This window comes from Tabrizicola aquatica, from assembly GCF_002900975.1.
Taxonomy (GTDB): Bacteria; Pseudomonadota; Alphaproteobacteria; order Rhodobacterales; family Rhodobacteraceae; genus Tabrizicola; species Tabrizicola aquatica.
This window is the reverse complement of sequence record NZ_PJON01000002.1, coordinates 1-54875: the sequence shown is the minus strand read 5'-3', so window position 1 is coordinate 54875 and position 54875 is coordinate 1. Positions and strand designations below refer to the sequence as shown.

Below are 54875 nucleotides of genomic sequence, written 5' to 3'. Positions count from 1 at the left end.
ATTTCCGTCTCGGAAAACCGGATCGGCGTCACCACGGACGCCGGTCGCTTCACCTACACCCGCTCAAAGGTCGAGACCTTCAGATACCAACCGGGGTGGGAGCTTTTCTTCTTCACCCTCGACAGCCCGTTCTACGGCAAGTCCTTCGGCGAACTGGCATCCCTGGCCACGGTCGGCGACCGGATCGACCCCGATCGCAGCAACCTTGGCTACATGGCCAGCGAGGTCTGGACCAACAAGATGTGGCGGCACGGCGACGTCGCCTGGGCGATCTTCGAGACGATCCTGATGGCCTTCCTCGGCACCATGGCGGCTGCCATCGTGGCGCTGCCACTGGGCTTCCTCGCCGCCCGCAACTTCATGCCGCTTGGTCCCTTGCGCTTTGCCGCCCGCCGGTTCTTCGACTTCATCCGGGGGGTGGACGGGCTGATCTGGACGATCATCCTTTCCCGCGCCTTCGGGCCCGGACCGATGACCGGCGCCATTGCCATCGCGATCACCGACGCCGGCACCTTCGGCAAGACCTTTTCCGAAGCGTTGGAGAACATCGACGAGCGTCAGGTCGAAGGCATCCAGTCCACCGGCGCGAACAGTCTGCAGCGCGCCCGCTTCGGGGTAATCCCGCAGATCATGCCGGTCCTGTTGTCCCAGGTTCTCTACTATCTGGAATCCAACACCCGCAGCGCGACCGTGATCGGCGCCATTGTCGGCGGCGGGATCGGCCTGCTGCTCACCCAGGCGATCATCACCCAGAAGGACTGGGAGGAAGTCGCCTATTACATGGTCCTCATCATCCTGATGGTGATGCTGATGGACAGCCTCTCCGGCTGGCTGCGCCGCAAGCTGATCAAGGGCAGCCCCTCCTGATGCCCCGTGGTCTCATCTTTGCCCAAATATCCCCGCCCGAGGCTCGCCGTCCCACCCTAAAGCCACGCCTTTCATACTGGTGAAAATATCCTGGGGGTCTGGGGGTGAAACCCCCAGCCTCCGAGGAGGAGGCGAAGCCCGACGACGAGACAAAGGACTTGCGCGGCAGCGCTCCTTGCGAAAACCGCCCCGGCCGGGCGACAGGAAGAAGGTTAAGCGACTGTGAACGTCCACAAGCAAGCCGTTGGAACCATTGACCCCGGGCAGCCCGCCCAACGTGGACCGCGCCTTTCCCCGGATGGGGCGGTGATCCACCCCGGCTGCCAGATCGTGAATTCCACCTTCGCCCCCTGGACCGAGGTCGGCGAAGGCAGCCGCATCCTCAACTCCACCTTCGAAGCCTACGCCTACTGCGACCGCCTGTCCGACATCGCCAACACCACGGTCGGCAAGTTCGCCAACATCGCCGCGCTGACCCGCATCGGCCCGACCGACCACCCGATGGCCAACGCCAGCCTGCACCACTTCCTCTACCGCTCGACCAACTACTGGGACGACATCGCCGACGATGCCGAGTTCCTTGCCCACCGTGCCAGTCGCCGCACCGTTCTGGGCCCGGACTGCTGGCTTGGCCACGGCGTGATCGTGAAGCCCGAGGTCATCATCGGCGCCGGGGCGGTCATCGCCTCGGGCGCGGTGGTGACGAAGGACGTGCCGCCCTACATGATCATGGCCGGCATCCCCGCCCAGCCGATCCGGCCCCGTTTCGCCCCCGGCATCGCCGACCGGCTGATGGCGCTGGCCTGGTGGGACTGGTCGCACGAGCGGCTGCGCGGCGCCCTGCTCGATTTCCGCGCGCTGACGGCCGAGGCTTTCCTGGAGAAATATCAGGGCTGATCCGCCACCGTCAGCGTCACCCGTTCGCCCGCGAACCAGGTCAGGCCATGTTCGATCGGAACGCCTGCCGGATCGACGTTCACCGCCACCGTCCGCAGCACCGGCGCACCCGGCCGGACGGCCAATGCCACGGCCAGCACCGGGTCCGCCAGTTGCGCCGTCAGGCGGGTCTCGGCGCGCGTATAGTCGGTCAGGCCCGAACCGGAGAGGGCGCGGGTGATCGACCCGGTTTCGCGGACCAAGGCCAGCAGATCGGGAAACCGCGCGGCCGGGAACACCGACCGGAACGCGGCAATCGGCTGCTCGTCGGCCAGTGACACCCCTTCCACGACATGCACGGCCTCGCCCGACCGCAGCCGCAAGGCGCGTGCCTCATCGGCATCGCTGGCCCTTGTCTCGGACCGGCTGATCCGGCGCGAGGGGGTCTGCCCCGCTGCCAGCACGTTCTGGTGGAACCGCACCCGCCGGCCCAGCGGATAGTCGGTCGGGCGCTGCGTGACGAACACGCCCGCCCCCCGGCGCGACCGGACATGCCCGCGCTCGGCCAGCGCCGCAAGGGCATGGCGGACCGTATGGCGGTTGACCCCGAAGCGGGCGGCCAGGGCAGCCTCGGTCGGAAGGCGGTCGCCGGGGCGGTAGTGGCCCGAGGCGATCTCGGACGTCAGGGTGGTCGCGATGGCGGACCAGAGGGCATCTTTCAACGTCTTATCCTGTCATGAAAAATTCACAACTCTCCGGTTGGCCGCGGGCCACCTGTCGGCTAGAATTTGTATAGTTGTATAGAACGCTAGACAAGCCCCCCAACCTGTCGAGATGCCTGATGCCTGATGCCTTACTGACCGACCGCCAGACCTGGATGGCGACGCTTGCCAAGGCCCCGCCCGCGCGGCTGGCGGCGCTGTTGCCGGACCCGCCGACCCACATGGTGCTGCGCCAGCCCGAGATCGGGGCGGTCATGGTGCGGGGTCGGGTGGGGGCCACCGGAGCGGCCTTCAACCTGGGCGAGATGACGGTGACGCGCGCCTCGGTCCGGCTGGCGACGGGCGAGGTCGGACACGCCTGGGTGCAGGGGCGCGACAAGGGCCACGCACTGCGGGCGGCGGCGGTGGATGCGCTGATGCAGACCGACCGTGCGGCCGACCTGGCGGCGCAGGTGTTGCAGCCGCTGGCGTCCGCAGCTGCCTCCGCCCGCGCCGGTCGCGCGGCCAAGGCGGCCGGCACCAAGGTCGACTTCTTCACCATGGTCCGGGGAGAGGACAAATGACCCTTGCAACCGACGCGCTGGCTGGCGGTTTTGTCGAGGCCCCGGTGCAATCTGCCCAGGCCTTCCGCGAGATTCTGGAGGTGATGGCGCGGCCCGGCATGATCCGCCGGGTCAGTGGCGCGACACCGCCCGCCCCGCTGTCCGTGGCCGCAGGTACCGCGCTGCTGGTCCTGACCGACCCGACGATGCGCCTGCATCTGGCGGGCGCGGCCAACTGTCCCGCCGTGCGCGACTGGGTCGCCTTCCACATCGGCGCGCCGCTGTCGTCGGCCGAGGAGGCGGATTTTGCGGTCGGCACCTGGGATGCGTTGCAGCCTGTCAGCCGGTTCAGGATCGGCCAGCCGGACTATCCCGACCGCTCGGCCACGCTGATCGTCGAATGCGACCAGTTGGTGAACCACGGTCCGGCGCTGACCGGCCCGGGAATTCAGACGGCAACCTGGTTGAACCTGCCCGAGACGGCGGCCTTTCGGGTGAACCGGGGGCTGTTCCCGCTGGGCTTCGACACGCTGTTCACCGCCGGCGACCAGATTGCCGGCTTGCCAAGGTCCACCCGCGTGGAGGCGATCTAATGTATGTGGCCGTCAAGGGTGGCGAACGCGCCATCGACAATGCGCACCAATGGCTGGCCGAGGAACGCCGGGGCGATCCGGCGGTGCCGGAACTGACCATCCCGCAAATCCGCGAGCAGATGCGGCTGGCGGTGAACCGGGTGATGGCCGAGGGCTCGCTGTACGACCCGGACCTTGCGGCGCTGGCGATCAAGCAGGCGCGGGGCGACCTGATCGAGGCGGTGTTCCTGATCCGCGCCTATCGCACCACATTGCCGCGCCTTGCAGGGTCGCTGCCGGTCGATACCGGGGCCATGGCGGTGGACCGGCGGATTTCGGCGACGTTCAAGGACTTGCCCGGCGGGCAGGTTCTGGGGCCGACCTTCGACTATACCCACCGGCTGCTGGATTTTGCCCTGATGGCCGAGGGTGCGACGCAAGATGCCCCGCCTCGCGTCGGGGAAGCGAACCCGATGGAGGGCGAAACCCGCGTCCCCCACGTCGCCAGCTTTCTGAACCGCGACGGCCTGATCGAGACCGCCGACGCCTCAGACACCCCGCCGCCCGACCTGACCCGCGAACCGATGGAACTGCCCGCTGACCGCGCCCTGCGGTTGCAGGCGCTGACGCGGGGGGATGAGGGGTTTGTGCTGTCGATGGCCTACTCCACCCAGCGTGGTTACGGCCGCACCCACGCCTTCGTCGGCGAGTTGCGGATCGGCACCGTGGCGGTCGAAGTCGACATCCCCGAGTTGGGTTTCGCTGTCGAGATCGGCGAGATCGAGTTGACCGAATGCGAGACGGTCAACCAGTTCAAAGGGTCCAAAACAGAACCCCCGCAGTTCACCCGGGGCTATGGCCTTGTCATGGGCCAGTCCGAACGCAAGGCCATCGCGATGTCCCTCGTCGACCGTGCCTTGCGTTGGCAGGAGTTGGGCGAGGATTTCACCGGCGCCCCCGCGCAGGACGAGGAGTTTGTCCTGATGCACTGCGACAACATCCAGGCGACTGGGTTTCTCGAACACATCAAGCTGCCGCACTACGTCGATTTCCAGGCCGAACTGGAGCTGGTCCGCAAGCTGCGGTCCGAGGCGCAGGCGATGCAGGAGGCTGCAGAATGACCGATCAGGCTTACAACTTCGCCTACCTCGACGAACAGACCAAGCGGATGATCCGCCGGGCGATCCTGAAGGCGATCGCCGTGCCGGGCTATCAGGTGCCCTTCGCCAGCCGCGAGATGCCGATGCCCTACGGCTGGGGCACGGGCGGGGTGCAGGTGACGGCGGCCTGCCTTGTGCCCGAGGACCGGCTGAAGGTCATCGACCAGGGCGCGGACGACACCACGAACGCCGTCAGCATCCGCCGCTTCTTCCAGCGCACGGCCGGTGTCGCGGTGACCGAAGTAACGGCCGAGGCGACCGTCATCCAGACCCGCCACCGCATCCCCGAGACCCCGCTGACCGAGGGCCAGATCCTGGTCTACCAGGTCCCGATCCCCGAACCCCTGCGTTTCCTGGAACCGCGCGAGACCGAGACCCGGAAGATGCATGCGCTGGAGGAATACGGGCTGATGCATGTGAAGCTGTACGAGGATATCGCGCGCCACGGCCAGATCGCGACCAGCTATGCCTATCCGGTGAAGGTCGAGGGGCGCTATGTGATGGACCCCTCGCCCATCCCCAAGTTCGACAATCCGAAACTGTCGGGCAACCCCGCGATCCAGCTTTTCGGCGCGGGGCGTGAGCAGCGGATCCATGCGCTGCCGCCCTGGACCAAGGCGGTCAGCCTGGATTTCGACGACCACCCGTTTCAGACCTCGAAAGCGCCCCACGACTGCGACCTGTGCGGGGCCAGGGACAGCTACCTGGACGAGGTGATCACCGACGATGCGGGGGGGCGGATGTTCGTCTGCTCCGACACCGATTTCTGTGCCGGACGCCGGGCCAAGGGCCATGTCGGTCGGTTGGGAGAAGCCACATGACACTGCACAGCACCGAATTTTCGCAGAAAATTCATGACCCGGACCAGCCGCTGCTGAAGGTTGACGGGCTGACGAAACGCTATGGCCCCCGCATCGGCTGCGCGGATGTCAGTTTCGACCTTTACCCCGGCGAGGTGCTGGGGATCGTCGGGGAAAGCGGCTCGGGCAAGTCGACGCTTCTGTCCTGCCTTGCGGGCCACCAGCGCGCGGACCTGGGCCGGATCAGCTATGACGGGCGCGACGTGCTGGGCATGTCCGAGACCGAGCGGCGGCGTCTGTCGCGCACGGATTGGGCCTATGTCCACCAGAACCCGCGAGACGGGCTGCGCATGGGGGTCAGCGCCGGCGGCAATGTGGGCGAACGCCTGATGGCGGTCGGCGCGCGACATTACGGCGATATCCGCGGCAAGGCGGTGGACTGGTTGGGGCGGGTCGAGATTGCGGCGGACCGGATCGACGACCGGCCGACGGCCTTTTCCGGCGGGATGCAGCAACGCCTGCAGATCGCGCGGAATCTGGTGACCGGGCCGCGGCTGGTGTTCATGGACGAACCCACGGGGGGCCTGGATGTCAGCGTCCAAGCGCGGCTGCTGGACCTTCTGCGCGGGTTGGTGCGGGACCTCGGCCTGTCGGTGATCATCGTGACGCATGACCTGGCCGTGGTTCGGCTTCTGGCGCATCGGCTGATGGTGATGAGATCGGGCCGGGTGGTGGAGCAGGGCTTGACCGACCAGGTGCTGGACGATCCGCAGCACGCCTATACGCAACTTCTCGTCTCGTCCGTCCTGCAGGTGTAGACCATGATCCGTATCGAGAACCTGGCCAAAAGCTTTACCCTGCACAACCAGGGCGGCGCGGTGATCCCGGTGATGGCGGGGGCCGCGCTGGCCGTCGGCCCCGGCGAATGTGTTGGCCTGACCGGCCAGTCGGGCGCGGGCAAATCCACGCTGATGCGGATGGTCTATGGCAATTACCTTGCCGCCGGGGGCCGGCTCATGGTGGGCGCGCTTGACGTCGCCACCGCCGAACCCCGCGATATCATCGCGCTGCGTCGTCGTACGCTGGGCTATGTCAGCCAGTTCCTGCGGGTGGTGCCCCGTGTGCCGACGCTGGATGTGGTGGCCGAGCCGTTGTTGGCGCTGGGCAGTCCGGTGGATGCGGCGCGGGACCGTGCTGCAAGCCTTCTGAAGCGCCTGAACATCCCCGAGCGGCTTTGGTCCCTGTCGCCCACCACCTTTTCGGGCGGCGAGCAACAGCGGGTCAACATCGCGCGCGGGTTTGCCCATGCCTATCCGGCGCTGTTGCTGGACGAACCCACGGCCAGCCTGGATGCCGCCAACCGCGAGGTCGTGCTGACCCTGATCGAAGAGGCCAAGGCCCGTGGCGCGGCGATCCTGGGCATCTTCCATGATGAGGCGGCCCGCGCGCGGGTCTGCGACCGGCTGGTCGATGTGACCGGCTTCACCCCAGGGCTGGCGGCATGATCTTCGCCCCCCGAGTTTTCGCCATCGTTGGCCCGTCGGGTGCGGGCAAGGACACGCTGATCGCCGGCGCGCTGAAGGCCCGTCCCGACCTGCGCCTGGTCCGCCGGGTCATCACCCGCCCGACCGAGGCCGGGGGCGAGGATTTCGACGGGGTGACGCCCGATGCGTTCGACCGCCGCCTGGCGGGTGGAGCGTTCGCGCTGACCTGGCGGGCGCATGGCCTGCGCTATGGCATCCCGAAGGACCAGCTTGAAGGCCCCGGCGACGTGCTGTTCAACGGCAGTCGCGCCGCCCTGCCGGACGCGGTGCGCCAGTTTCCCGGCTTGCGCGTGATCCTGGTGACGGCCCCCGACGCCGTTCTGGCCGCACGGCTGTCGGCCCGGGGGCGCGAAGCACCCGAGGACATCCGCGCCCGCCTGTCCCGCGCGGCGTTCGAGATGCCCCAGGGCATCGCCTTTCGCACCGTGGTCAACGACCAGTCGCCCGAAGCGGGCGTGGCGCAGCTTCTGGCGGCGCTTCAGCCGGAGAGGGTGTAGCGGTGCAGCAGATGGAAGCGGCCCGAGGTATCCTCGCCGAAGAGGCAGAGGTCGGCGATCACGAAGGGGCGGGGCAGGACCGGCGTGAAATGCGCCTCCAGCGCCTGGCGTACCGGCTGGGGATGGTCCAGCCGGTCGGTCAGCGTCAGGTGGAAGCGGAACTCATCCATCACATGCGGATAGCCCCAGCGGTCGAGCAGCTCGCGCTGGCGCGGGGTCAGGCGGTCGGGGCGACGGCGGGCGATCTCGGCCTCGGTCAGCGGCGCGCGCAGGGCGTTCGTCGCCGTGACCACCGCCGCGCCCAGGTCCAGCAGGGCGGCCTCGCAGCCCAGCGGGGTCAGGGCCACGAAGCCGTCCAGCACCTCGACCTGCAACCCGTCGCAGGTGACAGGCGCCAGTTTCGCAGCCAAAGTCGCAAGCGTTGCGTGGACCTGCGCCTGGCCCACCCCGGCGCCCGGGCGGAACGGGGCGCGGATCGTGCCGTGAAAGCCATAGCGCCGCGGCTCGACCGTGATTGCACGGGGATCGCCGGTGCCGGGCAGGACCGGCTGGGGCAGGTCCGTGCCGGTGGCTGGGTCGCGGCCCAGCCATGCGTTGGCCCGGTCGGCAAAGGCCCCCTCGGGCGGCGCGTAATAGACGGCGTAGCGTTTCATCTGGTCCATGCGGCGGGGCCTAGCCGGGATTTGTCACATGCGCGTGACGGGACGGTGTCACCAGAGGCCACCGCGCCGCGGACCGCAAGAACCAAGAGGACGACATGACCACCGAAACCATCCTTGCCAATGCCACGCTTGTTCTGCCGGGCGAGACCCTGCGCGGGCAGGTGCGGATCGTCGATGGCCGGATCGCCGAGATCTCGGAAGGGCGGGCCGTGCCGAAGGGGGCTGAGGATTGCGGCGGTGACCTGGTGATGCCGGGCCTGATCGAGTTGCACACCGACAACCTGGAGCGCCACATCGAGCCGCGTCCCAAGGTCGACTGGCCCCACGCCGCCGCGATCATCGCGCATGACGCAGAGCTGGCCAGTGTCGGCATCACCACGGTCTTTGACGCGCTGCGGGTGGGATCGGTCGTGTCCAACGCCAAGGCGAATTACGGCGAATATGCCCGCACCCTGGCCGATGAAATCCTGGCGCTGCGGGCCGGCGGGGGGCTGAAGATCAGCCATTTCCTGCACCTGCGGGCCGAGGTCTGTTCCGAGACGCTGGTGGAGGAGCTGGACAAGTTCGGACCCGAGGACCGGATCGGCATCGTCAGCCTGATGGACCATACCCCCGGCGAGCGGCAGTTCCGCGACGTGACGCAACTGCGCAAATACGTCATGGGCAAGCATGGCATGAGCGAGGCCGAGTTCGAGGCACATATCGCCACGCAGAAGGACTTGTCGGCGCGCCACGGTGCGGTGCATGAGGCCGCCGCCGTCGCCGCGGCGCGTCGCTATGGCGCGGTGCTGGCCAGTCACGACGACACCGAGGTCGGCCATGTCGCACGGTCGGCCGAAAATGGCGCGCATTTCGCGGAATTTCCGACCACGGTCGCAGCGGCCCAGGCCTGCAATGACCACGGGATCAAGGTGATGATGGGGGCGCCGAACCTGATCCGGGGGGGCAGCCATTCGGGCAACGTTGCCGCCCGAACGCTGGCCGAGGCGGAGTTGCTGGACATCGTCTCGTCCGACTATGTGCCCTCATCGCTGCTGTCGGCGGCGTTGATGCTGGGCGACCTGTGGGGAGATGTGTCGCGCGGGATTGCCACGGTGACCCAGGCCCCGGCCGGGGCGGTCGGCCTTGTGGATCGCGGCCAGCTGGTGCCGGGACACCGGGCCGATGTGGTCCGCGTTGCGCGGCTGGGACAAGCGGGTGCCCTGCGCGGCGTCTGGGTCGAGGGCAAGCGCGTGGGGTGATCGCTGCGGTGTGCAGACGATGGATGGCCTGTCTGTTCAACCGATTCCCGCCGCCATCGCCCCTGAAAGTGCAGGATGGTCCGTCCTTGCCGGGATGAGGCGGCGGGTGGGGTCATGGCGTCATTGTCCACCACCACTTCGGCGCTGGTCTTGCCGGCATCATCCGACACGACCGCGCTTTGCCGAGAGTGGCGCGAGGTGAAGCGGATCTGCCGAGGTGCTTACCCACCAGCAGAAGATGGCCGTCCAGATCTTCCGATACCGGAGTAATCCCTGCACGCGCCTCGCCCAGCCGTCGGGCGTGCCAGGTCCGCCGCCCAAGGGCCGAGGTGGGTGGCTGGTGGCTGTCCCAGCTTTCTGTTCCGGCGCAGGGGCGTGCAGTCCTGCGCGACGGCGGGTGTCGCAAGGAATGCGGTAACGGCCAGGCAAAGCATCCTGCGTTCCCCCTTCATGCCGACACCACGAATTCGGTCATCATCCCGGTGGCCAGATGCGGCATGTGGTGGCAGTGCAGCATCCACCGCGCGGCTTCGCCGGCGTCCAGGGCAACGGTCACCATGCTCATCGGCGGAACGTGAACAGTGTCGCGCAGGGCACCGGACAAGGCGCGGCCGTTCAGGGCGACGACCTGGAAGTGATGGCCGTGCAGGTGCATCGGGTGGGCCATCATCGACATGTTGTGGAAGGTCAGGGCGACCCGTTCCCCGCTGCGCGCCGTGACAGGCCGATGGGAACCCCAGCCTTGCCCGTCGATGGTCCAGAGATAGGGCATCATCGACCCACCCAGCATGAGGCTGTCGCTGCGGTCCACCGGTCGGTCGGCCAGTGGCACCAGCGCGCGGAACTGCGCTTCCTGCGTCAGGTCAACCGAGAAGGCCGGATGTGCCGCGTCCGAGGTAGCCGCAAGCCGCTCTACCGTCGCGCCCTTGCTGGCCAGGATGATGCCGGTCCGCTCCACCGCGCCCTCGCGCTGGGCGAGGATCGGGAAGGCGCCGCCTTCGGGCGGGAGGTCCAGTTCGATGTCCAGCCGCTGGCCCATCGCCAGGCCAAAGCGCATGCCCGCGACGGGTTGGATCGGATTGCCGTCGGTGGCCACCGCCCGGCCCGGCAGCGCCCCGGTGTCGATCCAGAACACCGTCGCGGCCGAGCCGTTGATGATCCGCAACAGCACGCGACCACCCTTGTCGACCGCCACGACCTGGGGGTCGGCAAGCGTCCGGTCATTGGCCAGATAGGCGTCGAAGTTGAAATCGTTGAGGTCCATCGCCCCCATCGACATGCCGTCCGTCGTTCCGCCATGCATCGTGCCGGACATGTCGTGACCCATCCCGACCATGCCGTGCCCCATGCCGCCCGTGCCGCCGGTGATTTCGGCCAGAACCTCCTCGGCGGGGCGGAAGCTGAGGTCGTGGAGCAGGATCACCACTTCCTGCCGGTCGGCGGCAAGGTCCTCGGGGCGGCGCACGATCAGGGGCGCGGCAAGAAGCTCCATCTCCTGCACCGGGATGTGCGAATGCATCCAGTGCGTGCCGGGCGTGGCGGCGAAGTCGAAGGACCGCCGCTCGCCAGATGCCAGAGCGGGCTGCGGCATGTCAGGGACACCGTCCTGGGCATTGGGCGGAATCTGGCCGTGCCAGTGCAGGATGGTCGGGGTGTCCAGTTCGTTCACCAGGTCCAGCCGAAAGGCTTCGCCAGGGTTCAGGATCAGGCCGCTGCGGCCCTGATCTGAAGGGTAAGGGCGGTCAGACCAGATGTTTCGGCGGGCGTTCGGATGGTGCGGGCGGGTGGGAGTCGAGCAGCCGAGAGATTGGACGTGGCGCGGGACGGATGGTGGCGAAGTGCGTCAGGTCCGGGTCCGGTGGAGTGAGAATGCCAACCATTGCACAGACCTGCTTGCAGACCTGGCCAGCGTGGCCGGCGATCGGCAGCTGATGGTCAGACCCCTGTGCGGTGTGGACCGCGTCCTGCGACATCGCCAGCATTGCGCATGCCGGGTTGGCCTGCGCCTGACCCAAGGGGGCCAGCATCAGGGCGAGCGAGCAGAGCAGGGCCAGAAACCGCAGCACCGGTCCGTTTTCCTTTCGTGGTTCAGGATTGCAGTTTCCTGTGGTGGCGGACATGACCAGGATCAAGCCAGTGCGCCCCAAACGCCTTGCGTCACGCCGGGGCGGACCCGGCGTCCATCCCTTAGCGGACGCGATCGAAGGCCCGCGTCTTGCGGCGATCACGGGTCTTGGGCAGTGGGGCCACGGCATCGGCGCTGCCCAATGTCCTTAGGATCGGGCAGTCGGGCCGGTCATCGCCGTGGCAGTTCGAGGCAAGGTGCAGCAGCGTATCGGTCATGTCCTTCAACTCCTGCATCTTCTTTTCCAGGGCCGCGACATGGCCCATCGCGATCTCCTTCACGCTGGCGCTGGCCCGGGTGCGGTCGCGCCAGAGAGTGAGGAGATCGTCGATCTGCTTGACCGTGAAGCCCAGGTCGCGGGCACGACGGACAAAGCGCAGCGTCTGCAGGTCGTTGTCCGAGTAGACCCTGTAACCCGACAACGCCCGGTTGGCGGCGCGGATCAGGCCGGTTTCCTCATAGTAGCGGATCATCTTGGCCGAGATTCCGGTGGCCTTCGCGATATCGCCGATGTTCATGGGTCATCTTCCTTTTGGGTGACTAAGGACAGCCTGCACCTTCCCACCGTTGGAAGGTCAAGCCTGAAATTCAGGCCCTAGAAGGCATGGTCTGCTGCCAGAAGCCGCCGGAGGCGTGGCAACTGCTGGGCGGCCGTGCCCCAGATCGCCTTGCCGTCAACCAGTGTGATCGGCGCGACCCGCAGGCCAGTGCGGCGGCGGGCCTCTTCCGCGATGCGGGGGTTGGTCAGGTCACGCTCGACATAGTGGACGCCCTGAGCCGCCAGCCAACGCTTCAGCGTGGCGCAATCGGGGCAGGTGGGGGTGGTGTAGATCTCGACATTGGAATGGGACATCGGTGCCTCCTTCAGGACAGGGTTTGCGCGGACAGGGCCTTTCCCGGCGCAGGGCGCGCCGGGGTGGCAGGGGCGAAGCGCTTCAGCCGCAGCGCGTTACTCAGGACGAACACCGAGGACAGCGCCATCGCGCCCGCAGCCAGCATCGGCGACAGAAGTGTGCCGTTCAGCGGGTAAAGCACCCCCGCCGCCACGGGGATCAGCGCGGCGTTGTAGGCAAAGGCCCAGAACAGGTTCTGCCGGATGTTGCGCAGCGTGGCCCGCGACAGGCCGATGGCCTTCGGCACGCCCCCGAGGTCACCGCCCATCAGCACCACATCGGCGCTTTCGATGGCGACATCGGTGCCGGTGCCGACGGCCAGACCCACATCCGCCTCGGCCAGCGCCGGGGCGTCGTTGATCCCGTCGCCGACAAAGGCCACCTTTCGGCCGCCGTCACGCAACGCCTTCAGCGCGGCAACCTTGCCTTCGGGCAGGACCTCGGCCACGACTTCGTCGATGCCAAGCTCGGCCGCGATGGCCTCGGCCGTGCGCCGGTTGTCCCCGGTGATCATCGCGACCTTCAGCCCCAGCTTGTGCAGCGCCGCGATGGCCGCAGGGGTCGTCGGCTTGATCGGATCGGCGACCGCCACAAGGCCAGCTACCTTGCCGTCGAGTGCGACGTAAAGCGGTGTCCGGGCGCGGGAGGCAAGTGCCGCCGCCGCCTCGGCAAATGCCGTCACGTCAAGGCCAAGAGAGGTCATGAACCGGTCAGCGCCCACTTCGACCAGGCGGTCGGCGACATTGGCACGGATACCGTAACCCGGGATCGCCTCGAAGCCGTCGGCGTCGGCCAGGATCAGCCCCTCGGCCCGCGCCGCCTCGGTGATGGCCGTGGCGACCGGATGCTCGGACCCGGCCTCGGCCGACGCGACCAGGGCCAGAACGTCCGAGCGGGCGTAGCCCTTGGCGAGTACGAGGTCGGTCAGAACCGGGTGGCCTTCGGTGAGGGTGCCGGTCTTGTCCAGCGCGACCACGTCGACCGAGGTCAGACTTTGCAGCGCCTCGCCGTTGCGGAAGAGGACCCCCAGCTCCGCCGCCCGCCCGGTGCCGACCATGATCGAGGTCGGGGTGGCCAGGCCCATCGCGCAGGGGCAAGCGATGATCAGGACGGCGACCGCGTTGACCAGGGCGAAGGTGATCGCCGGATCGGGACCCCAGACCCACCACAGGCCGAAGGTCAGCGCGGCGGCCAGCATCACGGCGGGGACGAACCAGGCCGTGACCTTGTCGACCAGCGCCTGGATCGGCAGTTTCGCCCCTTGCGCGCTTTCGACCATGCGGATGATCTGCGACAGCATCATGTCCGCCCCGACCTTCTCGGCCCGGTAGGTGAAGCTGCCGGTCTTGTTGATCGTGCCGCCGGTGACCGACGCGCCTTCGGACTTCATGACCGGCACGGGTTCGCCCGAGATCATCGCCTCGTCCACGAAGGATGATCCGGTCAGCACCGTGCCGTCTACCGGGACACGGTCACCTGGACGGACCTGGACCACATCACCCGGCTGCACTTCGTCCAGTGCCACGTCAACGTAATCCCCTCCGCGCTGGACGCGGGCGGTCTTGGCCTGAAGGCCCATCAACCGGCTGATCGCCTCGGACGTGCGACCCTTGGCCTTGGCTTCCAGGAAACGGCCCAACAGGATCAGGGTGACGATGACGGCGGAGGCCTCGAAGTATACGTTCGCCGTGCCCTGCGGCAGAAGGCCGGGGGCAAAGGTCGCCACGACCGAATAGGCCCAGGCGGCGGTGGAGCCGAGGACGACCAGCGAGTTCATGTCGGGCGCAAACCGCAGCAGCGCCGGGACGCCCTTGCGGTAGAAGCGCAGGCCGGGGCCGTACTGCACGATGGTCGCAAGGACGAAATACAGCAGGTAAAGCGGTGTCCGCCCTACGCTCATCGCCAGCCAGTGGTGCAGCGCGGGGACCAGGTGACTGCCCATTTCCAGCAGGAAGATCGGCAGGGTCAGCCCGCCCGCGATCAGAAGGTCGCGCTTCAGGCGGCCCTGCTCTTCCTCGCGCGCGGCGGCCTTGTCGGTGGTATCAATATGCGCCGCCTGCGGCTCATACCCCGCGCCGCGGATCGCGGCCTGGATCGCACGAGTCGTCTCGGGCGAGTTGTCCGCGATTTGGACCGTCGCCCGCTCGGTCGCGAGGTTGACCGAGGCCGTCAGCACGCCCGGCACGGCAGCAATCGCCTTCTCGACCCGCAGCACGCAGGAGGCGCAGGTCATGCCGTCGATCCCGACCTCCAGCGTCGCTGCCTCGACGTCGTAACCAACGCCGCGGATCGCCGCGATGACCGCCTCGCGGACCGGGGCGCCTTCGTAGCGGATGTCGGCGCGCTCGGTCGCCAGGTTGACCGAGGTGGAAGCCACGCCGGGAACCCTGGCGATGGCCTTCTCGACCCGGGAAACGCAAGAGGCGCAGGTCATGCCGGTGATGCCAAGGCTGTCGTGAAGTGTGGGGGACGGGTGGTCGATGACGTCCTTCATGGCGGGAATCCTTTCGATGCGATGTGCGTCGAATCGGGTTCTGGGGCTTCCAACGATGTCAGGGTCAAGCGGCTTATCTTGGGGAAGGGCTGGGGTCCTCCGGCAATGGAAAGGGCCGGGGAAAGTTCCCCCGGCCCCCTCCCATTTTGTCGTCGCACCAGACCGGTCAGGCAGCGGTATATCCCGCCTCCGCCACGGCGGCCTTGATGGCTTCTGCGTTGGCAGAGGTCTCGACCCGCACCGTGCGGGCGGGCACGTCGGTGACGACCTCGGCCGCCGGATCAACGGATTTGATCGCTGCCGTCACGCCGCGCGCGCAGCCGCCGCAGGTCATTCCGGGAAGGGTCAGTTCAAGCATGTTCAGGTCCTTTCATTACAGGCGGCAAAGGGTGCCGTTGGGCCGAGATGGGGTTTTCCAGTGTTGGAAGGTCAACACCCTGGCCAGGAAAAAATCTTCGGACTGACCGCTTGACCCTGCCAGCGTTGGAACCGCGACGACAGAAGGGACCGGGCGATTCGCCCCGGCGAAACCCTGTCGTCAAAGGACTGAACCCATGACACCCTCTCTTGATCCAAAGCGTTGGAAGGCGCTGGCGCTCCTCTGCGCCGCGCAGTTCATTGTGATCCTTGATACCTCGATCATCGGCGTGGCCCTGCCCGCCATTCAGGCTGACCTCGGCTTTACCGACGAAGGTCTGAGCTGGATCTTCAACGCCTATGTCATCGCCTTCGGTGGTCTCCTCCTGCTTGGTGGCAAGCTGGCCGATGTCTTCGGCGCGCGGCGCATCTTCCTTTGGGGCTTTGCCATCCTGACCGGTGCCTCGGCCGTCGCGGGTCTGGCCGGCAGCCAGGAAGTGCTGCTTGCCGGACGCGCCTTGCAAGGCGTCGGCGCGGCGCTGATCGCCCCCGCCGCGCTGACGATCCTGATGCGGCTTTTCGGCGGGCAGCCTGCGGAACTGGGCAAGGCTTTCGGCTTCTGGGGCGCTTCGGCGGCCGCCGGCGGCACGGCGGGGGTCTTTCTTGGGGGCGTCATCACCGAGTGGATGAGCTGGTCCTGGACCTTCCTCATCAACCTGCCCTTGGGCATCGCCGTGCTGGCCGCCGGCCCCTCGGTCCTGCGCGCCATTCCCGGCACAAGCGGCAAGATCGGCCTGACCGACTCCGCCCTCGTGACCGGGGCCATCGTCGCGGCGGTCTATGCCATCGTGACGGGTGAGCATGTTGGCTGGTTCGTCCCGCAGACCCTTGGCCTTCTTGGACTGGCAACGGTGCTTCTGGTGGCTTTCCTCTGGATGCAGGCGGTGTCGAAAAGCCCGCTTCTGCCTTTGCGCATCTTCCGCGCGCCTGGCCTTGCGGCGGGCAATCTGGTGATGGCGCTGCTGGGTGCCGCGTGGATCCCGCTGTGGTTCTTCCTGAACCTTTACCTGCAAACCGTGCTGAACCTTTCGGCCTTCGGCTCGGGTCTCGCTCTTCTGCCGATGACGCTGGTCATCATGGTGATGATGGTCCGCCTGACCGGTCCGCTGATCGGTCGCTTTGGCGTGAAGCCGGTGCTGGTGACGGGCCTTCTGGCCCTGGCGCTGTCGCTGGCTCTCTTCGCCGGACTACCCGCCGACGGCACTTACGTTGCCAATGTCCTGCCGGTGTCGATCCTGGCGGCCATCGGCATGTCGCTGGCCTATATCCCGGTCACCATGACGGGCATGGGCGGCGCGGCCCCGCAGGACACCGGCCTCGCCTCGGGGCTGATCAATACGACGTATCAGGTCGGCTCGGCCCTGGGCCTTGCGGTGATGGTCTCGCTGGCGGCCTCGATGCAGGGGGAACCCAACGCGATGCTTGTGGGCTATCAGACCGCCTTCACGGGCGCCGCGGTTGTCGCAGCACTGGCCGCCATCGCCTCGCTGGTCCTGGTGCGCGGCGGTGCCGCCGCTGCCGACGTGCCGGTCGGCTGACGCAAAACCTCCGCGCCCCGGAAAACGGGGCGCGGAGTCCTGAACGGAAAGGACAACGAAAATCCTAACCCATCTCGCCCGCGCCACGATGGGGATGGAGGCCACAAACTTCCAGCAACCGTCCCCGGCGAAGCGCGTGCAGGATGATCCAACTTGCCCAAGGGGCAGCCACCCCTCATGCTTCATCAAGCAGCGCGAAGGGGATCAGGCGCAAAGATGGACAAGCTGTCGGTCATGCAGGCCTTCTGCCGGATCGTCGATCGCGGCAGCTTTGCACGGGCGGCCGAGGATCTGGGAGTTTCCGCCGCCCTCCTCAGCCGAGAAGTGCGGTTGCTGGAACAAAGCCTTGGCACCACGCTGATCACCCGTACGACCCGGAGCATGTCTTTGACCGAGGCGGGACGGGTATATTTCGACGAGGCGAAGGGAATCCTTGAGGCCGTGCAGCGGGTCGAGGACCATATCCGTGACAGCGCGCGGGCGGTCGTCGGTCACCTGCGGATCAATGCGCCGTCGTCCTTCGGGCAACTTGTCGTGGCACCGATGCTTCCAGCCTTCTTCCGGCGCTACCCCGACCTGCGGGTCAGCCTGACGCTGGACGATCGGGTGGTCGACATGGTCGAGGGTGGCTTCGACCTGACGCTGCGCATCCGGTCAAGCCTGAAGGATTCCTCGCTTCGCGCCCGCAGGATCGGTGGGGTTCAGGTCGGCATCTTCGCGGCCCCCGCCTATCTGGCCGAACGCGGCACTCCGGCCACGCCGAAGGACCTTTCCGGGCATGACGTGGTCGGCTACCTTTTGTCGGAACATCTGACAAGCTGGGATCTGCGCGGGCCGGACGGGGCCTTCAGCGTGGCCGTGGACCCCTGGGCGCGGGTCAGCAGCAGCTTCGTCCTGCGGGACCTGCTGATTGCGGGATGCGGACTTGGCACGCTGCCCGACTTCATCTCACGCGCGCCCGAGATATCCGGAGCGCTGAAGCGCGTCCTGCCCCGGTTCGAACTGCCGCCGCGCGAGATCTGGGCGATCTCGGCGGCAAGCCCTTCGAAAGACGTACGAATTGCAGCGTTCCTTGACCATCTTGAACAGGAGCTGGCCCGGGAAATTCCCCCTTTGGCGTAAAGACTGTCTTGCGTCGCGAGGGATGTTTCCCACGACCCCAAGTAGCGATCTTCCGGCAGAGAAACCCCTGCCAGTGAGGATCAGATGACCCGCATACTTGTGCTTTACTATTCCAGCTACGGCCATGTCCGTACCCTGGCCGATGCCGTGGCCGAAGGCGCGCAGACCGTGCCTGGAACCTCAGTCGACATCCGCCGCATTCCCGAGACGGTGCCCGAGGACATTCGCAAGAGCGCCGGCTTTGTCGAGGATGACACCCCCGTCGCCACCCCCGCCGATCTTGCCGATTACGATGGCATCCTGTTTGGCACACCGACCCGGTTCGGCCTGATGGCCGGGCAGATGAAGCAGTTCATCGACCAGGCGGGCGGCCTGTGGATGCGCAACGCACTGGTTGGCAAGGTCGCTGGAGTGTTTGTGTCTACCGGCTCGCAGCATGGCGGGCACGAGGCGACGATGCTTTCGACCCAGATCGCGCTGCAGCACTTCGGACTGCTGATCGCCGGGTTGCCCTACAGCTTTGCCGGCCAGACCTCGGGCGACGGCATCATCGGCGGAGCGCCCTATGGCGCGGGGACCATCGCGGGGTCGGACGGCGGGTTCACCCCGAACCCAACCGAACTTGCGGGCGCGCGCTTCCTTGGGGCGCATGTCGCCGATATTGCCGCCCGTCTGACCGCCGGCACCGCCGCGCGGCTTGCCGCCTGATCGCAGGAGGGCGCCATGCTGAGATCCCTTGCCCGGGCCTGGCGCCGCCGCGCCGTGCAGGCCGATCTGACCAGGCTGGCCAACCGGCTTGGTCCCCACCTTGCCCGCGACATCGGGATCGAAGGGACATGGCGTCCCTTGCCCTGCCGATCCTGCGCCGCATCTGACGGAGAGGCTTCGGATGCCCCGCGCGCTTGACCTTGCCCTGACCGCCATTGCCCCGATTGTCTGGGGCAGCACCTACATCGTCACAACCGAGGCGCTGCCGCAGGGGTATCCGCTGACGGTCGCGGCCCTGCGCGCGTTGCCGGCGGGGCTTCTTCTGTTGTTGCTCACGCGGGATTTCCCGCCGCGAGAATGGCTGGTCCGGGTTCTTGTCCTGGGGGCACTGAACTTCGCCGTCTTTTGGGCCCTACTGTTCATCGCGGCCTACAGGCTTCCTGGTGGAGCGGCGGCAACGCTGGGGGCGATGCAGGCGTTGATGGTCATCGGATTTTCCCGCTGGTTCCTTGGCACCCCGATCGCCGCTGTTGCCGTCATCGCGGGGGTATTGGGTGTCGCAGGCGTGGCACTCCTCCTGATCGGCCCGGCCTCTGGCTATGATCCCTTGGGTATCCTGGCGGCGCTGGGAGGCACGGTTTCGATGGCGGCGGGAACGGTCCTGAGCCGCAAGTGGCAGCCGCCGGTTCCGATCCTGACCTTCACCGCATGGCAGCTGACGGCAGGCGGCTTTCTGCTGGCGCCGGTCGCCCTGCTGGTCGAACCGCCGCTGCCGCCCCTGACAGCCGTCAATCTTGCGGGTCTGGCCTGGCTTGGCCTTGTAGGGGCGGCGGCGACCTACTGGTTCTGGCTGCGCGGCATCGTGCGGCTTGGGCCCAGCTTGGCGGCGATGCTGGGGATGCTAAGCCCGGTTTCGGCGGTCATGCTCGGATGGGTCTGGCTGGGACAGTCTTTGACAGCGGCCCAGCTTCTGGGTGCGGTGCTGGTGCTTGCTGCTGTCTGGCTGGGGCAGGTCCGCTCGTTGCAGGTGGGCCTGGCCAACCCGGCTACGCAGGATGAGTCTGCGGCACCGAAGTGAAATGGGGATGTCGGCGGCTTCCCCAGGAGAATCAAGCGTGGCGACGTGATGCTTGCGCTTCTTCGATCCAGGGAACCAATTCCGCAAGGCAGCTGACCTACTGGCCGAAAGGCCCGCGCCGTACATCGCGGAGACTGATCCTGGAAACAGACTGACTGGCCGTAAAGACTTGATGTTTCGGGATTTGTTTTTGGTCGGAGCGAGAGGATTCGAACCTCCGACCCCCTGCTCCCGAAGCAGGTGCGCTACCAGACTGCGCTACGCTCCGACCGTGGGCGGGGGTTACCCCGTCCCGGCAGTTTTGGCAAGGGGCGAAACGGCGCTTAGGCCTGATCCCCGCCCCAGCGTTTCAGCCAGCTGGAAATGCGCGGCTGGGTGCCGGTGTCCATCCGCGAGCGGCTTTCCAGAACCGGGCGGTTCTGGCTGACCGAGGGCGTGCCTTCGCGCAGGACGATGTAGATGCCCGAGGCGATGATGACGGACGAGCCGATGGCGGTGTAAAGGTCCACGTTTTCGTCGAAGAACAGCCAGCCGTAAAGCGCGGCCCAGATGATCTGGGAATACTGCATGGGGGCCACGATGATGGCCGGGGCGCTGCGGTAGGCCGCGATGATCCCCAGCGCGCCCAGCATCCCCAGGAAGGCCATCACGGCGGTCAGGCCCATGTCGGTGACGGTCATCGGCACATAGACGAAGGGCATGACCGCGCCCATGGCGAAGAAGGTCAGGACCATGGGATACAGCATCAGGACGACCGACCGTTCCTCGCCACCGATCTTGCGGACGATGACGCTGGTCAGCGCGCCGGTGACGGCGGCCCCGATGGCAGCAAGGTGGCCGATCGAGAACCCCTCACCCCCGCCGGGCCGCAGGACGATCAGCACACCGAACAGGCCCACAATTACGGCGATGCCCCGGCGCATGCCCACACGTTCGCCCAGCAGGGGGATGGCCATGAGGGTGATGAGCAGCGGCATGGCAAAGAAGATCGCGTAGCATTGCGCCAGCGGCAGTTGCGAGAAGGCAAAGAAGCCCATCACCCCCGTCGCCACCGCCGAGACCGAGCGCAGGATCGACCACCAGGGATGCCGAGGAATGAGCGTGCCGTCCTTGCGGTCGCCCATCAGCATCATGGTCACCAGCGGGAACCCCATGAGGCCCGAGAAGAACATGATCTGGAACGAACTGAACGTCTCGCCCAGAAGCTTTACCACGACGTCGTGGGTCGCGTAGGCACCGAAAGCGGCCAGCGACAGAAGCGCCCCGCGAAGGTTGGAATGCATGTCTTCAGGTCCGCGAATGCGGCGGCGAGGGAACCGCGGCCGATAGCGCAATCATCATCACGAAAAACGGCCCCCTCCACAAGGGAGGGGGCCGCCGATTTCACGCAAATTCTGCCGATCAGAGGCTGGCATCCAGTGCCGCCACGACGGCGTCGCCCATCTGGGATGTCGAGACCGGAGTGCCGCCCTCGGGGCCCATCAGGTCGGCGGTGCGGACGCCGTCGGCCAGAACCTTCTCGACCGCCTGTTCAACGCGGGTGGCCTCGTCGCCCATGTCGAAGCTGTAGCGCAGCGCCATGGCGAAGGACAGGATGCAGGCGATCGGGTTGGCCTTGCCCTGGCCCGCGATATCGGGCGCGCTGCCATGGACGGGTTCATACAGCGCCTTCGGACGGCCGTTCGCCATCGGCGCGCCAAGCGAGGCCGAGGGCAGCATCCCAAGGCTGCCGGTCAGCATCGCGGCGGCGTCGGACAAAAGGTCGCCGAACAGGTTGTCGGTGACGATCACGTCGAACTGCTTGGGCCAGCGGCACAGCTGCATCGCGCCGGCGTCGGCGTACATGTGCGACAGTTCGACATCAGGATAGTCGCGGTCATGCACTTCCTGCACGACTTCGCGCCAGAGGATGCCGGATTCCATCACGTTGGCCTTCTCCATCGAGCAGACCTTGTTCGACCGCTTGCGGGCAAGTTCGAAGGCCGATTTCGCCACGCGGGCAATCTCGCTTTCGGTGTAACGCTGGGTGTTGATCCCGACGCGTTCGTTGCCTTCCTTGAAGATGCCGCGCGGCTCGCCGAAATAGACGCCGCTGGTCAACTCGCGCACGATGACGATGTCCAGACCGGCCACGACCTCGCGCTTCAGGCTGGAAAAGTCGGCCAGGGCGTCAAAGCACTGGGCGGGGCGCAGGTTGGAGAAAAGGTCCATCTCCTTGCGCAGGCGCAGAAGCCCACGCTCGGGTTTCACGCTGAAATCCAGCTTGTCGTATTTCGGACCGCCGACAGCGCCCAGCAGGACGGCATCCACTTCCTGCGCCTTGGCCATCGTCGCGTCGGTCAGAGGCGTGCCATGCGCGTCATAGGCGCATCCACCGACCAGGTCTTCGGACACGTCGAAATGGACGCCGCGCTTGGCCCCCATCCAGCCGATGATCTTTTTCACCTCGGCCATGACTTCCGGGCCGATGCCGTCGCCGGCAAGAATGAGGAGGGAGGGATTGGCCATGTCGCAAGCTCCGCGAGGGTTCCGGGGTTGCGGGTGGCCTAGCCAATGGGCAGGGCAGGGTCAAGGTTTCACCGGATATCCGGCGCCGTTGCTGCGGCGCCGGACCGGGGAAACCCGGTGGCTGGACGGCCTAGCGGGCCGAACACTCCGAATAGACCTTCTGGTTCCCGCGCAGGACCGTAAGGCAGATGCCTTTCCACAGCCCGGCATCGGCCAGGGCCAGATCCCCAGGCAGGACATTGGCGGGACCGGCCGAGGGGGAGCCACAGGTCAGGAAGCAGAAATCCAGGTAAAGCTCATCCCCGGAATCATCCACCTCAAGCTGTTGCTCTTCATTGTAGGCAAGCCGCTTGGAGGTGCGGCCTGATTTGGTGCGGTATTGCACGACCTGCATTCCGCCGCCTTGGACAGTGATCGTTCCCATTTCTAAGCCCTCTCTTAATGCACGCGGTTCTACTTGAAATCGATGTCGTGGCCGTCGACGCTGATCCGCAGCCCGCCCTCTGGCGCGGCCGAGACCATGACCGGCAAGGTCAGATTGCCGCCCGAATTGTCGTGCTGCCGTGCCAGATAGGCCACAAGATAAAGGGCGCTTTGCAGATGTTCTTCTGCCGCCAGTGCAAGACTGGTTTGGGTCATTCAATCCTCCTGTTAAAGAAACTACTAGAGGTTGAAATTGGGATGATATTTCGAAATCAGAGTCAATGATTCCATATTCGCGATATTGTTTCGCTTCACGAATTAAAGATCGAGATCGACCCAGACCGGGTAATGCCGCGAGGCGGCGGCAAGATCGGCGGCCAGCGGATCGTCGGGCGCGGGCCAGAAGACCCCGGCCGCCGTAACGGTCAGACTGGCCGAGGGCAGGACATAGTCCAGACGCAGCCCGCCAAGGTTGTCATATAGCACCGTGTCCAGGGCCGGGTCGCCCAGATGGGTGGGCTCGCTCCGGCCGTGGGTGCCGGTGGGCAAAGGGTCCTGCAATGCCGGGTGGGCCAGAAGGGCTGCGATGCCTTCGAGCAGACCGTCGCCATCGGCCGGGTCAAGGTTGCCGTCGCCCAGAAGCACAAAGGGCGCCTCTGGCGGCGGCATGGGCAGCGCGCCGTCGAGGTAGTGCCGCCAGAAGGCGGCCTCATCGTGGTTGCGCTTGCCGTTGCGATCCTCGGGGCCGTCAAAGACCGGCGGGGTGGCGTGCCAGGCGAGAAGGTGCAGGGGGCCGGTCCGGGTAATCACGGGCACGTCCCAGAAACCGGTGGTCGCCAGACGCTGGATGGCTGATAGGCTGGGGCCGTCCGGCGAAAGGGTGTCGGGCAAGTCCCGCCAGAGAAATGCGGAATGGTCGCGGGCGCCGTCCTGATCCAGTGGCAGGCGCGACAGGATCGCCATGCCGCCATGACCGGAGAAAAGCCCATAGCCCTGCGCGTCGCGCGGGTCGCCGATCCGGCCATTGCCATCGACGTCAAAGCCCGTTTGCATCCCGGTATTGGGCCGAAAGGCAAAGCGGTGGGGATAGTCCACCCCCACTGCCGCCAGCCGGTCGGCCAGCAGCTGCAGTGCGACCCCGCCAAGATCATAGTCGATGGCGGTCAACAGCAGCACATCGGCATCAAGCGCCCTGGCCACCCGGGCGATGGCGGCGATCTGCGGATCCTCGCCCCGGGTCAGGTCCTGCACCAGAATGCCCGGGCCCTGCCGGTCAAGGCCGATGTTCCAGGTCGCGATGCGCAGCACCTCGGCCGCCAAGGGGGCGGGCAGGAGGAAAAGGGCAAGGGCCAGACAGCGGATCAGAGGTCGTCGTCCTCATCCTCGTCGGGGCGGGGGGGCGCGAGGGCGGCTTCCTCGGCCAGCTTGCGGTCGCGCTTGGTGCGGATCATGTCGGCGATCCGGGCCATGGCGACACCGCGCATCAAGAGGCTGGCGGGGAGGTAGGCCCAGGCCGCCATGGTCCAGATCAGCGTTTGCGGCGAGGTCAGCGTGCCCGCCGGCAGGCCCGAGGTCAGTCCGACGATCAGGGCTGGGACGACGAAGGGCAAGAGGAACCCCACGGCAAGGTTGACGCGCGAGTCCCGCTCCAGCCGGTCGACGACATCGCCGCCGGCGGTCGGCTCGAACGTGGGCAGGTTGACCCAGACGTTGAAGGCGCTTTTGGTCGAGGGCCAGCCGGCCAGTTTCAGGACGATGACGAAGATCGCCAGCGACAGAAGCGAGACCATGTAGGCCGTCCCTGCAGCGGTGCGGACGTCAAGGACCTGAAGCGCGGTGCTGTCCTCGGCCAGCATGAGGGTGGCAAGGCGGACGGGGGAATAGGGAAAGTCCAGCGCACGGCCCACGACCTCGCCCAGGGCACGGAACAGGCGCGAGACGGTGGTCGCTTCCTCACGGTCGGCGACGATCAGCGACAGGAGGAGGACGATGGCGAACAGCATGAGATAGCGGATGCGATTGTAGGGGGCACCGTCGCGGAACTCGACCAGGCTGGGATAGATCGCATTATACTCAAAAAAGACCAGGGCGCCTGCAAAGACCGCGACAAGGGCCACGATCTGCTTGGTGTCGGTGCCGATGCCCGGCAGGATGACCGAGGGCAGGACCACCAGCGTCATCACCAGGAAGGCGCGGACGGCCGAGGTGAAGGCGCGGTTCAGCCAGGTGCGGCTGGCATGATCCAGTGACGCCAGCAGACGGGCGCGCAGACTGTCGCTTGCAAGCTCTTTCATGCTGGTCCGCAGTGACGCGATCTTGCCCAATTTTGCCCTGCTTCGGTCGAATCAATCAACTGCGGGCAGATAACCCAAGGTTTGTGGCCATTTCACGGTCAATCGACATCGGAGTCAGCTTTCGCGGAAGGCGCGTTGGAAATAGGCCGCAAATGGCGCGGTCAGATAGGCAAGCGGGGTGCGTGTGCCAGTAAGCAGGTACACCTCGACCGGCATGCCGGGCCGAAGGTCGGGGTTCGCGCGGGGGTCGGGCGCGATTTCGGCCAGATAGTAGGCAGCGCCGGTCTGCGGGTCGGCCAGCGCATCGGCCGAAACGCGCACCACCCGCCCGGTCAGCCGGGGCCGATCGCGGCTGGTCAGCGCGGTCAGCACCAGTTCGGCGGACTGACCGGCCCGGACTTCGTCGATGTGGATCGGCGGGATTCGGGCGGCCACGACCAGGGGGCGGTCCTGGGGAACGATGTGCAAGACGGGCTCGGCGGGGCGAAGGACAGCGCCGGGCGTGGTGATCTGCAGGCCCAACACGATGCCAGCCACCGGCGCGCGGAGGTCCAGCCGGTCGATCCGCTGCACCAGGGCGCGGCGGCGCTCGGCAAGTTCCTGGACCTCGGGCCCGATCTGGCGCAATTCGGCGGCGGCATCCTCGCGCCGGAGGGTCTGCAGGGTGGTAATCTGGATCTCGATCTCGGTCGCCTGGCCTTCGGTCCGGGCAAGTGCGGCGTCAAGTTCGCCCAGCTGGCCAGCCAGCCGCGCGGCCTCACGCTTAAGGGCCAGCAGGGTGGCGGAATGCGACAGGCCCTTGGCCTGAAGCTGGCGCTGCGCGGCAAGTTCCTGGTCGATCAGCGCAACCTGGGCGGCGACGGCAGCGCGCTGGGCGACAATGCCGTCGGCCTGGGCACGGGTCTGGTCGATGCGGCGGGCAAGCTGGGCGCGGGCTTCGTCCAGCGAGGCGAGGCGGGCCTGGAACAGGCGCCGCTCAGCCTCGGCCGCGGGGCTGGCGGGAAGGTTGGGCAGTGTCAGGCCGTCCCGCTCCGCCACCAGGCGGGCGGTGCGGGCGGCAAGTTCTTCCAACCGGCCGTCCACGATGGCAAGGTCAGAGCGCAGCGCCGCGCCATCCAGGCGGATCAGGGGCTGGCCAGCCTGAACCTGATCGCCCTCCGCCACGAGCACCGCTGCGACCACCCCGCCATCGGGATGCTGGAGCGCCTGGCGGTTCCGCTCCACCTCGATCCGGCCGGGGGCGATGATGGCACCGGAAAGCGGGGTCACCGCAGCCCATAGCAGGAAACCAAGGACCAGCGCGGCCAGCGTGGCAAGGCCCAGAACGGTCGGGCCGCGAAACGATGCGGGGGTCACGCGGCGGCCCCCGGCTTGGGATGGGCGATGTCGGCGGCGTTGCGGACCGTCTGACCCAGGACGGTGTCACGCGGGCCGCAGGCGACCATGGCCCCGCCTTGCAGAACCATCAGAAGATCGCATTCCTGCAAGGCCGCCGGGCGGTGCGCCATGACCAGAACCGCCGCGCCCCTGGCCTTGGCGGCACGGATCGCCTGGTTCAGCGCCTGAGCGCCGTCGTTGTCAAGGTTGGCGTTCGGCTCGTCCAGGATCAAAAGCACCGGGTCGCCGTAAAGCGCCCGCGCCAGGCCCACCCGTTGCACCTGCCCGCCGGAAAGCCGGCCACCCGTCGCGGTGACGGGGGTGTCATAGCCTTGCGGCAGGTGCAGGATCATCTCATGCGCGGCGGCGGCCCGGGCGGCGGCGATGACTGCCGCCGGCGCGGGGGCAGGGTCGAGGCGCGCTATGTTCTGGGCCACCGTGCCGTCGAACAAGGTGACCCGCTGCGGCAGGGTGCCGATCAGCGGGCCAAGCGCCTGTTCGCCGAACTGGTCAAGGGTGGCGCCGTCCAGCCGCACCTCACCGGCAGCGGGGGGCCAGAGGCCGCAAAGCGCCCGGGCGAGCGAGGTCTTGCCGGCGCCCGAGGGGCCGATCACCCCCAGGGCCTGGCCGGGTTGCAGGCTGAAGCTGACCCCGCGCAATACTGGCGCAGTCTGGCCGGGCGGCACGACCGTCAGCCCCTTGACGTCAAGGACAGCCTGCGGCCGTGGCAGGGCGGTGCGCAGGTGGGACGCGGGAACCCGCGCCAGAAGCCCTGCCAGCCGCCGGCGGGACTGGAGTGCGGCCGCGACCAGAGGCCATTGCGCCACTGTCTGCTCTACGGGTTGCAGGGCGCGGCCGATCAGGATCGACGTCGCGATCATCGCCCCCGGCGAAAGCTGCTCGCGCAGGACAAGCCAGGCGGCAAGACCCAGCATCGCAGATTGCAGGAACAGCCGGAAGGTGCGGCTGGCCACCGTGAACCGCCCCGCGAGGTCCGAGGCGGCAAGGCCATCCGTCAATGCCCGGTCGCGCGCCGCCTGCCACTGGGCCAGAGCCGCGCCGGTCATGCCAAGGGCGCGTAGCCCCTCGGCCTCATGCTTCAGGCGGTCGGCCTGGCGGTCCGCCGCCATTGCGGCAAGGGTCGCGGACAGCGACCGGGTTTCGCCGAGGTGCTGGTTGGCCAGGGCCAATGCCACCAGAACCGTGCCGCCCCCCAGCGCCAGCCAGCCAAGCCAGGGATGGAACACGAAGGTCAGCGCGATGAAAAGCGCTGTCCAGGGCGCGTCCATAAGCGCCAGCAGGACCGGCGAAGCCCATAACCGGGCCAGCGCATCCAGGTCGCGCTGGGCGGAGAGGGCGCGACCATCGGCCGGATCATCCGCCAGCCGCCGAAGCGCCGCCTGCATTACCCTGGGGTCCAGTGCGGCCTGAAATCGCGCGCCGACGCGGGCCATGATCCGGGCGCGGGCATGGTCCAGCAGGCCCAGCATCAACATCAGGAAAGCCGCGATCAGGGTCAGCGAGAGCAGCGTCTCGACCGAGCGGGAGGTCAGGACGCGGTCATAGACCTGCAGCATGTAAAGCGGCGGGGTCAGCATCAGCAGGTTGACGAAGATGGAGAACAGGACCGCCAGCCCGATCGCCCGGTTCAGTGCGGACCGGGCAAGGGCAAGCTCTTGCAGGCCAGAGCGAGGGTCGGTCGGCGGGGCCATGCGGGTTCCTTGGCATCATCCTGCCAGCGCGGCCAATCCGACACGCTTGGGCGTTGTGTTCGGCAAGTCACGGACTTATGCCTTGCCAACCGCCGTGCGCGCCTATGCTTTGCTGCACTGGTGGCGGAACTGTAGGTCGATGGGTCTGAAGAATTCATTTATGCCGGTGCGGAAGCTGGCGGGTCTGGCGCCCGCCCTTGCCCTGCTTGCGGGCTGCGCGGGTGCGCCCGGCCCGGACGGGATCAACGATCCCTATGAGGCGTCGAACCGCAAGGTGCACGGCTTCAACCGCGGTGTGGACCGCGTGCTGGTCGGCCCGGCGGCCAAAGGCTATGGCGGTGTCGTGCCGGAACCAGTGCAGCGGGTGGTGGGGAATCTGGCCGACACGCTGGACCTGCCGGGGGACATCGCGAACAACCTGCTGCAACTGCGATTGGTTGACGCGGGCGAGAACACGCTGCGTCTGGCGACGAACCTGACCTTCGGGGTCGGCGGGTTGTTCGACTTTTCGTCGGCGCTGGGGCTTGAGGGCAAGCCTACCGATTTCGGCGAGACGCTGCATGTCTGGGGTGTCGGCGAAGGCGTCTACATGGAACTGCCGTTTGCCGGCCCCTCGACCGCGCGGGACACGGTGGGGATGGCGGTGGATATCGTGCTGAACCCGGTCCGCCTTGCGCTGCCGGACAAAGAGGCGACGGCCGCGACGGTGATGAAGCTGTTCTCACGCCTTGGTGACCGCAACCGTTACTCGGAAACTGTCGATTCGATCCTATATGACAGTGCGGACAGCTATGCTCAGGCGCGGCTTTTGTACCTGCAGAACCGCCGGTTCGAGCTGGGTCAGACCGCCGCCGCGGGCGAAGGCACCGGAGACGACGGATTCATCGACCCCTACGAGGACCCCTATGCCGAATGACATGATCCTGACGCGCCGCGGCTTTGCGGCTGGGCTGGCCGCCTCGGCCCTGGTGCTGGCGCTGCCGGGCCGCGCGATGGCGCTGACGGCCGACCAGGCGAAAACGCTGGTCGACAAGACCGTGGGCGACATCAACGGGATCATCAACTCGGGCAAGTCGGAAGGCGCGATGCTGAACGACTTTGAGCGGTTGTTCTCGCGCTATGCCGATGTGCCGGCGATTGCCCGGTCGGTCCTTGGGCCGGCGGCGCGCCAGGCGTCGAAGGGACAACTCTCGGCTTATACCAAGGCGTTTCAGGGCTATATCAGCCGCAAATACGGCCGCCGCTTCCGCGAGTTCATCGGGGGCCGGATCGAAGTGGCCGAGGCCAAGGCGGTGAAAAGCTACTACGAGGTGATTTCGACCGCCTACCTTAAGGGGGAAAGCCCGTTCGAGGTGCGCTGGCATGTGTCGGACAAGTCGGGCAAGAGCCTGTTCTTCAACATCATCATCGAGGGCGTGAACATGCTGGCTTCCGAGCGCACCGAGATGGGCGCGCTACTGGACCAGCGTGGCGGCGATCTGGACCGGTTGATCGCGGACCTGGCTTCGCTTTAAGCAACGGCTCCTCGTGCGACTTCGTCTTCTCGTCGCGGGTGAGGAGTGACGACTTCATCGACGAACCGTGCCGGGGGCAGGTCCCCAGGCCGGTTCGTCAGTTCCCGGACGTTCCCAGCACATCGCGCAGGATCTGGTCGACGATGTCATCCTCGACCGGACCTTCCCTGACCGCGCCTTCCGGAGCTTCGTCGAGCCGGGGAATTTCCTCGCCGGGGAGGGGGGCGGTATAGGCCTCGGGCAGGGGATCGCTATAGCCTTCGCCGTCGAAGGCTGGGGCGTTGGGGTCGTCGAAATAGGGCACATCCTCGGCCGCGACGGCGCCTTCGGTGGTGCTGGGGTCAATCGGCGCATAGGTGGAATCGGGGATCTCGGTCAGCAGCGGACTGGCTGGGACGCCTTCGTTGATCCGGGTCATCACCTCGTGCCAGATTTCGGCCGGAAGGCCGCCGCCGGTGACCCCGGTCAGCGGGCTGTTGTCGTCATAGCCCATCCAGACCCCGACCACATAATCGGCGGTGAAGCCCACGAACCAGGCGTCCCGCGCGCTTTGCGTCGTGCCGGTCTTGCCCGCAGCCTCACGGTCGTCGAGCCGCGCCCGCGCGCCGGTGCCAGAGTTCAGCACCTCGCTCATCATGTAGGTCAGCGCCCGCGCCGCCCCTTCCGAGATCACCCGCTCGCCGATGCCGCCACCTGCACCGAACAGGGGTTCGTCCATCCCCTGCAGCTTCAGCGCCTGCAAGCCGTACGGGACGACCGCAGAACCACCGTTCAGGATGCCGGCAAAGGCGCCGGTCATGTCGATCAGGGTCGATTCCGAGACGCCAAGCGCCAGGGCCGGGCCGTCGGCAAAGTTCTGAGCCAGGCCAAAGTCGGTGGCGACCTGCTTGACTAGGTCGCGGCCGACCGCTTCGGACAGAACGATGGCCGGGATGTTGCGGCTTTCGGCAAGCGCCTGGGTCAGGGTGATCGTGCCCTTGAAGTCGCGATCATAGTTCTGCGGACACCAATCGCCCGAGCCAGCCGTGTACCAGCACCGGGGCTGATCCTCGACATAGTCCAGGGGGCTGTAGCCCAGATCCATTGCTACGGCATAGATGAAGGGCTTGAAGGCCGACCCAGTTTGGCGCAGGGCCTGGGTTGCGCGGTTGAAGTCGCCCGCATTCGGCACGTTGCGCCCGCCGACCATGGCGCGGACCGCGCCGTCCGCACTCATCACCACGATCGCGGCTTGGGCCTTTGACCCGGCCTTGACCTTGTTCTCGAACACCCAGGACAGGGCCTCTTCGGCCTTTTTCTGCATGTCCTGGTCCAGCGTCGTCTCGATCACCACGTCCTCGGTGGTGTCGCGGGCCAGGTAGTCGGGCGTCGTCTCCATCACCCAGTCGGCGAAATAGCCGCCCGAGTCCTGCTTGGCCGCCTTGGACAGGCTGGCGGGATTAGCCCGCGCCTCGTCCGCCTCGGCCTTGGTCAGATAGCCCTGCTCCTCCATCAGGCCGATCACGACGGCGGCCCGACCCCGGGCGCGGTCAATGCTGGCGGTCGGTGCAAAGGTCGAGGGGGCCTTGAGCAATCCCGCCAGCATCGCCGCTTCGGCTGCGGTCACATCCTTGGCCGACTTGCCGAAATAGCGCTGGGCTGCGGCTTCGAACCCGCGGGCGCCGGCGCCCAGGTAGGCCCTGTTCAGGTAGATCGTCAGGATTTCTTCCTTGGAGTACTTCGCCTCCATCGCCATGGAGAAGGGCACTTCCTTGATCTTGCGCCAGATGCCGCCCTGCCGGCAGTCGCGTTCGTAGTCGGCTTCGGTCTTCCAGCGCGTCGGGTCCCACTGGACGCCCAGGCAGAGAAGCTTGGCCGTCTGCTGGGTGATGGTTGAACCACCGTTGCCCTCGAACGGACCGCGGCCTTCGGCCAGGTTGATACGGATGGCGCTGGCGACCCCGCGCGGCGAGATGCCGAAATGCCAGTAAAAGCGCCGGTCCTCGGTCGCGATGACCGCGTCGTGCAGGAACTGCGAGACGCTTTCGGCGGTGATCATCCCGCCATAGGTCTCGCCGCGCCAGGCGAAAACCTCGCCCTCGCGGTCCAGCATGGTGACCGAGCCGCGGGCGCGGCCGTCCACCAGTTCGGTGACGGGGGGAAGCTGGGCGTAGAAGTACCAGACCACGCCGCCCAGGATCATCGCGCCGATGGCGGTGCCGCGCCAGGCGATGCCCCAGATCACGCGCCAGATCAGCAGGAAGAAGCCGCCGATCAAGCCGTGCTGGCGCCGGGGACGGCGTGGCGTGCGCGTGCGACGCGGCTTCGGCGCGGCAGGCTTCTTCGCGCCGCCGCTGCCCGAGCCGCCGCTGCCGCCACCCGTGCGCGCCGAATACCGCTTGTCCGCGACCAGGGGCCGCTTGCCCCCGCTACCTGCTGCCATGCCCGCTGCCCGCCAATTCGTGACGAAGACCGGTTCTCCGGTCCGATTGTGGCCCCAGCATAAACAGCTTTGCCGGGAAAGCGAAGGTCGGGTGCGGACGATTCGCCTTACCTTGCCGCCCAAAAAACGGGCATCTGCGGACGAAAGTGCAAAAATTGTGCGAACTGCCCGGGTTTGACCTGCCAAAAGGCGCCGGTTTTCTTGTGCAGCTGCGGCATTCCCCCGCCTGATCGATGGCGAGGGTCCCACCCCTGGGTGCCTGCCAAAAGACAGAAGGGGAAGAACGTGAAGCTCATCATTGCAGCAATCAAGCCGTTCAAGCTGGAGGAGGTCCGCGAGGCGCTGACCGCCATCGGTGTGCGCGGCATGATGGTGACCGAGATCAAGGGGTTCGGCAGCCAGTCCGGCCACACCGAAATCTACCGTGGCGCGGAATATGCCGTGAACTTCGTCCCGAAGGTTCGGCTGGAGATCGTCGTCGCCGACGGTCTGTCCGATCAGGTCGTCTCGACGATCCAGAAAACCGCAAAGACAGACAAGATCGGGGACGGAAAGATCTTCGTCCTGGACGTGGAACATGCCGTGCGGGTGCGCACCGGCGAAACCGATGACGATGCGCTGTGAGAGCGTGGGGAAGGGGTAACCACTGACATGAGCAACCACATGAAACTTGCTGGCCTTGGCGCGCTGGGCGCGTCGCTGTTTGCCAGCCTGCCCGTCTGGGCCCAGGAGGCCACGACCGAAGTGGCCGAAACCGCCGCCGAGGTGGTCGAAGAAGTCGTCCCCGTCATGGACAAGGGCGACGTCAGCTGGATGATGGTCTCGACCGTCCTCGTGCTGTTCATGACCATTCCCGGCCTGGCGCTGTTCTACGGCGGCCTGGTGCGGCAGAAGAACATGCTGTCGGTCCTGATGCAGACCACGGTCATCGCCTGCGTGATGATGATTGTCTGGGTCGTCTACGGTTATTCCTTTGCCTTCGGCGGCTCGACCTCGCCCTGGTGGGGCGGCACGGGCAAGCTGTTCCTGTCCGGTGTGACCGCAGACAGCATGTCCGCGACGTTCAGCGCGGGATACGTCATCCCGGAATACCTGTTCATCGCCTTCCAGATGACCTTTGCGGCCATCACTCCGGCGCTGGTCATCGGTGCCTTTGCGGAACGGGTGAAGTTCAAGGCCGTCCTGGCATTTTCGGTCCTTTGGGGCACGTTCTCGTACTTCCCGATCGCCCACATGGTCTGGGATGCCAACGGCTATCTCTTTGCCAAGGGCGCGATCGACTTTGCCGGCGGCACCGTGGTCCACATCAACGCCGGCATTGCGGCGCTGGTTGGCGCGCTGGTGATCGGCCCGCGCCTTGGCTATGGCAAGGACAACATGGCCCCGCACTCGATGGTGATGACCATGATCGGCGCCTCGATGCTGTGGGTCGGCTGGTTCGGCTTCAACGTCGGCTCGAACCTTGAGGCGAACGGCGGCGCGACGCTGGCGATGATCAACACCTTCATCTGCACTGCGGCGGCCACGCTGGCCTGGTGTGCGATCGAAGGGATGCAGCGCGGCAAGGCCTCGATGCTGGGTGCGGCCTCGGGCATGGTGACGGGCCTTGTTGCCATCACCCCGGCCTGTGGCACGGTTGGCCCGATGGGTGCCATCGCGCTGGGTGTTATCGCCACGCTGGCCAGCTACTTCTTCGTCACGGTCGTCAAGCAGAAGATGAAGTACGACGACAGCCTGGACGTGTTCGGCATCCACGGCGTCGCCGGGATCGTCGGCGCTGTGCTGACCGGCGTGTTCTCGGCCGCGGCCTTCGGTGGGGTCAAGGGCGACGACTATGCGATGATGATGCAGCTTTGGATCCAGATCGAAGGCGTGCTGATCACCATCGTCTGGTCGGGTGTCGTGTCCTATGTCGCCTTCAAGCTGGTGGACATGACCATTGGTCTGCGGGTGGACAACGACACCGAGCGCCAGGGTCTGGACCTGACCAGCCACGGCGAGCAGGCCTATCACAGCTGAGCCGGAGCGGGCGGCGGGCCCTCCTCCTCCCTGCCGGCTGCCCGTGATGGACAAGGAACCGCCAGGCGCGCGCTGCGTCTGGCGGTTTCCGTTTGGATCAGGCGCGGATCGGGGCGGAGAGGCCAAAGACCTGCGCGGCAGACTGACCTTGCGCAAGGGCACGGGTCCATTCAACCTCACGCGCCAGCTTCGCCTCGGCATCGGCGATGCGGCTGCGCACCACCTGCGGTGTCAGGGCCACCAGGCCGTCATCGTCGCCGATCACCAGATCGCCGGGCCGCACCATGCAGCCGCCAATCACCACCGGCAGGTTGACCGAGCCCTTGTCGGCCCCGGTCGGACCGCGCGGGGTGATCCAGCGGGAAAACACCGCAAAGTCATCCCAGCCGCCTAACGTGCCGGTATCGCGCACCGCCCCGTCACAGACCAGGCCGACGACACCCTTCTGCCGCAGGTGGCCAGAGAGGATGTCGCCGATCATCGCCGTATCGCGGTGGCTGCCGGCGTCGATCACCAGAACCTGGCCGGGCTGGATCACGTCCAGCGCATGCAAGACCGCGCCGAAGTCCGGCGGGTCGCAGCGCACCGTCACCGCCTGTCCGAAAAGCCGCGGCTGCTGCCCCGCTGGGCGCAAGGGACGGATCGCCGGGTCGATCTGGCCTGCGTCGCGACCAAGGTCCACCGCCACTGCCACGGGCACGGCGCGCCAGCGGGCGATCTCGTCGGGGGTCAGGTCAGAGGCGGGGGCGGCGTGCAGCGTGACGGGCATGGCGACCTACAGGAAATGGGCCTGCAACGCCCGGCCAAGCGCGGCGATGCCGGCCTGGATCTTTTCGGGCGATTGGGCGGAGTAGTTGAACCGCGCAGTGTTCGGGCGCGGGGTGAGGGGGAAGAATGTCGCGCCCGGGACATAGGCGACGCGGGCCTGGGGCAGGGCCACGTCGCGCATGAAGGCGGTGGCGTCGAAGCCTTCTGGAAAGGTCAGCCAGGTGAACAGCCCACCCTCGGGATCGGTCGCGGTTACCGCTTGCGGGAAGTGCTGGCGGATCGCGTCCAGCATCACCTCCTTCTTCGCCGCATAGGCCCGGCGCAGGGTGGCGATGTGGTCAGACAGGTCGTAGCGGTCCAGAAACAGGCTGGCCGCCGCCATGTTCAGGGTCGAGGTCTGGGTATCCGCCGCGACCTTCAGAAGCCCCATCCGCATCAGCAGGTCCGGCGCGGCCACCGCCCAGCCCAGCCGCAGCCCCGGCACCAGCACCTTGGAGAAGCTGCCCAGGTGGATCACGCGGCCCTCGGTATCCAATGACTTCAGCGTGGGCAGGCTGTCCCCGGTGAAGCGGATTTGGCGATAGGGTGTATCCTCGACCACGATCAGGTCGTGCTGGTTGGCCAGCGCGATAAGCTGGTGCCGCCGTTCCATCGACAGGGTGACCCCGGTCGGGTTCTGGAAATCCGGCACGGTATAGAGCATCCGCGCGCCAGGGTTCGCGGCCAGCACGTCAGACAGAATGTCGGTCCGCATCCCGTTACCGTCCACCGGGACCACGGCATAGCGCGGCTGGCTGGGCTGGAAGGCGATCAGCGCGCCCAGGAAGGTCGGGTCCTCGGTCACGATCACGTCGCCGGGATCGACCAGCATCCGCGCGGCGAAATCCAGCCCCTGCTGCGAGCCTTGCAGGATCAGCACATCCTCGGCCGTGCAGGGAGTGCCGTCGGCCGTCATCAGCCCGGCGATCTGGCCGCGCAGATGCGCCAGCCCGTTCGAGGGCGCGTATTGCATGGCCGCCCCGCCCGGCGCGCGGATCGCCTCGCGGAAGCAGTCCTCCAGCGCCTTGGCCGGGAAAAGGCTGGCATCGGGATAGCCGCCGCCGAATGAGATGATCGAGGGATCAGCGCCAAGCGCCAGAAGCTCGCCGATGGCCGAGGGGCGGACATCCGCCATGCGCTGCGCGTATTTCATCTTCTGGCCCTGCCGCGGGACAGTCGGTCGGTACCGGGTGTGGTTGTCGTTCTGCGTTTCATGGCGCCACGCTATGCGCGGGAGTGTCGGGAAACAAGGCGGGCCCAGGTCAGCCGTCGCGCAGGGCGGTCAGGAAAGCCTCGCCGAAGCGGTCGATCTTTTGTTCGCCCATCCCCTGGATCGCAGCCAGTTCCGACAGGGTCGAAGGGCGGCGTTCGGCGATCTGGCGCAGAGTCGCATTGGTGCAGGTCAGGTACTTTCCAGTGCCGTCCTCGCCCCGGGCAAGCTGCAGCTGCAGCTCGGCCAGCCGGTCGAACAGCGCGCCTTCGGGGCGACCGGCCAGACGCATCCGCGCGGGGTGGAGGGCCTCGGCCCCTCCGGTGATCACCTCCAGGAAGTGCGCGCCGTAGCTTTCCAGCTTGCGGGCCCCGACGCCGGTGATCCCGGCCATCTGGTCCAGGGTCGCGGGCTTCTTTTCGGCCATCTCGATCAGGGTCTTGTCGGGAAAGACCACATAGGCCGGGACATTCTGCGCCTCGGCCAGGGCGCGGCGTTTGGCCTTGAGTTGGGCAAGCAGGCCAAGATCCTCGTCCGCGACCTGGGCCCGGACCACGGGTTCGCGTTCGTCAGCGGCGGCGATGGTGTCCTTGCGCAAGGTCACCTGCGCTTCGCCGCGCAAGACCGGGCGGGCGGCCTCGGTCATGCGCAGGGCGCCGTGGCGGTCCGGGTCGGGGCGGACCAGGTCGCGGCCCATCATCTGGCGGAAGACCGCGCCCCAGGCGGGTTTGGACAGTTCCTTGCCGACGGCAAAGGTGGGCAACTGATCGTGCCCGCGCTCGCGCACCTTGGGCGTGGCCGAGCCGGTAAGGATGTCGATCAGATGCCCCGCGCCGAACCATTCGCCGGTGCGCAGGATGGCCGACAACGCCTTGCGCACAGCCTCGGTCGCGTCAAAGGTCTGGGCCGGGCGGTCGCAGAGGTCGCAATTGCCGCAAGGCTCGGCCTGTTCGCCGAAATAACCGAGCAGGACCTGACGGCGGCAGGCCAGCGCCTCGGCCAGGCCAAGAAGCGCGTTCAGGCGTGCGTGATCGGCGGCCTTGCGGTCTGGGGGAGCCGCACCCTCGTCGATCTGGGAGCGGCGCAGGCGGATGTCGTCGGGGCCGTACAGCGTCAGCGTCTCGGCCGGAGAGCCATCGCGGCCGGCGCGGCCAATTTCCTGATAGTAACCCTCGATCGACTTGGGCAGATCGGCATGGGCGACCCAGCGGATGTCGGGCTTGTCGATCCCCATGCCGAAGGCGATGGTCGCGACGACGATCAGCCCATCCTCGCGCTGGAAGCGGGTTTCGACGCGCCGGCGCTCCTCGGCTTCCATCCCGCCGTGATAGGCGACCGAGGAATGGCCGGCCTCACGCAGGGCCTGGGCCAGCACCTCGGTCTTGGCACGCGTGCCGCAGTAGACAATGCCGGACTGGCCCTTGCGGGCAGCGGCAAAGCGCAGGATCTGGTCGCGCGGGCCGGTCTTGACGGCAAAGGCAAGGTGGATGTTCGGCCGGTCGAAGCCGCGCAGGAAGGTGGCGGGCTGTTCGCCGTCGAACAGGCGAGTGACGATCTCGGCCCGGGTTTCCTCATCCGCCGTGGCGGTGAAGGCGGCAAGCGGCACGCGGAGGCTGCGGCGGAGTTCGCCGATCCGCAGATAGTCGGGGCGGAAGTCGTGGCCCCATTGCGACACGCAATGCGCCTCGTCCACCGCGATCAGGCTGCATTTTGCCCGGCGCAACAGGCCCATTGCCGCGCCAGAGGCCAGCCGTTCGGGCGCCATGTAGAGAAGCTTCAGCCGCCCCTCGTCGATGGCCTGAAAGACCTCTTCGGTTTCCTCGTCCGTGTTGCCCGAGGTCAGCGCCCCCGCCTCGACCCCCGCGGCGCGCAGAGCGCGGACCTGGTCCCGCATCAACGCGATGAGGGGAGAGATGACAACCGTCACCCCGTCGCGGCACAGGGCGGGTAGCTGGAAGCACAGCGACTTGCCGCCCCCGGTGGGCATGATGGCCAGCGTATTGCGGCCTTCCAGCACGGATTGCACGATTTCCGCCTGGCCTGGGCGGAAATCGGGGAATCCGAAAACGGAATGCAGAAGCTGGGCGGCGCGGTCCAAGGGTTCAGAGGAAGGCGGCGGCGTTGTTGATCAGGACGATCCGCAGCGCGTAGACGGCGATCAGCACCACCAGCGGTGCGAGGTCCAGCCCGCCAAGGTTTGGCAAGAAGCGGCGGACGAAGGAATAGATCGGGTCCAGGAGGCGGTTCAGCCCGTCCCAGATCGAGGCGACCAGCGGCTGGCGCAGGTTGAGGACCTGGAAGTTGATCAGCCAGGACATGATGATATGCGCGATGATGATGAACTGCGCGATATCAAGGATCAGCATCAGGATCTGGAAAAGCGAGGTCATCGGGCGCTCCGGTCTTGGGTGACCCAGAGGTAGCCGCGAGGGGCGGGAAGGGCAATGCCCCACGCTGCGTCATGCTTGACGCGGCGCGACCTTGCGGTCACGCAGGCGCCCGGAGGTCGCCGATGTACCCTTTTCTGCGCATGTTCAAGGTGATGGCCCAGGCGAAACGCCAGCCGCCGCTGGGCCTGTTCGACACGCATGTCAGCACGCTGATCTGCTGGCCCTGGGATCTGGACCCCTGGGTCGAGTTGAACAATGGCCGCACGTTGACCCTGTATGATCTGGGTCGCCTGCCCCTGTCGCGCCGCACGGGGTTCGAGCGGCTGTTGCGGGAAAGGCGCTGGGGGCTGACGGTCGCGGGGTCGTCCACCCGCTATCGGCGGCGGGTGACGATGTTCACCCGGCTGACGATGCACACCCGCTGCCTGGGCTGGGATGACCGGTTCCTGTACATGGACCAGTCGATGTGGAAGGGCGAGGAATGCACCTCGCAGGTGCTGATCCGCTCGGCCATCGTGTCCAAGGCGGGCATGGTCTCGCCGCGCGAGATGGCGCTTGCGCTGGGGATTGCGCCGGAAAGCCCCGCCTTGCCCGATTGGGTGCAGGCCTGGGCGGCGGCCGAGGCGACGCGACCCTGGCCGCCCCAGCGGTAACGGGCCGCTCGTCGTACGTCTGCGACGTCTTCTCGCCGTGCCGTACCTCGCGATGAGCGAGCGGCAGCGACGCGAAGAGCCGTCCCTTGCGCCAGGGTGCGTTTCCGGGTTCACTTCGCGCCAAAACAGGGGGCGGGCATGCAGGGCGACCGGAAGCGGATCTGGGGCTGGTACTTCTTCGACTGGGCCAGCCAGCCATATAATACCCTTCTTCTGACCTTCATTTTCGGCCCCTACTTCGCCGAGATCGCCCGCGGCACCTATATGGCCGAGGGGATGGACGCCGAGGCCGCAAAGGCTGCGGCGCAGGCTTACTGGGGTTGGGGGCTGGCCATCGCCTCGCTTTCCGTTGCCGTTCTGGCGCCGATCCTGGGGGCGATTGCCGACGGGACCGGGCGGCGGATGGTCTGGGTTCGCACCTTCGCGCTGTTCTATGTCCTGGGATCGGCCAGCCTGTGGTTCGTCGCCCCCGGTGGCAGCGAGACGATGCTGCTTTACGCGGTCTGCCTGTTCGGGATCGGCTTCATCGGGATGGAGTTCGCGACGATCTTCACCAATGCCTTGATGCCGTCGCTGACCCAGGCGGATGATCTGGGTGCCATCTCGGGCACGGGGTTCGCCTTCGGCTATCTGGGCGGCCTGCTGTCACTGGTCATCATGCTGACCCTTTTCGCCGAAAGCGCAGATACCGGGCTGACGCTCTTGGGGATCGAGCCCTTGTTCGGCCTGGACCCCGAAGCGCGTGAGGGGACGCGGTTCGTCGGGCCATTCGCCGCGATCTGGTTCGTTGTCTTTATGATCCCGTTCTTCCTGTGGGTCCGCGAGCCGCGGATGGAGGCGCGGCCGCTGCACCTGGGCCGGGCCTTCTCCAGCCTGAAGGACCTGATCCGCAGCCTGCGCTATCGCCGCAGCCTGGCTGCCTATCTGGCCTCGTCCCTGTTCTATCGGGACGCGCTGAACGCGCTTTACGGGTTTGGCGGCGTTTATGCCTCGGGCGTGCTGGGCTGGTCGATCATCCAGATCGGCGTCTTTGGTCTGGTCGGCGCCGTCACCGCGATGGTCGCGGCCTTCATCGGTGGTCGGGCGGACCGCGCCTTCGGGCCGAAACCGGTGATCCGGCTGTCCATCGTGGTGCTGATCCTGGTCTGCGTGGTCATCGTGGGCATGACGCGGGAAAGCCTGTGGGGGATGGCGATGGACCCGGCCTCCAGCCTGCCGGACCAGATCTTCTTTGCCTGTGGGGCACTGATCGGCGCTGCGGGCGGTTCGCTGCAGGCGGCCAGTCGCACGATGATGGCGCGCCACACCACCCCCGACCGCGCGACCGAGGCGTTCGGGTTGTTCGCCCTGTCCGGCAAGGTCGCCAGCTTCATGTCCCCCGCCCTGATCGCGCTGGCCACCACCGCCAGCGGATCGCAGCGGATCGGCATTGCTCCGCTGATTGTGTTGTTCCTTGTGGGGCTGGTGCTGCTATTCTTCGTCAAACCCAAAGGCGAGATGCCCGCATGATCTTTCGCACCCTGTTCCTTACACTTGTCCTGGCGGCCCCGGCCCAGGCGGAAAAACTGGCCAACCGGCTGTTTGGCGCGATGGATGCGCCGTCGTCGCAAGATGCGATGCCGATTGGCAGCTATGCCAAGGGCTGCGCGGCAGGGCTGGTGGAACTGCCCGAGACGGGGCCGACCTGGCAGGCAATGCGGCTTTCCCGCAACCGGAACTATGGGCATCCGATGATGATCCAGTTCCTGGTGGACCTGTCGCAGACCGCGCGGGACATCGGCTATGGCCAGGGTTTGTACATCGGCGACATCAGCCAGCCGCGCGGCGGACCGATGACCAGTGGTCACGCCAGCCACCAGATCGGGCTGGACGCCGACATCTGGATGCTGCCCCCGCGCAGCCTGTCGCTGACGAAGGCCGAGCGCGAGGATATCAGCTCGATCCCCGTGCGGTCGGCCGACCAGCGTTCGGTGACCGAGAACTGGACCCGGGTACATCACCGCCTGCTGAAAGAGGCGGCGCTGGACGCGCGGGTGGACCGGATCTTTGTGGCGGCCGCCGTGAAGATCGAGATGTGCAAGACCGCCAAGCGCGCCGACAAGAAATGGTTGCAGAAGGTCCGTCCCGTGGCGGGCCACGACACCCATTTCCACGTCCGCCTGAAATGCCCCAAGGGCGCCCGCCTGTGCGAAACGCAGACCCCCACGGTGGCCGAGTTGTCGAAGAACGGCGACGGCTGCGACGACACGCTGATGTGGTGGGTGACGGATTATCTGAACCCGCCGAAGTCCGACGGCAAGAAGCCACGGAACGAGGACGCGCCCCGCAAGAAGGGCCCGCGTGAGTTCACCATGGCCGATCTGCCGAAGCAGTGCGGGAACGTGCTGGCCGCCAACTAGGTTGACAGGTCCGACGCAGGGGTATAGGCGACCGTCGCCCCGATAACGGGGCCAAGTCTCCGCGACCTTGTAAAAACGGACCACAACATGCGCATCCTTCTGCCCGGCGTTTTCGCCATGGCGGCGATTGTCGTCGCCTCGAACATCCTCGTCCAATATCCGCTTGGTGCCTTCCTGACCTGGGGCGCGCTAAGCTATCCCTTCGCCTTTCTGGTCACCGACCTGGTGAACCGGCTGGAAGGCCCCGCCGCCGCCCGCCGTGTGGTCTTGGTGGGCTTTGTCGTCGGCATCCTGTGTTCCTTCATCGGCACGCAGGTGATGGGTGAGTTTGGCCCGCTGGTCACCTTGCGCATCGCGCTGGGTTCGGGCCTGGCTTTCCTGTGTGCGCAGCTGGTGGATGTCGCGGTGTTCAATCGCCTGCGTCAGAGCAGCTGGTGGAAAGCGCCGCTGGTTTCGACGCTGGTCTCCTCGACGCTGGATACGGTGATCTTCTTCAGCGTCGCCTTTTCGGCTGCGCTGGTGGTGCTGGAGCCGGGCAATGACGTCTCGTGGGCGACTGCGCCGGCCGCGTTGCTGGGTGTGGGGCCAGAGGCGCCGTTCTGGGTTTCGCTGGCGCTGGGCGACTGGCTGGTGAAGCTGGCGATGGCCCTTCTGGCGCTTCTGCCGTTTCGTTGGGCAGTCGCGCGACTTGCCGCAAGGGTAGCGTGATTTGTTTTGACAAACACAAAATCTGTGTCACCTTTTCCTTATCGGCAACCATTTGAAAGGAGGTGATCCAGTGTCTAGAGTGATATTGGAGAGAGGTGTCGGGACAGTCGGAGGGAGTATTTTCTAAGGGCAGCCCCTGGAAAATAGACCACCGATTGGATTTGGATGCCCTAACTGGCCCATCTCCTTGGATCTCGGAAAGGGTTGCCTGAGCAGGGCAACCCTTTCTCTATTTTACCCCTGTGAATAGCCTGACCCGATGCTGCACATCACCGAAACCCTTGCCATCGCCGAATGGGAACTGTCCGAAAGCTTCATGCGGGCCTCGGGCCCCGGCGGGCAGAACGTCAACAAGGTCTCGACCGCCGTCGAACTGCGGTTCGAGGCGGAACGGTCGCCGCATCTGACGCCGGGGGTGAAGGCGCGGCTGAAGAAACTGGCGGGGCGGCGCTGGACGACCGAGGGGGCGCTTGTCCTGCAGGTCGAGGACACCCGCAGCCAGGCCCAGAACCGCGAGATTGCGCGTGAGCGGCTGGTCGAGTTGATCCGCGCCGCACTGGTCACCCCAAAGCGGCGGATCGCGACGAAGCCGACCTTGGGCAGCCAGCGCCGCCGTGTTGCCGCCAAGACCCAGCGCGGCGAGGTCAAGGCGCTGCGTGGCAAGGTGGGGGATGACGAGTGACCCCGGTCGAGGCCGCAGCAGCCCATTGGGAAGGTCGGGTTACGCGCCTGATCCGCGACCGCGAGAACCACGTTTACGAGATGCTCACTCCCCAGGGCCGCGCGGCGCTGCGGCTGCATCGGGCGGGGTATCAGGAACCGCCGGCGATCCGATCCGAGTTGTGGTGGTGCGCCGCGCTGGCCAAGGCGGGGTTGCCGGTCCCGGCCGCCTTGCCGGACCGTGAGGGGCACCTGCTGGTCAGGCTTGCCGACGGTCGTCACGCCTCGGCCATCGCCTGGATCGAGGGCGAGGCGCTGGGCGAGGCCGCGAAGCCCTTTGATCGGCCCCTGGCGCAGGTGCTGGACCTTTACCATGCGCTTGGTGCGCTGCTGGCACGGGTGCATCGCGCCACGGACGCGCTGACCCTGCCGCCCGATTTCACCCGCCCGCGCTGGGACCGCGAGGGTCTGGCCGGCGACGATCCGCTTTGGGGCCGGTTTTGGGAGCATCCGGCCGCCAGCCCTGACCAACGCGCCACGCTGATCCGCGCCCGCGACGCCCTGCGCGAAAGGTTGGTCGGAGAAATCGGGCTGATCCACGCCGATGTTCTGCGCGAGAATGTGTTGGTGAATGGTCGTTCGGTTTCCTTGATCGACTTTGACGATTCAGGCTTTGGCTTCCGCCTGCACGACCTGGGGACCGCGCTGGTGCAGACCGTGCAGCATCCCGAACACCCGCAATTGCGCGATGCGCTGATGGATGGGTATGGCACCAGGGAGCGCGAGATGGTCGAGGCGTTCATCCTGGCCCGAACCTTGGCCTCGGTCGGTTGGACGATGCCGCGGCTTCACGCGTCGGATCCGATCCACCACAGTCATCTTGCCCGTGCCGTCGCCTGCGCGGATCGCGTGTTGAATCGCTTGTGACCCCGTATCCGAACAGGTATTCACCGCCCCATGTAACAGCGGCGTGACGATTCCATGACAGATCCAGGTGCGAGACCGGTCAATCAGTGGAAGACCCTGGACAAGGATCTTGCGCGGCTTAGCCAGCTTGAATCCGCAACCGCCGCAATCGGCCGGCCGGTCGTGGCGACGGGCATCGCGTTCGTCTTTGTCGTGGTCTGCGCCTTGCTGGCCTTTGTGCTGGCCGGCCAGCAGTCCGGCACGCTGATCATCGTCACTGCAGCCGCTTTCGGGGCCTATATGGCGCTGAACATCGGTGCGAATGACGTGGCCAACAACATGGGGCCTGCTGTGGGCGCCAAGGCGCTGACCATGGGTGGCGCGCTGGTCATCGCGGTTGTCTTCGAGACGGCGGGCGCCCTGATCGCGGGCGGCGATGTGGTCGGCACAATCTCTGGCGGGATCGTCGCGCCCGAGGCCGTGGCGGATACCGACACCTTCATCTGGGCGATGATGTCGGCGCTGATCGCCTCGGCCCTGTGGCTGAACCTGGCGACCTGGATGGGCGCGCCGGTCTCGACCACGCATTCCATCGTCGGTGGCGTGATGGGCGCTGGGATCATGGCGGCGGGATTTGGCGCGGTGAACTGGCCGACGATGGGCCAGATCGCCGCCAGCTGGATCATCTCGCCTGTGCTGGGTGGGGTCGTCGCGGCGCTGTTCCTGGCCTTCATCAAGGGCTGGATCAACGATGTGCCCGACAAGATCACCGCGGCACGGCGCTGGGTTCCGGTGCTGATCGGGATCATGGCCGGCACATTCGCCACCTATCTGGCGATGAAGGGTTTGAAGAAGGTCGTCGACATCGACCTTGGCACGGCCGTTCTCCTGGGGCTTGCTGTCGCCACGGTTACGACCCTGGTCATGCGGCCGATCATCCGACGCCAATCCGAGGGGATGGAGAACCGCAAGAAGACGGTGAAGAAGCTGTTCGGCCTGCCGCTGATCCTGTCTGCCGCGCTGCTGTCCTTTGCACATGGCGCCAATGACGTGGCAAATGCCGTTGGACCGCTGGCCGCAATCGTCCATGCCGTGCAGGATCAAGGCACCGCCGCCAAGGTCGAGATCCCGCTGTGGGTGATGATGATCGGCGCGTTCGGCATCTCGTTCGGGCTGCTGCTGTTCGGGCCGAAGCTGATCAAGATGGTCGGGCAGGAAATCACCAAGCTGAACCCGATGCGGGCCTATTGTGTGGCGCTGTCGGCCGCGATCACCGTCATCATCGCATCCTGGCTGGGTCTGCCCGTCTCCTCGACCCATATTGCCGTCGGGGGCGTCTTTGGCGTCGGGTTCTACCGGGAATGGCATGCCGAACGTCGGGCCAGGGCGCTGAACCTGCAGAAGGGCACCCCCCTGCTTGCGGAAGAGCGGAGCCGCCGCAAACTGGTTCGGCGCGCGCACGTGCTGTCCATCGGGGCAGCCTGGGTCGTCACCGTGCCGCTGACGGCTGCGCTATCGGCCGTCCTGTTCACGGTGCTGCGCGCGATCGGCTAGACCAGCACCTCTTGCGTGATCTGGTGGCCGACACCGAACACCCGCTTGTAACGCTCGATCTCAGGCGCGGGTCCCATGGCTTTCGCTGGGTTGTCCGACAGTTTGACCGTCGGCCTCCCGTTCGCGGACAGCGCCTTGCAGACCAGGCTGAACGGCGCCAGCGCGTCGCCTTCGACAAGGCCACGGAAATCGTTGGTCAGCATGGTGCCCCAACCGAACGAGACCTTGACCCGGCCCTTGAACCGGGCATGCAGGGCCTCGATCGATTCCACGTCAAGACCGTCCGAGAAGATCACCAGTTTCTCGCGCGGGTCTTCGCCCCGGTCCTGCCACCAGCGGATCGCGATTTCGGCCCCTTGCGCGGGGTCGCCACTGTCGATGCGGATGCCGGTCCAGCCTGCCAGCCAGTCGGGCGCGTTCTTCAGGAAACCTTCGGTCCCGTAGGTGTCGGGAAGAATGATGCGCAGGTTGCCGTCGTGCTCTTCCTGCCAGTCGGCCAGCACCTGATAGGGCGCCTGGCGCAGCTGATCGTCGGTATCGGCCAGGGCGCTGTAGACCATCGGCAGTTCATGCGCGTTGGTGCCGATCGCCTCGATGTCGCGGCGCATGGCAATGCGGCAGTTAGAGGTGCCGATGAACTTGGACCCAAGCCCTTCCTGCATCGCCTGGACAGCCCAGTCCTGCCACAGGAAACCGTGCCGGCGGCGTGTGCCGAAATCTGCGATCTTGAGGCCGTCGATCTTGCGCAGCCGCTCGATCTTTTCCCACAGGCGGGTCATGGCGCGGGCGTAAAGGACCTGCAGTTCGAACTTGCCCATGTCGTTCAGGACGGCGCGGCTGCGCAGTTCCATCAGCACCGCGAGCGCCGGGATCTCCCACAGCATGACCTCTGGCCAGCGGCCCTCGAACGTCAGCTCGAACTGGCCGTCGCGCTTTTCCAGGTGATAGGCGGGCAGGCGCAGGCCCTCAAACCACTCCATGAAGTCGGGGCGGAACATCTGGCGTTTGCCGTAGAAGGTGTTGCCGCGCAGCCAGGTGCTCTCCCCGCGGCTAAGGCTAAGCGAGCGGACATGGTCCAACTGCTCGCGCAATTCGCCCTCGTCGATCAGGTCAGCCAGGCGGACCTTGGTCGAGCGGTTGATCAGGCTGAACACCACCGTCGTGTCCGGCTTGTTGCGGAAGATCGACTGGCACATCAACAACTTGTAAAAGTCGGTGTCGATCAGCGACCGCACGATGGGGTCGATCTTCCACTTGTGATTCCAGACCCGGGTCGCGATATCCACCATCTACTCCTCCAGCGCGACGCCAGCCGCGCGCATCTTGTCCCGCGCCTCGGCAAGCGAGCCGTTCAGGTCGATGGCGCGCGCAGCACCTTCCAGCACCGTGGCCTTGAACCCCAGCCGCGCGGCGTCCAGCGCGGAATAGGCAACGCAGTAATCGGTGGCGAGGCCAACCAGTGTCACCGAGGTCACGCCCCGGTTCTTCAGATAGCCTTCAAGACCTGTGGCCGTCGTCCGGTCATTCTCGAAAAAGGCCGAATAGCTGTCGATCCCGGCACGAAAGCCCTTGCGGACGATGAGTTGCGCCGGATCGGTGCGCAGGTCGGGGTGGAACTCGGCCCCCTTGGTGCCTTGCACGCAATGGGTGGGCCACAGGACCTGCGGGCCATAGGGCATCTGCGTCAGGCTGAACGGCGCGGCGCCCGGATGATTGGCCGCAAAGGAGGCGTGGTCGGCGGGGTGCCAATCCTGGGTCAGGACAACGGTCGCAAATGCGCCCATCAGCCCGTTGATCCGGGCAATGATCTCGTCACCGCCCGCCACGGCCAGCGCACCGCCTGGGCAGAAGTCGTTCTGTACGTCGATCACGATCAAGGCGTCGGTTGCGGGTTTCATGGCGGCCTCTCCCCGGGTCATTCCCCTTGCGTAAGTCCGGGGCCGGGGTGCGTCAAGCGAAGCGCTTGAATTTCGGGGGGCTTCGGCGCAAAGGGGGGACATGCTGATCGTCGCTGCGCTGTATCACTTCACCCGATTTCCCGACCCCGCCGCCCTGCGACCGGGCCTTGTGGAACTTTGTGGCGCACAGGGGGTAAAGGGCTCGCTTCTACTGGCGCCCGAGGGGATCAACGGCACCATCGCCGGTCCCCGCGCGGAGATCGACGCGGTGCTGGCCGCCATCCGCGCCCTGCCGGGCTGTGCCGGGTTGGAGTGGAAGGAAAGCCAGGCCGAGACGGTGCCCTTTGGCCGGATGAAGGTTAAACTGAAGCGCGAGATCGTGACGATGGGCCAGCCGGACGTGGACCCGCTGGCCCGGGTCGGGAACTATGTTGCGCCGGCCGAGTGGAACGCCCTGATCAGTGATCCCGATACCGTCGTCATCGACACCCGGAATGACTATGAGGTGGCAATCGGCACCTTCCAGGGCGCGGTCGACCCCGGCACCCGCTCCTTTGGCGAGTTTCCGGGCTGGTGGCAGGCTAACCGCGAAAAATTCGCCGGGAAGCGCATCGCCATGTTCTGCACCGGCGGCATCCGCTGCGAGAAATCGACGAACTACCTTCTGGGTCAGGGGTTGAACGAGGTCTACCACCTGAAGGGTGGGATTCTGAAATATCTGGAAGATGTGCCCCAGGCGGAAAGCCTGTGGCAGGGCCAGTGCTTCGTTTTCGATGATCGCGTCTCGGTCGGGCACGGGTTGGAGCCGGGTGGCCTGGGCACCTGCGGCGCGTGCCGTCGCCCGGTGGGTGAGGCGGAACGCCAACATCCGGCCTATGAGGAAGGCGTCTGCTGCCCGGCCTGTGTGAACGAATATTCACAATCGGATCGCGAGCGATTCCGCGAACGGCAGCGGCAAATGCAACTTGCGGCCAGCCGTGGCGAGCGTCACCTTGGGGGATGATGTCAGGGCGTAAGGTGGGCGGTATCGCCCACCCTGCTCCCGTGCGTGACCCGGCCTGGATCAGGCGGCCTTGTCGGCCAGCATCTCGCGGACCATCGGAATGACCCGCTCGCCATAAAGCCGGATGCAGGACATCAGGTCGCGGTGCGGGACCGGACCGGTTGAATACTTCATGTCGAACCGCTGGATGCCCAGCACCTGCACCGTCCGGGCGATCTTGCGGGCCACGGTTTCGGGACTGCCGACATAGAGGGCGCCGTGCTGCACCTCGGCCAGGAAGCGGTCCTTGGTGACCGGGGGCCAACCCCGCTCGCGCCCGATGCGGCCGAACATGGCGGCGTAATGCGGCCAGAGGATTTCCTGCGCCGCTTCGTCGGTTTCCGCCACGAAGCCGGGCGAATGCACCCCTACTGGCCGCACAGGACGACCAAGTTGTCCGCAGGCCCGCTGGTAAAGATCGACGTAAGGCGCAAAGCGGGCCGCGTCACCGCCGATGATCGCCAGCATCAGTTGCAGATCCTGCCGCACCACGCGCACCACGCTTTCCGGGCTGCCGCCCACCCCGACCCAGACCGTCATCGGCTGGGAGGGTTGCGGATAGACGGCTTGGTCCTGCAGTGGTGCGCGGGTCTGGCCGGACCAGGTTACCCGGGCCTCACGCGTCAGCTTGGCGAAGAGGTCGAGCCGGTCTTCGAACAACTGTTCATAATCGTTCAGATCATGACCGAAAAGCGGATAGCTTTCCGTGAATGAACCCCGGCCCAGGATCGGCTCGGCCCGGCCATTCGACAGCGCGTGCAGCGTGGCAAAGCGCTGGAAGACGCGCACCGGATCGTCGGTGGACAGGACCGTCACCGCCGTTCCAAGCTTGATCCGCTGCGTCCGCCCGGCGATGGCGGCCAGGACGATCTCGGGCGCCGAAATGGCAAAGTCGTCGCGGTGGTGTTCGCCCAGCCCGATGAAATCGATCCCTAGCTCGTCTGCCAGGACCGCCTGGTCCACGACCTCGCGCAGGACCTGGTCCATGGATTGCAGCTTGCCATCGGGGCCGAGGGTCATGTCGCCGAACGTGTCGAGGCCAAGGGAAATCGTCGTCATCGGGGTCTCCTTCGCCCCCAACTTAGGCTCTGCGCCGCCGTTCCGAAATGCGAAATGCGAGAGAGGCGGGGTTCGGCGATGCACGGCTCCTTCTTCGGCTTCATTCTCTCGTCGCTAGGCGGAACGCGCCCGCACCGCGCGCAGCGGGCCTTTGCGGCCGACCAGCGCCGTGGCGCGCGACAAGGCCGCCTGCCAACGCGCGCGGCGTGCGGCGCGCAAGGTCGTCAGATGCTCGGCCCGGTGGTGGGCATGCGGGTTCGTCGGCCGGCCATCCGGGTGCTGGACGGGCGAGAGGCGGAGAAGGTCTAGGTTGACGCCGTGCATGGCTTTCGTCCCGTGCTGTATTACCCCTTGGGAATGCCAGAATTTCCGTGGTATTCCGAATCAGGAAAATGCTTAGGACGAAAGTTGAACTTACGTGTCTAGATGGCGTGACCTTCCCTCACTGGCGGCGCTGCGGGCGTTTGACGCCACCGCGCGGCACGGCAGCTTTGCCGATGCGGGGCGGGCGCTGAACGTCACCCATGCCGCCGTGACCCAGCAGGTCCGGGCGCTGGAGGCCGAGTTGGGCGTCGCCCTGGTGCGGCGGGCCGGGCGCAAGGTGGGTCTGACGGCGGCGGGCGAACGGCTGGCCAAGGCGCTGGATGACGGGTTCGGCGCGATGGTGGACGGGATTGCCGAGTTGCGCCGCGGAGAGGAGCGGCGCGTCCTGCGGGTGGCGACCACGACCTTTATCGCCGAAACCTGGATCATGCCGCGCCTGCCAGACTTCTGGGCGCGGCATCCGGGGATCGAAGTGGCGATGTCCCCCAGTCCGACCCTGGCCGACTTTGCCCGTGATGGCTTTGACATGGCGGTTCGTGCGCTGGCCGACGGCTGGACTGAACGGCCAGAGGAGGAGATCCGACCGCTGTGCCGGTCGCAGGTGCTGGCAGTCTGTTCGCCGGAACTGGCGGCAAGCGGGCTAACCCCTCAAGAGATGCCCTGGGTGCTTGGTGCCGACAGCAAATGGGAGATGGCCGAAGTGGCCCGAACCGGGCTGGATGTGTCGCGGCTGAAGCTGGTGGAACTGGGCAGCCCGCATCTGGAACTGTCGGCCTGCCGCCAGGGCCTGGGCGCGGGCACCGCGACCGAGATCATCTGCCGCGCCGATCTGCAGGCCGGGCGGCTGGTGATCCTGCCGCTGAAAGGACTGCCCGAGGTGACCTATGCCGTGGTCCTGCCGCGCGGCCCGCGCCGGCCGGCGGTCGAGGCGTTTGCGGGCTGGCTTGCGACGATCTTCTGACGCCTTACGCCTTGTCGCGGACCTGCAACTGCGTGCCTTCCTGGCGGACCTCGAACCGGGGCAGCTTGCGGATCAGGTCCGACAACTTGGCCGAGCCATAGGTGCGGGTGTCGAAGTCCGGGTTGCCCTGCGTGATGAACTGGCCAATCTGGCCCATCGAGAACCACTCCCCCTCGGGGTCGATGGCGCGCATGGCGGCGGCGATCAGCGGAATGGCCTTGGCCGGGGCTTCCTTGGTGCCCGGCTTTGGCTCGGCGGATCTGGTCTCGGTCGCGTCGGGGGTGGGTTTGGGTGCCTCTTCCACCGGGGCTCCCAGGTTCTCGACGTAGATGAAACGCTTGCAGGCCATGCGGAAGGCTTCCGGCGTCTTCTTCTCGCCGATGCCATAAACGTCCAGCCCCTGTTCCCGGATGCGGGCGGCCAGGCGGGTGAAGTCGCTGTCCGACGACACAAGGACAAAGCCGTCGAAAAGACCCGAATGCAGAAAGTCGATCGCGGCGATCACCAGCCCGATGTCGCTGGCGTTCTTGCCCTTGGTATTGGAAAACTGCTGGTCCGCCACCAGACCCAGGGCTGCGACCTTCTTGGCCCAGCCTGCCAGGCGCTGCGCCGACCAGTCGCCGTAGATCCGGCGGACCGAGGCTTCGCCCAGGCTGGCGATCTCTTCGAAGATCGCCTCGGCATAGCCGGCGGGGACGTTGTCGGCGTCGATCAGGACGGCAAGGCGGGGGGCGCGGTTGTCGGGCATGGGGGTCCTGGCAAAGGGCCGGGCTTCCATCAGGCCGGGCGCTTGGTTGCATCTGCGGACAGCCCGCCGCTGCGGTCCTGCCCAGTGTGTTCGCGCGTCGCTGTCGGGAAGTGCCGCTTGAGGCGCGAGATCGGTTCTTCGATCAGATACCACGACAGCGTGGCCGCGACCACCGTCAGCGCGGTGATGATCAGAAAGGTCTGAAAGTTGGGTTGATAAAGGTGCGGGAAGGTCTCGCCCACCGCCCACCACACCAGGAGGTGATACATGTAGACCCCATAGCTGATCTGGCTGGCAAAGCGTGCTGGTGCCGAGCCGAGCACCCAGCCCACCGGGCCGCGAAAACCGGCGAAGGCCCCGACGACAATCACCGAAAGTGCGGGCATGGTCAGCAGCCGGTAGCTGTCGCTGTTGCCAAAGCCTTCCCAGGCCACGAACGGTGCGAAGATTACCGCAAGGCTTGTCGTCACGGCAAGCGGCGTGCAGACAACGTCGCGAACCCGGCCATGGCGCTGCAACAGATAGGCAAAGGCCCCAAAGGCGACCGGGCCACCGCTCAGGACCAGTTGCTTGCCCCATCCACCGATCCCCAGCGCGTCGGCATTGGCGAAGGCAAACGTCAGGCCAACGATCAGGACCAGAGTTACGACGTAAATGCGATGCAGGGGAAGAAACAGGATGACGATCGGCCAGATCAGGTAGAACTGCTCCAGTATGTTCAGACTCCACAGGTGGCTGACCACCCAGGGTTTGTAGGCTTCCAGAAGCATGAACCGGACGTTCGACAATTGCGCCAGATGCCAGAGCGCCTCTTGCCGGAAACCGTCGATGTCAAAGATCGACGCCATACCCACAAGGATTGCCAGGGCCGGAAACAGGCGCAGCGCGCGGCGGATGTAGAAGTTCAGGACGTGGATGTGCCCGCCGCGTTCCTTGGCGGTGTAAAGGATATGGGTGATCAGGAATCCGCTGACCACGAAGAACAGCGCCACGCGCAGCCCTTCGGTCTGCGGGCTTTTGTCATAGAGGTGGACGTAAAGGACGCCGACCATTGCCAGGGCGCGCAGCCCGTCAATCTGCGCGCGGCGTTGCTGGTGGGGGATGCCAGGGGGCGCAGCGGGATTGGACATCGTCATGGACCGGCCCTACGGCCGCAAGGCGTTGCCGGGTTCCGGGTGCGCGAAGCCTTGATCGGACAGCTGGATGGCATGGCTCCTCCTGCGGTGATTTACGCAGGTCGCTGGCGTTGCGTCCAGTGTCAGCCTTGGGGAATGGGGGCGCAGACCGGGCCGTCAAGCAGGGCCTGCAGCCGGTCGATCCGCGCCCGGTCTGTGTCCGAGATGACAAAGACCGCCTCATGGATCGCGCGGTCCAGAACCGGCTCGACCACGATCTGGCCGCAGATCAGAAGTTGCCCGGTTTCACCCACATGCGCCAGGGTCAGCGCGGACATCTGCCTGTCATAGCCCGCCACCAGCCGGATCACCAGGGCAGCGCCCTGTGCCCCCTCGTCGACCCGCCGGACCGAGCGGATATCCTCGGCCTGGGCCGTCAGCCGGTCGGCGCCGAAGACCAGGCTGATGCGCGGCGGCTCGGCCCTAAGGGGGCTGGCCGACAGGACAAGGGCACAGGCAAGGGCAAGGCGCATGGAGTCCCGCGTTTCTATGCAGGGAAGGATAGCGGCGATGACCCACGCGGCAAGTCATGCGATCAAGGATTGCACCACTGGCAGGCCGCGATGTCGGGGCAAATGGGCGAGATGCCGGCGCGTGTCGACGTCTCGGCCTTGGGTCAGCAAGGCCAGGGCCCGCTGGGCGGGGTCGAGGGCACAGCTTAGCCGACGATCGTCTGGGTGACGTGCGGGCCGAAGATCCGTGCCTGCGTCAGGACGGCGGCATAGAAGGTCCAATGCAGGGCAAAAGCGGCGCCCAGGCCGAAGCGGGTCTGCAGGATCAGCCGGGGCAGGATCAGGCCAAAGGCTGTGGAGGCGAGGATGAACATGATGACCGCGCGCGGCGGGATGCCCGAAAAGGCCAGCAGAATATGCATGGCACCGAACAGCACGGCCGAGAACAACGAGATCGTGCGAAGCGGCAGCCCGTCCAGGGACAGGCTGACAATCATCGCCAGGACCAGAAGCTGCTGGAACAGGATCTCGACAGTCTTGGGAAAGAAATAGGCCGATGTGGCGATCAGAAGGTCCGGCGGCTCGCCCAGCTCGGCGGGCCAGCTGGCCTGCGGAAGTGCGGGCAGGCCCCAGTGCAGGAAAGCCAGAATGGCAGAGAAGGTGGTGGTCCAGATGATCGCCGCCAGGATACGGTTGCGCAGGGTCGGCCAGGCTCCGGCCGCATTCCAGCGGCTGTACAGCGGCCAGAAGACGATGGCGGCCAGGCCGGACCAGAACAGGTAATAGGTGGCGATGGGCATGGGGTGCCCGTTGTAGTCGGTGCCGATGCCAAGCGCGGGCAGGCCGAAATAATACCCAAGGTCTGACACCAGCCAGAACCCGGCCAGCCAGGCAAGCACCCGGATCTGTCGGCGTTTCCACGGTCCCGGCAATGGCACTGCGGTCGGGGGCACCGGTCTCATGCCGCCACCGCGCGGGCGTTTGCGCCTTGGTTCCCCAGTCGGACGCCTGCGTCTGTCCCGCGCGCCGGCCACGGCTTTGTCAGCGGGTCGGCGGCGCCTCTGCTGGTCGGCCAGTCCCGGCTGTGGTCGGTTCGCAACCCGGTCCCTGGCGCGGCCGCCCAGGCACCTGCGCAGGTAAACATCCCCTGGATGCCAGTGGATGCGAAAGTGCTGCGAATGGAGATGCGGGTCATGGAATGGGGTGCCTGTCGTTTATCGGATCAGGACCAGCAACACGGCAACGGCCAGTCCGCTTAGGGAAAAGTCGCGCAGTTCGGTCCAGCTTCGGTCCCGCAGATACAAGGCCAAGGCGCCCAGAAGCGCCGCCAGGGCAATGCCGCCAAGCAGTGCCAGCAGCTCCCATTTCTGAGCGGCGAACAGAAACGGCCGCGCTTCGGGGTCCATCAGCAACCGGGGCACGAAGCTGGCAAAATGCCCGCAGGCCATCCCCGCACCATAGATCCAGAGATTGCCCTTGCGTCGCGCCGCCTCTGCCGCCTCGCGCCGGACGGATAACTCGCTTTCGAATGCGTCGCGCAGATGGTTCGGCGATTGCTTGTCGTCGTCGTCCATCTGCGCTGCTTCCTTCCCGTTCGCTGCGGCTAGTAGACCACGACCGCCCGGATCGACTTGCCGGCGTGCATCAGGTCGAAGCCCTCGTTGATCTTCTCCAAGGGCAGGATGTGGGTGATCATGCTGTCGATCTCGATCTTGCCGTCCATGTACCAGTCGACGATCTTCGGCACGTCCGTCCGGCCCCGCGCGCCGCCGAAGGCGGTGCCTTTCCAGACCCGGCCCGTC

General features: G+C 66.5%; 58 protein-coding genes, 1 tRNA gene and 1 pseudogene (1 of these 60 running past the window's edge). 28 read left to right on the top strand and 32 right to left on the bottom strand.

Annotation, left to right across the window (positions count from 1 at the left end; all coding sequences use genetic code 11):
- On the top strand, nt 1-867 hold the 3' portion of the coding sequence (gene phnE / locus CXR42_RS08645) for a phosphonate ABC transporter, permease protein PhnE (protein WP_103257153.1). 465 nt of this gene lie to the left of the window's left edge; only the last 867 of its 1332 coding nucleotides appear in the window; its start codon lies off the left edge, out of view; its stop codon occupies nt 865-867.
- Nucleotides 868-1173: 306 nt separating this feature from the next.
- Complete coding sequence (locus CXR42_RS08640; protein ID WP_245875393.1) at nt 1174-1764, top strand: LbetaH domain-containing protein; 591 nt, start codon at nt 1174-1176, stop codon at nt 1762-1764.
- Here the strand turns inward: CXR42_RS08640 and phnF are convergent.
- Nucleotides 1755-2465, bottom strand: coding sequence for a phosphonate metabolism transcriptional regulator PhnF (gene phnF / locus CXR42_RS08635; RefSeq protein WP_103257152.1), 711 nt, complete (start codon nt 2463-2465; stop codon nt 1755-1757). The genes CXR42_RS08640 and phnF overlap by 10 nt on opposite strands.
- 119 nt (nt 2466-2584) lie before the next feature.
- Between phnF and phnG the strand changes: the two genes are divergently transcribed.
- Genes phnG through phnN form a run of 7 tightly spaced genes read left to right on the top strand, consistent with a single transcriptional unit; the run spans nt 2585 to nt 7580 of the window.
- Complete coding sequence (gene phnG, locus CXR42_RS08630; protein WP_103257151.1) at nt 2585-3028, top strand: phosphonate C-P lyase system protein PhnG; 444 nt, start codon at nt 2585-2587, stop codon at nt 3026-3028.
- Entirely contained in the window at nt 3025-3600 is a 576-nt protein-coding gene (gene phnH, locus CXR42_RS08625) for a phosphonate C-P lyase system protein PhnH (protein ID WP_103257150.1), read from the top strand. The genes phnG and phnH overlap by 4 nt, the downstream gene beginning before the upstream one ends.
- A complete protein-coding gene (locus CXR42_RS08620) occupies nt 3600-4700 on the top strand; it encodes a carbon-phosphorus lyase complex subunit (RefSeq protein ID WP_103257149.1) in 1101 nt (366 codons plus the stop codon). Before phnH ends, CXR42_RS08620 begins: the two co-directional genes overlap by 1 nt.
- A complete protein-coding gene (locus CXR42_RS08615; protein ID WP_103257148.1) occupies nt 4697-5560 on the top strand; it encodes an alpha-D-ribose 1-methylphosphonate 5-phosphate C-P-lyase PhnJ in 864 nt (287 codons plus the stop codon). The genes CXR42_RS08620 and CXR42_RS08615 overlap by 4 nt, the downstream gene beginning before the upstream one ends.
- The gene (phnK, locus tag CXR42_RS08610; RefSeq protein WP_103257147.1) at nt 5557-6357 is read left to right on the top strand and encodes a phosphonate C-P lyase system protein PhnK; all 801 of its coding nucleotides are present in this window, start codon (nt 5557-5559) and stop codon (nt 6355-6357) included. Before CXR42_RS08615 ends, phnK begins: the two co-directional genes overlap by 4 nt.
- Before the next feature lie 3 nt (nt 6358-6360).
- Entirely contained in the window at nt 6361-7044 is a 684-nt protein-coding gene (gene phnL, locus CXR42_RS08605) for a phosphonate C-P lyase system protein PhnL (protein WP_103257146.1), read from the top strand.
- Complete coding sequence (gene phnN, locus CXR42_RS08600) at nt 7041-7580, top strand: phosphonate metabolism protein/1,5-bisphosphokinase (PRPP-forming) PhnN (protein ID WP_103257145.1); 540 nt, start codon at nt 7041-7043, stop codon at nt 7578-7580. Before phnL ends, phnN begins: the two co-directional genes overlap by 4 nt.
- Here the strand turns inward: phnN and CXR42_RS08595 are convergent.
- Nucleotides 7562-8233 carry a DUF1045 domain-containing protein gene (locus tag CXR42_RS08595; RefSeq protein WP_342749212.1) on the bottom strand — a complete coding sequence of 224 codons (672 nt, stop codon included), beginning with the start codon at nt 8231-8233 and terminating at the stop codon, nt 7562-7564. The two genes, phnN and CXR42_RS08595, sit on opposite strands and share 19 nt — an antisense overlap.
- Before the next feature lie 104 nt (nt 8234-8337).
- On the opposite strand from CXR42_RS08595, the gene CXR42_RS08590 reads away from it, so the two are divergent.
- Nucleotides 8338-9483, top strand: a complete 1146-nt coding sequence (locus CXR42_RS08590; RefSeq protein ID WP_103257143.1) for an alpha-D-ribose 1-methylphosphonate 5-triphosphate diphosphatase — start codon at nt 8338-8340, stop codon at nt 9481-9483.
- Between the two features lie 448 nt (nt 9484-9931).
- Here CXR42_RS08590 and CXR42_RS08585 read toward each other — a convergent pair whose 3' ends face one another.
- The 6 genes from CXR42_RS08585 to CXR42_RS08560 all read right to left on the bottom strand — a co-directional run bounded on the left by CXR42_RS08585 (nt 9932) and on the right by CXR42_RS08560 (nt 15353).
- Complete coding sequence (locus CXR42_RS08585; protein WP_103257142.1) at nt 9932-11236, bottom strand: multicopper oxidase family protein; 1305 nt, start codon at nt 11234-11236, stop codon at nt 9932-9934.
- Nucleotides 11226-11615 carry a hypothetical protein gene (locus CXR42_RS08580; RefSeq protein WP_146038031.1) on the bottom strand — a complete coding sequence of 130 codons (390 nt, stop codon included), beginning with the start codon at nt 11613-11615 and terminating at the stop codon, nt 11226-11228. Before CXR42_RS08580 ends, CXR42_RS08585 begins: the two co-directional genes overlap by 11 nt.
- Nucleotides 11616-11670: 55 nt before the next feature.
- Nucleotides 11671-12126, bottom strand: coding sequence for a Cu(I)-responsive transcriptional regulator (cueR, locus tag CXR42_RS08575; RefSeq protein WP_103257140.1), 456 nt, complete (start codon nt 12124-12126; stop codon nt 11671-11673).
- Nucleotides 12127-12203: 77 nt separating this feature from the next.
- Entirely contained in the window at nt 12204-12461 is a 258-nt protein-coding gene (locus CXR42_RS08570; protein WP_103257139.1) for a glutaredoxin family protein, read from the bottom strand.
- Between the two features lie 11 nt (nt 12462-12472).
- Nucleotides 12473-14995, bottom strand: a complete 2523-nt coding sequence (locus tag CXR42_RS08565) for a heavy metal translocating P-type ATPase (RefSeq protein ID WP_245875392.1) — start codon at nt 14993-14995, stop codon at nt 12473-12475.
- Nucleotides 14996-15161: 166 nt separating this feature from the next.
- The gene (locus CXR42_RS08560; protein WP_103257138.1) at nt 15162-15353 is read right to left on the bottom strand and encodes a heavy-metal-associated domain-containing protein; all 192 of its coding nucleotides are present in this window, start codon (nt 15351-15353) and stop codon (nt 15162-15164) included.
- Between the two features lie 196 nt (nt 15354-15549).
- Between CXR42_RS08560 and CXR42_RS08555 the strand changes: the two genes are divergently transcribed.
- The 5 genes from CXR42_RS08555 (at nt 15550) to CXR42_RS08540 (ending at nt 19858) form a co-directional block, all read left to right on the top strand.
- The gene (locus CXR42_RS08555; RefSeq protein WP_103257137.1) at nt 15550-16950 is read left to right on the top strand and encodes an MFS transporter; all 1401 of its coding nucleotides are present in this window, start codon (nt 15550-15552) and stop codon (nt 16948-16950) included.
- A gap of 216 nt (nt 16951-17166) precedes the next feature.
- Entirely contained in the window at nt 17167-18072 is a 906-nt protein-coding gene (locus CXR42_RS08550) for a LysR family transcriptional regulator (protein ID WP_103257136.1), read from the top strand.
- Between the two features lie 84 nt (nt 18073-18156).
- Nucleotides 18157-18780, top strand: coding sequence for an NAD(P)H:quinone oxidoreductase (gene wrbA, locus CXR42_RS08545; protein ID WP_103257135.1), 624 nt, complete (start codon nt 18157-18159; stop codon nt 18778-18780).
- Between the two features lie 15 nt (nt 18781-18795).
- On the top strand, nt 18796-18978 hold the full coding sequence (locus CXR42_RS19315; RefSeq protein ID WP_146038030.1) for a hypothetical protein: 183 nt from the start codon (nt 18796-18798) through the stop codon (nt 18976-18978).
- Nucleotides 18962-19858 (top strand): EamA family transporter, encoded by an 897-nt coding sequence (locus CXR42_RS08540; RefSeq protein ID WP_103257134.1) that lies wholly within the window; start codon nt 18962-18964, stop codon nt 19856-19858. The genes CXR42_RS19315 and CXR42_RS08540 overlap by 17 nt, the downstream gene beginning before the upstream one ends.
- A 191-nt stretch (nt 19859-20049) precedes the next feature.
- On the opposite strand, the gene CXR42_RS08535 is transcribed toward CXR42_RS08540, so the two are convergent.
- The 9 genes from CXR42_RS08535 to CXR42_RS08495 all read right to left on the bottom strand — a co-directional run bounded on the left by CXR42_RS08535 (nt 20050) and on the right by CXR42_RS08495 (nt 28172).
- Nucleotides 20050-20126, bottom strand: a tRNA-Pro gene (locus tag CXR42_RS08535).
- A 55-nt stretch (nt 20127-20181) separates the two neighbouring features.
- Nucleotides 20182-21141 (bottom strand): DMT family transporter, encoded by a 960-nt coding sequence (locus tag CXR42_RS08530; protein ID WP_103257133.1) that lies wholly within the window; start codon nt 21139-21141, stop codon nt 20182-20184.
- 118 nt (nt 21142-21259) lie between these two features.
- A complete protein-coding gene (gene leuB / locus CXR42_RS08525; protein WP_103257132.1) occupies nt 21260-22366 on the bottom strand; it encodes a 3-isopropylmalate dehydrogenase in 1107 nt (368 codons plus the stop codon).
- Nucleotides 22367-22496: 130 nt separating this feature from the next.
- Complete coding sequence (locus tag CXR42_RS08520) at nt 22497-22790, bottom strand: hypothetical protein (protein ID WP_146038029.1); 294 nt, start codon at nt 22788-22790, stop codon at nt 22497-22499.
- Nucleotides 22791-22819: 29 nt separating this feature from the next.
- Nucleotides 22820-23005 carry a hypothetical protein gene (locus CXR42_RS08515; RefSeq protein WP_103257130.1) on the bottom strand — a complete coding sequence of 62 codons (186 nt, stop codon included), beginning with the start codon at nt 23003-23005 and terminating at the stop codon, nt 22820-22822.
- Nucleotides 23006-23107: 102 nt separating this feature from the next.
- On the bottom strand, nt 23108-24097 hold the full coding sequence (locus CXR42_RS08510) for an endonuclease/exonuclease/phosphatase family protein (RefSeq protein ID WP_425444851.1): 990 nt from the start codon (nt 24095-24097) through the stop codon (nt 23108-23110).
- Nucleotides 24098-24150: 53 nt separating this feature from the next.
- Nucleotides 24151-25083 carry a hypothetical protein gene (locus CXR42_RS08505; protein ID WP_342749210.1) on the bottom strand — a complete coding sequence of 311 codons (933 nt, stop codon included), beginning with the start codon at nt 25081-25083 and terminating at the stop codon, nt 24151-24153.
- 114 nt (nt 25084-25197) lie between these two features.
- Complete coding sequence (locus tag CXR42_RS08500) at nt 25198-26439, bottom strand: HlyD family type I secretion periplasmic adaptor subunit (protein WP_103257129.1); 1242 nt, start codon at nt 26437-26439, stop codon at nt 25198-25200.
- On the bottom strand, nt 26436-28172 hold the full coding sequence (locus tag CXR42_RS08495; RefSeq protein WP_103257128.1) for a type I secretion system permease/ATPase: 1737 nt from the start codon (nt 28170-28172) through the stop codon (nt 26436-26438). Before CXR42_RS08495 ends, CXR42_RS08500 begins: the two co-directional genes overlap by 4 nt.
- 160 nt (nt 28173-28332) lie before the next feature.
- Between CXR42_RS08495 and CXR42_RS08490 the strand changes: the two genes are divergently transcribed.
- Entirely contained in the window at nt 28333-29088 is a 756-nt protein-coding gene (locus tag CXR42_RS08490; RefSeq protein WP_245875391.1) for an MlaA family lipoprotein, read from the top strand.
- On the top strand, nt 29078-29686 hold the full coding sequence (locus CXR42_RS08485) for an MlaC/ttg2D family ABC transporter substrate-binding protein (RefSeq protein WP_103257126.1): 609 nt from the start codon (nt 29078-29080) through the stop codon (nt 29684-29686). Before CXR42_RS08490 ends, CXR42_RS08485 begins: the two co-directional genes overlap by 11 nt.
- 97 nt (nt 29687-29783) lie before the next feature.
- Here CXR42_RS08485 and CXR42_RS08480 read toward each other — a convergent pair whose 3' ends face one another.
- On the bottom strand, nt 29784-32108 hold the full coding sequence (locus CXR42_RS08480) for a transglycosylase domain-containing protein (RefSeq protein ID WP_103257125.1): 2325 nt from the start codon (nt 32106-32108) through the stop codon (nt 29784-29786).
- 285 nt (nt 32109-32393) lie between these two features.
- Here CXR42_RS08480 and CXR42_RS08475 point away from each other — a divergent pair, with 285 nt between their 5' ends.
- Entirely contained in the window at nt 32394-32732 is a 339-nt protein-coding gene (locus tag CXR42_RS08475) for a P-II family nitrogen regulator (RefSeq protein ID WP_103257713.1), read from the top strand.
- A gap of 39 nt (nt 32733-32771) precedes the next feature.
- On the top strand, nt 32772-34127 hold the full coding sequence (locus tag CXR42_RS08470; protein WP_219727940.1) for an ammonium transporter: 1356 nt from the start codon (nt 32772-32774) through the stop codon (nt 34125-34127).
- Nucleotides 34128-34224: 97 nt separating this feature from the next.
- On the opposite strand, the gene CXR42_RS08465 is transcribed toward CXR42_RS08470, so the two are convergent.
- From CXR42_RS08465 to CXR42_RS08450, 4 genes are all read right to left on the bottom strand, one after another.
- The gene (locus tag CXR42_RS08465) at nt 34225-34896 is read right to left on the bottom strand and encodes an RraA family protein (RefSeq protein WP_103257123.1); all 672 of its coding nucleotides are present in this window, start codon (nt 34894-34896) and stop codon (nt 34225-34227) included.
- 6 nt (nt 34897-34902) lie between these two features.
- On the bottom strand, nt 34903-36087 hold the full coding sequence (locus tag CXR42_RS08460; protein ID WP_103257122.1) for an aminotransferase-like domain-containing protein: 1185 nt from the start codon (nt 36085-36087) through the stop codon (nt 34903-34905).
- A 109-nt stretch (nt 36088-36196) separates the two neighbouring features.
- The gene (gene recQ / locus CXR42_RS08455; RefSeq protein ID WP_103257121.1) at nt 36197-38242 is read right to left on the bottom strand and encodes a DNA helicase RecQ; all 2046 of its coding nucleotides are present in this window, start codon (nt 38240-38242) and stop codon (nt 36197-36199) included.
- Nucleotides 38243-38246: 4 nt separating this feature from the next.
- A complete protein-coding gene (locus CXR42_RS08450) occupies nt 38247-38534 on the bottom strand; it encodes a YggT family protein (protein WP_103257120.1) in 288 nt (95 codons plus the stop codon).
- A gap of 122 nt (nt 38535-38656) precedes the next feature.
- Between CXR42_RS08450 and CXR42_RS08445 the strand changes: the two genes are divergently transcribed.
- From CXR42_RS08445 to CXR42_RS08415, 7 genes are all read left to right on the top strand, one after another.
- The gene (locus tag CXR42_RS08445) at nt 38657-39187 is read left to right on the top strand and encodes an acyl-CoA thioesterase (RefSeq protein ID WP_103257119.1); all 531 of its coding nucleotides are present in this window, start codon (nt 38657-38659) and stop codon (nt 39185-39187) included.
- 138 nt (nt 39188-39325) lie between these two features.
- Nucleotides 39326-40696 carry an MFS transporter gene (locus CXR42_RS08440; RefSeq protein ID WP_103257118.1) on the top strand — a complete coding sequence of 457 codons (1371 nt, stop codon included), beginning with the start codon at nt 39326-39328 and terminating at the stop codon, nt 40694-40696.
- A complete protein-coding gene (mepA, locus tag CXR42_RS08435; protein ID WP_103257117.1) occupies nt 40693-41586 on the top strand; it encodes a penicillin-insensitive murein endopeptidase in 894 nt (297 codons plus the stop codon). Before CXR42_RS08440 ends, mepA begins: the two co-directional genes overlap by 4 nt.
- Nucleotides 41587-41673: 87 nt before the next feature.
- A complete protein-coding gene (locus CXR42_RS08430) occupies nt 41674-42294 on the top strand; it encodes a queuosine precursor transporter (RefSeq protein ID WP_103257116.1) in 621 nt (206 codons plus the stop codon).
- A gap of 259 nt (nt 42295-42553) precedes the next feature.
- Nucleotides 42554-42976 carry an alternative ribosome rescue aminoacyl-tRNA hydrolase ArfB gene (gene arfB / locus CXR42_RS08425; protein WP_103257115.1) on the top strand — a complete coding sequence of 141 codons (423 nt, stop codon included), beginning with the start codon at nt 42554-42556 and terminating at the stop codon, nt 42974-42976.
- Complete coding sequence (locus CXR42_RS08420; protein ID WP_103257114.1) at nt 42973-43881, top strand: phosphotransferase enzyme family protein; 909 nt, start codon at nt 42973-42975, stop codon at nt 43879-43881. The genes arfB and CXR42_RS08420 overlap by 4 nt, the downstream gene beginning before the upstream one ends.
- 54 nt (nt 43882-43935) lie before the next feature.
- A complete protein-coding gene (locus CXR42_RS08415) occupies nt 43936-45414 on the top strand; it encodes an inorganic phosphate transporter (protein WP_103257113.1) in 1479 nt (492 codons plus the stop codon).
- On the opposite strand, the gene pncB is transcribed toward CXR42_RS08415, so the two are convergent.
- Nucleotides 45411-46703, bottom strand: coding sequence for a nicotinate phosphoribosyltransferase (gene pncB / locus CXR42_RS08410; RefSeq protein ID WP_103257112.1), 1293 nt, complete (start codon nt 46701-46703; stop codon nt 45411-45413). The two genes, CXR42_RS08415 and pncB, sit on opposite strands and share 4 nt — an antisense overlap.
- On the bottom strand, nt 46704-47312 hold the full coding sequence (gene pncA / locus CXR42_RS08405; protein ID WP_103257712.1) for a bifunctional nicotinamidase/pyrazinamidase: 609 nt from the start codon (nt 47310-47312) through the stop codon (nt 46704-46706).
- Nucleotides 47313-47412: 100 nt separating this feature from the next.
- Here pncA and trhO point away from each other — a divergent pair, with 100 nt between their 5' ends.
- Nucleotides 47413-48315, top strand: coding sequence for an oxygen-dependent tRNA uridine(34) hydroxylase TrhO (gene trhO / locus CXR42_RS08400; protein WP_103257111.1), 903 nt, complete (start codon nt 47413-47415; stop codon nt 48313-48315).
- 60 nt (nt 48316-48375) lie between these two features.
- Here the strand turns inward: trhO and CXR42_RS08395 are convergent, their stop codons facing one another.
- Nucleotides 48376-49413 (bottom strand): LLM class flavin-dependent oxidoreductase, encoded by a 1038-nt coding sequence (locus CXR42_RS08395; protein WP_103257711.1) that lies wholly within the window; start codon nt 49411-49413, stop codon nt 48376-48378.
- 114 nt (nt 49414-49527) lie between these two features.
- A complete protein-coding gene (locus tag CXR42_RS08390) occupies nt 49528-49737 on the bottom strand; it encodes a hypothetical protein (protein WP_103257110.1) in 210 nt (69 codons plus the stop codon).
- A 94-nt stretch (nt 49738-49831) separates the two neighbouring features.
- On the opposite strand from CXR42_RS08390, the gene CXR42_RS08385 reads away from it, so the two are divergent.
- Nucleotides 49832-50698 carry a LysR substrate-binding domain-containing protein gene (locus tag CXR42_RS08385; protein WP_103257109.1) on the top strand — a complete coding sequence of 289 codons (867 nt, stop codon included), beginning with the start codon at nt 49832-49834 and terminating at the stop codon, nt 50696-50698.
- Between the two features lie 4 nt (nt 50699-50702).
- On the opposite strand, the gene CXR42_RS08380 is transcribed toward CXR42_RS08385, so the two are convergent.
- From CXR42_RS08380 to CXR42_RS08355, 6 genes and pseudogenes are all read right to left on the bottom strand, one after another.
- The gene (locus tag CXR42_RS08380; protein ID WP_103257710.1) at nt 50703-51446 is read right to left on the bottom strand and encodes an NYN domain-containing protein; all 744 of its coding nucleotides are present in this window, start codon (nt 51444-51446) and stop codon (nt 50703-50705) included.
- 29 nt (nt 51447-51475) lie between these two features.
- The gene (locus CXR42_RS08375; protein ID WP_103257108.1) at nt 51476-52582 is read right to left on the bottom strand and encodes an acyltransferase family protein; all 1107 of its coding nucleotides are present in this window, start codon (nt 52580-52582) and stop codon (nt 51476-51478) included.
- Between the two features lie 122 nt (nt 52583-52704).
- Nucleotides 52705-53094 carry a hypothetical protein gene (locus CXR42_RS08370; RefSeq protein ID WP_103257107.1) on the bottom strand — a complete coding sequence of 130 codons (390 nt, stop codon included), beginning with the start codon at nt 53092-53094 and terminating at the stop codon, nt 52705-52707.
- 185 nt (nt 53095-53279) lie between these two features.
- A complete protein-coding gene (locus CXR42_RS08365) occupies nt 53280-54035 on the bottom strand; it encodes a hypothetical protein (RefSeq protein ID WP_146038028.1) in 756 nt (251 codons plus the stop codon).
- Nucleotides 54036-54287: 252 nt separating this feature from the next.
- Nucleotides 54288-54647 (bottom strand): hypothetical protein, encoded by a 360-nt coding sequence (locus CXR42_RS08360; RefSeq protein WP_103257105.1) that lies wholly within the window; start codon nt 54645-54647, stop codon nt 54288-54290.
- A gap of 29 nt (nt 54648-54676) precedes the next feature.
- Nucleotides 54677-54875: pseudogene (locus CXR42_RS08355) on the bottom strand (S-(hydroxymethyl)glutathione dehydrogenase); the annotation flags it as partial.

Coding starts and splice junctions, on each gene's coding strand:
- CXR42_RS08480 (WP_103257125.1), bottom strand. CDS start 32,108: ATGGCAGCAGGTAGCGGGGGCAAGCGGCCCCTGGTCGCGGACAAGCGG.
- CXR42_RS08395 (WP_103257711.1), bottom strand. CDS start 49,413: ATGACGACGATTTCCCTTGGCCTCGACACGTTCGGCGACATGACCCTC.
- leuB (WP_103257132.1), bottom strand. CDS start 22,366: ATGGCCAATCCCTCCCTCCTCATTCTTGCCGGCGACGGCATCGGCCCG.
- CXR42_RS08620 (WP_103257149.1), top strand. CDS start 3,600: ATGTATGTGGCCGTCAAGGGTGGCGAACGCGCCATCGACAATGCGCAC.
- CXR42_RS08495 (WP_103257128.1), bottom strand. CDS start 28,172: ATGGCCCCGCCGACCGACCCTCGCTCTGGCCTGCAAGAGCTTGCCCTT.
- arfB (WP_103257115.1), top strand. CDS start 42,554: ATGCTGCACATCACCGAAACCCTTGCCATCGCCGAATGGGAACTGTCC.
- CXR42_RS08370 (WP_103257107.1), bottom strand. CDS start 53,094: ATGCGCCTTGCCCTTGCCTGTGCCCTTGTCCTGTCGGCCAGCCCCCTT.
- CXR42_RS08520 (WP_146038029.1), bottom strand. CDS start 22,790: ATGGGAACGATCACTGTCCAAGGCGGCGGAATGCAGGTCGTGCAATAC.
- CXR42_RS08365 (WP_146038028.1), bottom strand. CDS start 54,035: ATGAGACCGGTGCCCCCGACCGCAGTGCCATTGCCGGGACCGTGGAAA.
- pncB (WP_103257112.1), bottom strand. CDS start 46,703: ATGGTGGATATCGCGACCCGGGTCTGGAATCACAAGTGGAAGATCGAC.
- CXR42_RS08485 (WP_103257126.1), top strand. CDS start 29,078: ATGCCGAATGACATGATCCTGACGCGCCGCGGCTTTGCGGCTGGGCTG.
- CXR42_RS19315 (WP_146038030.1), top strand. CDS start 18,796: ATGCTGAGATCCCTTGCCCGGGCCTGGCGCCGCCGCGCCGTGCAGGCC.
- CXR42_RS08590 (WP_103257143.1), top strand. CDS start 8,338: ATGACCACCGAAACCATCCTTGCCAATGCCACGCTTGTTCTGCCGGGC.
- phnL (WP_103257146.1), top strand. CDS start 6,361: ATGATCCGTATCGAGAACCTGGCCAAAAGCTTTACCCTGCACAACCAG.
- cueR (WP_103257140.1), bottom strand. CDS start 12,126: ATGAACATCGGCGATATCGCGAAGGCCACCGGAATCTCGGCCAAGATG.
- CXR42_RS08615 (WP_103257148.1), top strand. CDS start 4,697: ATGACCGATCAGGCTTACAACTTCGCCTACCTCGACGAACAGACCAAG.
- CXR42_RS08470 (WP_219727940.1), top strand. CDS start 32,772: ATGAAACTTGCTGGCCTTGGCGCGCTGGGCGCGTCGCTGTTTGCCAGC.
- wrbA (WP_103257135.1), top strand. CDS start 18,157: ATGACCCGCATACTTGTGCTTTACTATTCCAGCTACGGCCATGTCCGT.
- CXR42_RS08530 (WP_103257133.1), bottom strand. CDS start 21,141: ATGCATTCCAACCTTCGCGGGGCGCTTCTGTCGCTGGCCGCTTTCGGT.
- trhO (WP_103257111.1), top strand. CDS start 47,413: ATGCTGATCGTCGCTGCGCTGTATCACTTCACCCGATTTCCCGACCCC.
- CXR42_RS08380 (WP_103257710.1), bottom strand. CDS start 51,446: ATGCCCGACAACCGCGCCCCCCGCCTTGCCGTCCTGATCGACGCCGAC.
- CXR42_RS08555 (WP_103257137.1), top strand. CDS start 15,550: ATGACACCCTCTCTTGATCCAAAGCGTTGGAAGGCGCTGGCGCTCCTC.
- CXR42_RS08505 (WP_342749210.1), bottom strand. CDS start 25,083: ATGAAAGAGCTTGCAAGCGACAGTCTGCGCGCCCGTCTGCTGGCGTCA.
- CXR42_RS08550 (WP_103257136.1), top strand. CDS start 17,167: ATGGACAAGCTGTCGGTCATGCAGGCCTTCTGCCGGATCGTCGATCGC.
- mepA (WP_103257117.1), top strand. CDS start 40,693: ATGATCTTTCGCACCCTGTTCCTTACACTTGTCCTGGCGGCCCCGGCC.
- pncA (WP_103257712.1), bottom strand. CDS start 47,312: ATGAAACCCGCAACCGACGCCTTGATCGTGATCGACGTACAGAACGAC.
- CXR42_RS08540 (WP_103257134.1), top strand. CDS start 18,962: ATGCCCCGCGCGCTTGACCTTGCCCTGACCGCCATTGCCCCGATTGTC.
- phnG (WP_103257151.1), top strand. CDS start 2,585: ATGCCTGATGCCTTACTGACCGACCGCCAGACCTGGATGGCGACGCTT.
- CXR42_RS08460 (WP_103257122.1), bottom strand. CDS start 36,087: ATGAAATACGCGCAGCGCATGGCGGATGTCCGCCCCTCGGCCATCGGC.
- CXR42_RS08440 (WP_103257118.1), top strand. CDS start 39,326: ATGCAGGGCGACCGGAAGCGGATCTGGGGCTGGTACTTCTTCGACTGG.
- CXR42_RS08390 (WP_103257110.1), bottom strand. CDS start 49,737: ATGCACGGCGTCAACCTAGACCTTCTCCGCCTCTCGCCCGTCCAGCAC.
- CXR42_RS08465 (WP_103257123.1), bottom strand. CDS start 34,896: ATGCCCGTCACGCTGCACGCCGCCCCCGCCTCTGACCTGACCCCCGAC.
- CXR42_RS08360 (WP_103257105.1), bottom strand. CDS start 54,647: ATGGACGACGACGACAAGCAATCGCCGAACCATCTGCGCGACGCATTC.
- CXR42_RS08570 (WP_103257139.1), bottom strand. CDS start 12,461: ATGTCCCATTCCAATGTCGAGATCTACACCACCCCCACCTGCCCCGAT.
- CXR42_RS08565 (WP_245875392.1), bottom strand. CDS start 14,995: ATGAAGGACGTCATCGACCACCCGTCCCCCACACTTCACGACAGCCTT.
- CXR42_RS08430 (WP_103257116.1), top strand. CDS start 41,674: ATGCGCATCCTTCTGCCCGGCGTTTTCGCCATGGCGGCGATTGTCGTC.
- CXR42_RS08515 (WP_103257130.1), bottom strand. CDS start 23,005: ATGACCCAAACCAGTCTTGCACTGGCGGCAGAAGAACATCTGCAAAGC.
- phnH (WP_103257150.1), top strand. CDS start 3,025: ATGACCCTTGCAACCGACGCGCTGGCTGGCGGTTTTGTCGAGGCCCCG.
- CXR42_RS08450 (WP_103257120.1), bottom strand. CDS start 38,534: ATGACCTCGCTTTTCCAGATCCTGATGCTGATCCTTGATATCGCGCAG.
- phnN (WP_103257145.1), top strand. CDS start 7,041: ATGATCTTCGCCCCCCGAGTTTTCGCCATCGTTGGCCCGTCGGGTGCG.
- phnK (WP_103257147.1), top strand. CDS start 5,557: ATGACACTGCACAGCACCGAATTTTCGCAGAAAATTCATGACCCGGAC.
- CXR42_RS08560 (WP_103257138.1), bottom strand. CDS start 15,353: ATGCTTGAACTGACCCTTCCCGGAATGACCTGCGGCGGCTGCGCGCGC.
- CXR42_RS08445 (WP_103257119.1), top strand. CDS start 38,657: ATGTACCCTTTTCTGCGCATGTTCAAGGTGATGGCCCAGGCGAAACGC.
- CXR42_RS08595 (WP_342749212.1), bottom strand. CDS start 8,233: ATGAAACGCTACGCCGTCTATTACGCGCCGCCCGAGGGGGCCTTTGCC.
- CXR42_RS08490 (WP_245875391.1), top strand. CDS start 28,333: ATGCCGGTGCGGAAGCTGGCGGGTCTGGCGCCCGCCCTTGCCCTGCTT.
- CXR42_RS08375 (WP_103257108.1), bottom strand. CDS start 52,582: ATGACGATGTCCAATCCCGCTGCGCCCCCTGGCATCCCCCACCAGCAA.
- CXR42_RS08415 (WP_103257113.1), top strand. CDS start 43,936: ATGACAGATCCAGGTGCGAGACCGGTCAATCAGTGGAAGACCCTGGAC.